Below are 57,671 nucleotides of genomic sequence, written 5' to 3' on the forward strand. Positions count from 1 at the left end.
ATTTTCACTGCGTGTTCCGCGTCATCAATCAAACCCATGAAACCGGGCACAGTTGATACGTTCGCTTCTTTCGCCAGCTTCTTGGACGTAATCTTGTCGCCCATCGCTTCGATCGCGCCCTTTGGCGGCCCGATGAAAGCAACGCCAGCGGCCTCTAATGCTTCTGCAAACTTGGAGTTCTCGGAAAGGAACCCGTACCCCGGATGCACGGCTTCAGCACCAGTTTGCTTGATCGCATCCATGACCTTGTCGATCACGATGTAGGATTGGTTCGCAGGGGCCGGTCCGATATGCACCGCCTCATCCGCCATTTTCACATGCAACGCATTGCGATCCGCGTCCGAATAGATGGCGACCGTTTGGATACCCATCTTTTTAGCAGTCTTAATGACGCGGCAAGCAATTTCGCCACGGTTCGCGATGAGGATTTTCTTAAACATATGCGGTGTCCTTTGAACGCAAAACAGCCGCCAAGGACGGACCCTGACGGCTGTTCATGATAGTGTGACGCGCCAGAGTGGCGCGAAATGTCTTAGCGTGACGCGCGGCAGATGCCTGCGTCGTCGCACAGAAGGCCAGCTGCTGCGCCTGCAAGTGCTGTCGCTGTTTGGTCTGTGCCAAGCGCATCTGCAGCAACCGCACCAGCGGCTGCGCCAACAGCGCCACGCTGCAAATCTGTTTCCAAGCAACCCGCGAGAGCGAATGAAGCAGCTGCTGCGATGATCCAAGTTTTCTTAAGCATGTTTTTGTGCCTTTGTTTGAAATTTCAATAGCCAATAATTCGACTGTATTGGACGTAACAACAAGAGCAACCAAAAGGTTCCGGCATTTTTTTGCGCATACGTCAAAAAAAGAAACCGGCTGACCCTTTGCAGGGGCAGACCGGTAGGAGTGAGGGTCACGCACGAGACAGTAGGCTATTAGACGTGGGGTCCAACTATGCGTGCCCAATCGGTGACATGCCGCCCACAAACCTGCAAAGGTTTCTACAAAACCGAAACGCGGATGCGCTAAGTCTTGCTGAAATTGCAGGTCACTACGCGAATTCATGCCGAAACGTGCCATAACTACAGCCCCGGCACTTCGGGGAAACTGATCCGCGCACGTGCGGTATCGATCTGAAGCAACGCGTCATAACTTTGCGGATCAAACGGATCTTCAGCCGGAATAACCTCGCGCCCGAACAACCAACTTAGCCGTCCTGCATCCAGGTTTCCGCGCACGAACGGTTCGTCGCCAAACTGTTCCCAAAGCGCCTGCATGAACCCCGCATCAGCCCGCCTGTCCGCTGGTTTGCGGTCGGGATGCCGTGTGCGTTCCGTGATTTCGGTCGCGACACCGTCTTTGGTGCCGCGGCGAATGGTAAACTGAAAATCAGTACCGGGTAATCTTCCTGGGAAGCCGCGATGTTTTTCCATCACAGACCTGCCCGCGCGGATGCGCTAGTTGATGGGCGTGCTGACCGGTGCGCTGTGCAACGTGTCTGCGTTTGACGCGCCGATGCTTCCGAAGAATGCGGCGACTGCCATGAACGCCGCGACCATGAAGGTCTTGGTGCCAAATGCCATTGGGTTGTCCTGCTCTGCTCTGTTGGTGCCGGATCGTTCGATCTCATCCACCTGCCTGTCGATGGCATAGCAATAGCAGAACACGGTTGATCCCCAAAGAGGGCCGTTCCGAATTCGTTGATCTGTGTTTGGGGTGCATCAGCGGAATTCCCCCATTGGTGTGTTTGTTTCATTCTCAGAAATCCTCCCACATGCAGGCACCTGCCTGAATACTGAAAGGCTGGAAATACTGGACAACCTCAGGGCTGGCCACGCCAAACTCGACCTCGGACGCAGAAAGTGAAATCACCACGTCCCCATCCGTCCAACCGTTTTCGGCCAGCCCCGGCACGACGATCTTGTCACACAGATACTGTAGGTCAGGCACGACGTCCGTGAAGGTAGCCCCGTTTTCGATACCAATTTGCGGTGCCAAAAACCGGAACCGCGCGGTTTGATTAGCGGGCTCCAAGATCACATCGTAAAGCGCAATATCCAATCCCGACGGGACAGACACCTGCTGGGCGGCCCCAATGGACGCGGTCAGAACCAGCGCGATTGCGGCAAAACATCTTTTCATCATCACTGGCTCCTTTCTTTTCTTTTGGCTGCAAGTATCCCGGATGAGGCCGCAGGCCGAGGGCAGCGCCCTCTTCTACAACGGGATATTATCGTGCTTTTTCCACGGGTTCTTAGCTTGCTTGCCGCGCAGCGACGCAAAGGCCCGACAGACGCGTTTGCGTGTGGAATGCGGCATGATCACTTCGTCGATGAAGCCCTTTTCAGCGGCAACAAACGGGTTCGCAAAGCGGTCTTCGTAATCCTTTGTATGCTGCGCGATCTTGTCAGCATCTGCCAAATCGGCACGGTGAATAATCTCGGTCGCGCCCTTCGCCCCCATCACAGCGATTTCGGCTGTTGGCCACGCGTAGTTGAAATCGCCACGCAGGTGTTTGGACGCCATCACGTCATAGGCCCCACCGTAGGCCTTACGGGTGATGACAGTCACCTTCGGCACAGTCGCCTCACCATACGCGAACAGCAGCTTCGCGCCGTGTTTAATCACGCCGCCATATTCCTGTGACGTCCCCGGCAAGAAGCCCGGCACATCGACAAGCGTCAGAATAGGAATTTCAAACGCATCACAGAAACGCACAAAACGCGCCGCTTTACGCGAACTATCAATATCCAAACAACCGGCCAAAACCATCGGCTGGTTCGCGACGACACCAACCGTCTGGCCTTCCAGACGAATAAAGCCGGTCAGGATGTTCTTCGCATAATCTTCCTGAATTTCGTAGAAATCACCCTCGTCACCCAGCTTGGTGATCAGTTCCTTCATGTCATATGGCGTGTTCGCGTTGTCAGGGATCAGCGTATCAAGGCTGTCCTCTAACCGGTTCACGTCATCAAAGAACGGACGCACGGGCGCTTTCTGGCGATTGTTCAGCGGCAAGAAATCAACCAAACGACGCACTTCGATCAACGCCTCGACATCGTTTTCAAACGCGCCATCCGCAACCGAGGATTTCTTGGTGTGGGTCGATGCACCGCCAAGCTCTTCCGCAGTAACCACTTCGTTCGTTACTGTTTTCACAACATCAGGGCCGGTGACGAACATGTAAGACGTGTCTTTCACCATAAAGATGAAATCGGTCATGGCAGGCGAATAAACCGCACCACCTGCACAAGGCCCCATGATCACACTGATCTGTGGGACAACGCCGGACGCCATAATGTTGCGTTGGAAAACTTCAGCGTAACCGGCAAGCGACGCCACACCTTCTTGGATACGCGCGCCACCAGAATCGTTCAGGCCAATCACAGGCGCGCCGTTTTGCACGGCCATATCCATGATCTTACAAATCTTTTGCGCATGTGTTTCCGACAGCGATCCACCAAAAACAGTGAAATCCTGAGAGAACACATAAACCATACGGCCATTGATTGTGCCCCAACCGGTCACAACACCATCACCCGCAGGCCGTTGTTCTTCCATGCCAAAATCGGTGCAGCGATGTGCGACAAACATATCGAATTCTTCGAACGACCCATCATCCAGCAAAAGATCGATCCGCTCGCGCGCGGTCAGCTTGCCCTTGGCGTGCTGCGCCGCAATTCGTTTTTCACCACCACCCAAACGGGCCGTGTCGCGGCGATCTTGAAGCTCTTGCAGAATATCCATGGCGTGTCTCTTTTGCTGCGGTTCTGCAGACCCTAGGTCTAATCGGTAAATTTCTAAAGAACGAATGAGCAGATTTGCAAATAAACCAAGTTACCAAACTCTCGATTTGAATAATTGCAAACTTTATCTCTGCATTTTTGCACATAGCTGTCGCAGCGCCAGCCATGGACAGGCCAATACGACAGGCATAGGTCTTGGGCATGACAACGCTTCCGAATGTGCGCTTCTTATCTCGCACCACACCGCCTCACATCGTGACTCTTGTTTTACTCGCTGGCATCGGCGCGCTGAACATGTCGATCTTTTTGCCGTCGCTCAACGCCATGACGGATTACTTCGACACGACCTATGCCGTGATGCAGATTTCCCTGTCGGGGTATCTGGCGGCAACGGCGGCGCTGCAGATATTCATCGGGCCAATCTCGGATAAAGTTGGGCGACGCAAAGTTGTTTTGGTCGCGATCGGCATTTTCATCCTCGCCACAATCGGCGCTATGTTTGCACAATCTGTTGAGGTGTTTCTGGCTTTCCGGCTCTTGCAAGCCTCCGTCGCGACGTCGCTCGTCCTAAGCCGCACAATCGTGCGCGACATGGTCCCACAGGACCAAGCGGCCTCCATGATCGGCTATGTGACAATGGGGATGGCATTGGTTCCCATGTTCGGCCCAATGATTGGTGGCGTTCTGCAAGAACTTTTCGACTGGCACGCGACCTTTGCGTTTCTTGCACTCGCCGGGATCGGCGTTTTTGCATTGGCCTACTTCGATCTTGGCGAAACCGTGCAAGACGGCGGTATGGGTTTTGGCGAACAGATCAAAAGCTACCCCGCCCTATTCGCGTCACCGCGGTTCTGGGGCTACGCGCTGTGTGCGGCATTCGCGAGCGGCGCATTCTTTGCGCTCCTAGGTGGCGCATCATTCATCGCCAGCAGCGTCTTCAACCTGTCTCCCTTCTGGAGCGGCGTCGGCCTTGGCGCCCCCGCCATCGGCTACGCTGCGGGTAACTTCTTATCAGGTCGCTATTCCGTGCAACTCGGCATCAACAAAATGGCGTTGATCGGCACAATCGTTACCTTGGTCGGCATGGGCGCATCACTGGGTCTGTCGCTAGCTGGTTTCAATCATCCCCTTGCTTTCTTTGGCTTTTGTACATTCTTGGGCCTCGGCAACGGCATGTCGATGCCCAACGCAACGGCAGGCTTGTTGTCCGTGCGCCCCCGCCTTGCGGGCACCGCAAGCGGGTTGGGCGGTGCCATCATGGTTGGCGGCGGCGCGGCGTTATCGCAATTCGCTGGCGGCCTGTTAACCGTAGAAAGCGGCACGATCCCACTGCAATGGCTGATGTTCATCGTCTCCGCACTGGCAATGGTGTCGCTGTTGCTGGTCATGCAACGGACACGACAGATCAACGCTTGATTTGCAATATTTGCAGGCGCTATGACGGTGCCTAGCTAAATTGCAAAGGGCGGCATCATGGCGGTTCAGAAACTATACGCGGGCGCGAAGCTGCGCGAGCTACGTGGTCGCGTATCCCTGACGCAAAAAGCGTTTGCTGACAGGTTGGGGGTGTCCCTGCCGTATCTGAACCAAATGGAAAACAACAACCGGCCGGTCAGTACCGCGGTTGTTCTTGGTCTCGCACAGGAATTCGGATTTGATGTGACCGAACTACAGGCCGGCGACGAAGCCCGTCTTGTCAGCGATATGCGCGAAGCTTTGGCCGATCCCGTGTTCACAGGCCCTACCCCGCCACTTGTGGATTTGCGACTTGCGGCAGCAAACGCGCCCGCATTGGTCCGCGCGTTTTTGGACTTGCACACGGGCTATCGTCAAAGCCAGGAACGTCTCGCCTCGCTTGACGAAGCATTAGGCCGTGAAGACGCCAGACCCACCCCAAGCCCTTGGGAAGAGGTGCGCGACTTCTTTCACTATTGCGATAATTACATTGATCCGGTCGACCGCGCCGCTGAACGTTTTACGCAGACAATTCCGCCTGACGAAACGCTGATGCAAGCCACGACATCCGCATTGTCAAAGGCAGGTGTGCGGGTCAGGATCGAACCCGTCGATACGATAAGATCCTATGATGCCAGCACAAAAACGCTGACCCTGTCGCAGTTCGCACCAGCCGCGACACAAAGCTTTCAGCTTTTATTACAACTGGCGCTGCTCACCCGCAGCGACCTACTCGAAGCCACGCTCGATCTTGCACGTTTCCAATCTGACGCGGCTCGCAACATCGCCAAGGTCGGCTTGGCCAACTACTTTGCCGGGGCTGCGTTGATGCCCTACACTGCTTTCTTGGACGCAGCGCAAAACACCCGCCACGATCTGGAAATCCTGTCTGCACGATTTGGCGCATCGCTTGAACAAATCGCACATCGATTGTCCACGCTGCAACGACCCAACGCCAAAGGCATCCCGTTCTTCTTTGTGCGTGTTGATCAGGCAGGCACAATCACAAAACGGCATTCAGCCACGACATTGCAATTCGCACGTTACGGCGGCGCATGCCCGCTGTGGAACGTACACCGCGCGTTTGAAACCCAAGGTCAGTTTCTACGTCAATTGGCCGAAACGCCTGACGGGGCACGTTACTTTTGCCTCGCCCGCGACGTCAGTAAATCAGGTGGGTCCTACACGGCCCCCGTCCGCCGCTACGCCATCGGTTTAGGCTGCGAAGTCAAACATGCAGACGCCGTCGTCTATGCCGATCACATGAACACCAGCGCGCCAGAAGCCTACGAACCCATCGGAATTTCTTGCCGCATTTGCGAACGTAAAACCTGCCACCAACGCGCAGTCCCGCCGTTAGAACGAGAACTGCACGTTGATCCAAACCATCGCGGAATGCTCCCGTATCAGGTCGATTAACGCTGTTCGGTTGCCCACCGCGGATGAATCCACGGCTGGTCATTTGCTGGTGCAAGCGGCTGTTTTCCAAGCACAAAGTCAGCGATCTTTTCACCCACCATGATCGACGGCCCGTTCAAATTCCCGTTCGTAATCCGTGGGAAAATCGAACTATCAGCGACCCGCAATCCGTCAACGCCAATGACACGTCCTTCGGGATCGACAACCGCGTTCGGATCATCTGCCGCGCCCATTTTACACGTGCCACAAGGATGATACGCGCTTTCGACGTGCTCTTTGATGAAAGCGTCAAGCGCTTCGTCGCTTTGCGCATCTTCACCCGGTTGGATTTCCTTACCGCGATAAGGCGCAAATGCATCCTGTCCGAAAATTTCGCGCGTCAGGCGGATACAATTCCGGAAATCAGCCCAATCTGACGGATCAGACATGTAGTTGAACAGGATTTTCGGATTATCCTTCGGATCAGTCGACCGCAACGAAACATGCCCCCGCGAAACGGACCGCATTGGGCCGACATGGGCCTGATATCCGTGCCCTTCCGCGGCAACTTTTCCGTCGTAACGCACTGCAATTGGTAGGAAATGGTACTGAATATCCGGATACTTGACGCCTGCTTTTGACCGAATAAACGCGGCACTTTCGAACTGGTTCGATGTGCCAAGACCAGTTTTGCGGATCAACCATTCAAGACCAATCCGGCTTTTCCACAGCAACGTCCAATATTTGAACAAAGACACGGGGCGGATGGCGGCCTGCTGGATATAAAGTTCAAGATGGTCCTGCAGGTTTTGCCCCACACCGGGGCGATCTGCGACGACATCAATGCCGTGCTCAGCCAAATGCGCCGCTGGTCCAACGCCAGACAGCATCAACAGTTTTGGAGAGTTCAACGACGACGCAGCCACAATGACTTCGACATTAGCCTTGATGATTTGCGTCTGTCCTTTGATGTCGACTTCAACACCAACCGCTTTCCCATTTTCAATCACAACCCGTCGCGCGAAGGCGCGCACGAGGTTGCAATTGTCTTTTTTCAACGCGGGCCGCAGATAGGCGTTCGCAGCAGACCAACGCCGCCCCTTCCAGATCGTCGCATCGAACGGACCAAAGCCTTCTTGCTGTTCGCCGTTGTAATCGTCGGTCGTCTCATAGCCAGCTTGCTTGCCCGCCTCGACGAAAGCAAGCGTCAGCGGGTTCTTCCGCGGCCCGCGCGTCACATGCAAAGGACCGTCCTTACCGCGCCACGCCGGATCGCCACCGTGACCGCCCGAATGCCAGTTTTCCATACGCTTAAAGTAGGGCAGCACATCCGCGTACGACCACCCATGCGCGCCGCTTTCAGCCCAATGGTCGTAGTCCATCGCGTGACCGCGCACGTAGATCATACCGTTGATCGACGATGATCCACCGATGACTTTACCGCGTGGGGTGACAAGGGTCCGACCATCCAAATGTGGTTCAGGTTCGGTCTGTAAGCCCCAGTCATACATCGACATATTCATCGGATAGGACAAGGCGGCAGGCATCTGGATGAACGGACCACCGTCCCAACCGCCGTGTTCGATCACAAGCACATCTTTGCCCGCTTCGGCCAGTCTGTACGCCATCGCACAGCCAGCAGACCCCGCCCCGATGATTACATAATCCGCTTGCATCAGAATGGTGCCTCGACGTCTGTCATCGCTACATAAACGCCCTTTACCTGCGAATAATGGTCAATCGCTGCTTTCGAGTTTTCGCGCCCAACGCCGGACATTTTCATGCCGCCAAACGGCGCTTCGACCGGCGCGAGGTTATAAGTGTTAATGTAGCAGGTGCCTGCTTCAAACCCTGCGACCATCCGATGCGCACGCGTCAGATCTGAGGTAAAAACGCCAGCGGCCAAACCGAATTCGGTGTCATTAGCACGGCGCAGCACTTCTTCCTCGGTGTCGAAATCAAGAACGGACAGAACGGGCCCAAAGATTTCTTCGCGCGCGATGGTCATGTCATCAGTGACGTCGGCAAAGACCGTCGGTTCAATGAAAAACCCATCACGATCAACGCGTTTGCCACCAAAAGTGATCCGCGCGCCTTCTTCAACACCCTTCGCGATATAGCCTTCTACAATGTCGCGCTGGTTTTCCGACACCATAGGTCCGAAATTCGTATCGTGGTCCTGCGGGTCCCCCATCACAACACCACCAAGTCGTTCAGACATCCGTTTCAAAAACGCGTCCTTGATGCCTTTTTGTACGAATACGCGGGTGCCGTTGGAACAGACCTGCCCCGTCGAATAAAAGTTGCCAAGGATCGCGCCAGACACCGCGTTTTCCAAATCGGCGTCGTCAAAGATCACCAACGGGGATTTTCCGCCCAGTTCCATCGTGACGTGCTTCATGCCCGCGGCCGCAGCGGCGTAGACCTTTTTACCCGTCGGAACCGATCCCGTCAGGGACACTTTATCAACGCGCGGATCGGTCACCAGCGATGCACCAACAGCGCCAAGCCCTTGCACCACATTGTAAATCCCCGCAGGTGCGCCTGCTTCCATCAGGATTTCAGCGACTTTCAACGCAGACAATGGCGTGGTCTCAGATGGTTTGAACACCATCGCATTACCGCAGGCCAGCGCTGGTGCACCTTTCCAACAGGCGATTTGCGTTGGGTAGTTCCAAGCACCGATGCCAACGCAAACGCCAAGCGCTTCGCGGCGGGAATACACGAAATCTTCGCCCAATTGGATGTGTTCGCCCGTCAGGCTACCCGCCAAGCCACCGAAGTATTCCAATGCATCAGCGCCCGATGTCGCATCCGCAACGGATGTTTCTTGATAGGGTTTGCCCGTGTCGTAAGTTTCCAGCACGGACAGATCGTGATTACGTTCACGCATGATATCCGCAGCACGGCGCAGCACACGGCCACGTTCGGTGCCGGTCATCGCGGCCCAATCCTTTTGCGCGCGCTTCGCAGCGTCCAAGGCTTGGTTAATGATCGCAGGGGTCGCTGCATGCAGCTTTGCAATCACTTCGCCCGTTGCAGGGTAGATCACATCAAAGGCTTCGCCCGCTGTGTCTTCGATATACTGGCCATCAATAAAATGGCTGGCTTTAGGTTGTTGGTGCATAGGTCGGATACCTTCGGAAAGAGATGTCAGGACAGGTGAATGCGGTCATTCACCCCTTGGAAACCGTTGATTTTCTTCGAGAACATTCAGGTCCATGTGATTGCGCATGTACCGTTCGGACGCTTTTTGCAGCGGCTGGAAATCCCACGGGAAATAGGCGCCGTTGCGCAAGGATTCGTAGACGACCCAGCGGCCCGCTTGGGAATGCCGGACGTCCGCATCAAACGCGGCAAGATCCCAGCGCTTTTCAGCTTTGGCTTTGATCGTGGTTAACGTGCCTTGGTGATCAGGATGATCCGCAAGGTTCGTCAACTCATGCGGGTCGTTTTCCATGTCAAACAGCTGATCGGGATCAAGGCTGCACATGTTGAACTTCCACTTGCCATACCGCAGGGATACGACAGGCGCATAAGATGCCTCTGCCGCGTATTCCATCGCGACAGGTGTGTCGCGCGTGGCACCTTGGCCAAGCGGCTTGATGCTCTCGCCCTGCGTCCACGGCATCACCTCGGACATGTCGATGTTGGCCAAATCACATAGCGTCGGACAGACGTCGATGTTGGACACCGGCGTTGTGACAAGACCCGGTTCCATATCAGGACTACTGATCATCATCGGCACACGGGCAGACCCGTCGTAGAAGGACATTTTGAACCAAAGCCCGCGTTCGCCCAGCATATCGCCGTGGTCGGACACAAACAGGATCGTTGCTTCTTGCCGCGTATCTTCAAGCGTTTGCAGCAATTCACCAACCTTATCATCAAGGTAGGAAATATTCGCAAAATAGGCCCGCCGCGCCCGTTTGATCATGTCTTCCGTGATGTTGAAATTATCGCGGTCGTTCGCGTCAAGAATTCGCTGAGAATGCGCGTCCTGATCTTCGTACGGGATCGGCCCGATCTCTGGCATCAGGTGGTCGCAATCCTCGTAAAGGTCCCAGTATTTCTTGCGGGTCACGTACGGATCATGCGGATGTGTGAAGCTGACGGTCAGACACCACGGGCGGTCGTCATGCCCGCGGGAAAGGTCATACAGCTTACGGGTCGCGTGATACGCCACCTCGTCGTCGTACTCCATCTGGTTGCTGATTTCAGCAACGCCAGCACCCGTCACAGACCCCATGTTGTGATACCACCAGTCAATCCGCTCACCTGGTTTGCGGTAATCGGGCGTCCAACCAAAATCGGGTGGGTAGATGTCAGTCGTCAGGCGTTCTTCAAAACCATGCAACTGATCGGGACCAACAAAGTGCATCTTACCAGACAGACATGTCTGATAACCAGCACGGCGCAGGTGATGGGCATAGGTTGGCAAACTGGACGCAAATTCGGCGGCGTTATCGTACACACCCGTCCGCGATGGCAACTGACCTGTCATGAACGACGCACGCCCCGGCGCACACAGCGGGGACGCGGTGTAGCATTGTTGGAACCGTGTGGATTTTGCAGCCAGTTTTTTCATATTCGGCGCATGCAACCAGTCCGCAGGACCGTCGGGGAACAATGTCCCGTTCAGTTGGTCCACCATGATTATCAGGATATTTGGCTTGGTCATGCAGCACCTTTTGTTAAAGAGGAAAGTAGCGCCAAAGCTTGGCCTTCAGGGTTCGCGTCCGGCCCCGTTAGGGTCGCGCGGATATACAATCCGTCGATAAGCGCAGCCAACATATCGGCCGCCGCTTGAGGATCTTCGCACATCGGACGCAAGGCATCGGTCAGGTTTGACCGAAGTCGTTTTTGATAAATCCGCAGCAAATGCAAAGCGTCAGGGTTTGTCTGGGCCTGCGCGTAAAACGTCATCCACGCGCTGACCGTGGCAGGCGCAAAACAGGATGGCGCGAAGCTGGCACGGATGATCGCCTGTGCCCGCCCCGCAGGCGTCTTGGCCTTTGCCAGCTCAGCACGCACCTCTGCCCCGTATTCCGTCAGGATATGGCGCATGGCAGCAACGAAAATCTGGTCCTTGCCACCAAAGTAATGGTGGGCCAACGCGGACGACATGCCAGCACGCTTAGCAATCTTGCTAACCGTCACATCAAGCGATCCCGCCGCACCGATTTCAGCAATCGTCGCTTCGACCAAAGCGGCGCGTCTGATAGGTTCCATTCCGATTTTAGGCATTGAAGGCTCCTTTCCCGACCTCTCGCATTATTTTAATTGACTCGTCAATCAATAAAAAATCCGCGCGAAATGGGCTAAAGGCCCACATCGCAGGTTTTCATTGGATCAGAGTTTTGTCGCGGGGACTGACGGCGTCACGGATCGACGGGCGACGGCTTCACGCCATGTGATAAAGCTGACGGACGCCATGATGACCAAACCACCCACCACAACCCAGCCATCGACGGCTTCGTCGAAGACCAGAAACCCAAGCAAAACCGCCCAGATCAACTGTAGGAACGTGACAGGTTGCGTGACCGTCAATGGGGCTGCCGCAAAGGCCAATGTCATCGTGTAATGACCAGCGGTCGCAAAGCAGGCGACCAAAAACAGCCAGCCCAGTTGCGCCAGCGTCGGCGTGATCCAAACCGCAATCGCAAAAGGTGCCAGACCGATTGTCACGGTCACAGACAACATCCCGACGACAACAGCCGGAGAAACCTCGCCCGACAATTGTTTCGCAACGAGGTATCCGACCGCAAACAAAAGCGCTGTGCCGATCATGGCAATGTGCCCTTCTTCGACCGCTTTGATGCCCGGTCGCAAAATTATCATGGCGCCGATCAAGGCGATAATCACAGCCGCTAATCGGCGGGGCGGCAATTTCTCTTTCAAAAACAGGGTTGCACCGATCGTGACATAGATCGGGGAAAGATAGTTCATCGCGGTCACTTCAGCGATAGGAATGCGCGCCATGGCAAAGAACCACAGAATGACGGCAAGCGTATGCGCCACGCCGCGCATCGCGAACAGCTTCAGCTGACGACCAGTCAAACGTGCCGACAGAATGGGCCGGATCATCGGAATGAGGAAGACAAGACCAAGAACATAACGCAGAAACGCGCCTTGGGCGGCAGGCACGTCCGACCCGACGTGCTTCACAAGCGCCGTCACAGCCACAAAGTTGAGGCCGGTCATCACCATCCAAAAAATGCCAAGTGCGGGACGCGGGTTTGTCATGGCCTAGCGGTGACACCTGCCCCACCAAATGACAAGAGGCGAACCGATGACGGTTCGCCCCTAAATTTTCGGGATAGATCGTGGTCGCGCTTAGCTTTCAGCGTAGGCGGCCATAACTTCGTCAGACGCTTCAAAGTTGGTTGTGACGGTTTGCACATCGTCATCATCTTCGAGCGCTTCTACCAGCTTCATCAGCTTGGTCAGGCTTTCAAGGTCCAGATCAGTCTGGATATTCGGCTTCCAGATCAGTTTCGAACTTTCGCTTTCGCCCAAATCAGCTTCCAACGCGTTCGACACTTCGTGCAAATCGGTGTCGCCCGTGTAGATCACGTGGCCTTCTTCATCGCTTTCGACGTCTTCTGCGCCAGCTTCGAGGGCTGCCATCATCACAGTGTCCGCATCGCCAACTGACGCCGGATATGTCACCATGCCCTTACGGTCGAACATAAAGCCAACAGACCCCGTTTCGCCCAAGTTGCCGCCGTTTTTCGTGAACGTCGACCGTACCGTTGACGCGGTCCGGTTGCGGTTATCGGTCATCGCCTCGACAATCACGGCGACGCCGTTTGGACCGTAACCTTCGTAGCGGATTTCATCGTAGTTTTCCGCATCACCACCGGTGGCTTTGTTGATCGCGCGATCAATCACGTCCTTTGGCACAGAAACAGATTTCGCTTCTTTTACCGCCATCCGCAAACGCGGGTTCTTGTCCGGATCAGGGTCGCCCATTTTGGCGGCGACAGTGATTTCTTTACTCATTTTCGAGAACACCTTGGCGCGGATTTTGTCCTGACGCCCTTTACGGTGCTGAATATTCGCCCATTTGGAATGGCCTGCCATGGGAAATCCCCTTTGTCTTACCTGTCGGCTGTACTGTCATAAATCTGCGCCTCTATAGGGCACCGAAGGGGTGTGTTGCAACGTCAATGGGGGCTTTGCCCCCGCACTTGCGTGCTCCCCCAAGATATTTCAGGCCAAAAGAAGATCAGAGCGGCCAGATGAACGGGATTACAAAGGACACGATGGGCGCAAGCGACAGGTTCAGCGGCACCCCGAATTTAAGAAAGTCGCTGAATTTGTAGCCGCCAGGCCCGTAGACCAGCGTGTTGGTTTGATACCCGATGGGCGTCGCAAAACTGGCGGACGCTGCTACCATAACGGCGACCACAAGCGGGCGCGCGTCAACACCAAGCGCTGATGCCAAACCGATTGCGATGGGGGTCATCACAACCGCAACGGCATTGTTGCTGACTAATTCCGTCAGGAGACTGGACAGCAGGTAAACGGCCAACACTACAAAGAACGGCGGCAAGGCCAGCATGACAGGCGACAGCGAATCCGCGACGAGTTCGACCGCCCCAGAAGATTGCAGTGCAGCGCCAACCCCAAGCATCGCGAAAATCAGCGCAAGCAGGCGACCATCCACGTAAGAAAACGCTTCTTCGGCATCGATGCAGCCGGTCATCAAAACAATCGTTACGCCGATCATCGCCAGCATCAAAATCGGCGCCACATTCATTGCGGCAAGCACAACAACACCCGCAAGCACAGCCATTGCGATCCATGATTTTTCACGCCGGAAAGCCCGCGCCGATGGTTTAGAAACGTCACCAAGATTCATGTCGTCAGACAGGCGTTGGATATCCTCTGGCGATCCTTCAAGCAAAAGTGTGTCGCCAACTTTGACAACGATATCATCAATTTGGCGATTGATGTTCGCATCACGACGATGGACCGCCAGCGTATAGACCGCATAGCGACGCCGCAGCCGCAGGGAAGCCAAGGTGCGCCCGACCATCCGGCAGTTTGGCGTGATCAGCACTTCAACCGTCGTGGTTTCCACCGCGGACAACTGGTCGACACGGCGCAGATCCTTCGTGGCCTGCAATGACAAAAGTTCCGTCATCGCAGTACGAAGGATCACACGATCCCCGATTTGAAGTTCCACATCGTCCATATTGCGCCGGAGCGACGCGTCGCCACGGACGATATCTATCAGACGCACACCGTCCCGTTGGAACAGTTTTACGTCCGTGGCTTGGCGACCGATCAGGTTGCTATCGGGTGGAATAATGGCTTCCGTAAAGAACCGCATCTTCGACCGGTCGGACAGCATTTGCCCCATCGACGCACGTTCTGGCAACAAACGCGGCCCCGCAAAATAAAGATAGATGAACGTCCAAGTCACGACGACCAATCCGATTGGCGTGATTTCGAGAATGCTGAACGGCTCCAGCCCAGACGCACGTGCAACACCATCGACAAGCAGGTTGGTCGATGTCCCAAGCAACGTCATGGTCCCGCCTACAATCGCAGCATAACTCAGCGGGATCAGCAACTTAGACGCCGTTGTCCCCAAGGTTCGCGCAAGCTGGATAAAAACAGGGATCATGACAACGACAAGCGGCGTGTTGTTCATAATCGCGCTCGCAAAGGCCACAAATACCAATGACCCCGCAATCGCGCGGGCCGGATTGATTTTGGCTTGCCGTTCCGCAATTTCGGTCAGCGCATTCAGCGCCCCTGTACGGACCAAAGCGCCCACGATGATGAACATCGCGGCGATCGTCCAAGGGGCCGGATTGGCCAAGGCGTTCACCGCATCGTCGTAGGACAAAACTCCGGCAACCAATAGGATCGACACACCGATCATGGCCACGACTTCGGTCGGATACACCTCTTTGAGGAACATCCCGAACATGCCGACGACGACAGCCAACGTCAAAAGGGCGGCCTGCGTATCGGATAGGAAGGAAAAGTCGGTCATGATGATGCCCTATGGTCGCTTCACAGTGTTACGCTTTGCGCACAGGCTTGCAAGCGTCGTCAGGCAGGTCCTGCTTGGGCAAGCCGTCCACCTTGGCGCACCATTTCAACGCGCGTGGCCTTGCCTGTCAGATCATCCGTTTCGACATATAGCCCGCTCAGCGTCGCCTCGCCCGCCGCAGGGGTGAACCGCGCCTTGGGCATGCCCGTGATAAAGCGACGAAGCGGTTCTTCTTTCTCCATGCCGATCACGGAATCATAATCGCCACACATGCCCGCATCCGACAAATACGCAGTCCCACGCGGCAAGATCATCGCGTCAGCCGTCGGCACATGCGTATGCGTGCCCACGACGATGCTGGCACGACCATCGCAGAAATGACCAACGGCCATCTTTTCCGATGTCGCTTCGCAGTGGATATCAACAAGGCTGGCTTGAACCTGACCGCCAATCGGATACTGGCGCAGCGTCGCATCAAGGGCAGAAAACGGGTCATCAAAGGGGCGTTTCATGAAAACTTGGCCCAAGACCTGCGTGACCAACACTTTGCGACCACGGGTGGCTTCGAACACGCGCGCGCCAATGCCCGGTGCCTTTTTCGAGAAATTCATCGGACGGATGATCCGTGCTTCTTTCTCGATATAAGTCAGCATGTCCTTTTGATCGAAGGCATGATCGCCCAAGGTCACAACATCTGCACCAGCCGCAAAAATCAGTTCAGCATGCGCGCCAGATAGGCCCATGCCAGAAGTCGCATTTTCGCCGTTCACAACAACAAAATCGAGCGCCCATTCCGCCCGCAAACGTGGCAGATGTTCAGTGATGGCCGCACGGCCCGCGCGACCCATAACGTCGCCAAGAAACAGTATTTTCATAGCACTGCCTTATGGGCTAGAGATCGAATTTTCTAGGAAATTCGTACGCTTTTCCGCGAAAAATCAGCCTGCGTGACTAGGGTTGGATCACACCACCTTCAGTCACAATCAAATCCAGCGGCTGGTCCGTGGCTTCCAACGGCAAATCATCCGCCTCTTGATCCGCGTAGGCAAAGCCAATCGCAAGTGTGGGCTGTTTTGCCCGCAGTTGTTCCAGCGTCCGGTCATAAAAACCGCCACCATATCCCAAACGCCCGCCGGCCCTATCGAAAGCCACCAGCGGCACAATCACAATTTCAGGCGTGATCCAGTCACCCGTTTCAGGAATTGCAGCACCAAATGCGCCCGGCACCATGACACTATCCGGCGTCCATTGCCGGAACTTCAGCGGTTCCCCCGCGCCGATAATCACCGGAACGCCGACGGGTCCATGTGCGGCGGCCTCTTCCATCGCAGCACTTGGGTCAATTTCAGTCCGCATCGCCATATAACCGGCGACAGGCACACCGCGGTAGCCCGCCAAAACCTCGGACAGATATCCAGCCGTGCCCTGCCCCAGATCATGTGCGATCTTACGACGGGCAAAGGCGGCTTTGCGTGCTTGCGCTTTTACGTCCGACAGATTCATTACAACAACCACATCGCAGCCAGCCCCAAAAAGGCAAAGAAACCAACAACATCCGTCACCGTCGTCACAAAGGCACCGGACGCCAGCGCGGGATCGACCCCTACTTTTTCCAACACCACGGGGACCATCGTGCCGGCTAAGCCTGCCACGATTAAGTTAATCACCATCGCCGCTGCAATCACGACACCCAACATCGGCGTGCCAAACCAAACCGCTCCAATTACGCCCATCACGACCGCAAAAATCGCGCCATTGATCAGGCCGACCAACGCTTCGCGGCGGATAACACGCCACACGTTTGAACTGGTCAAGTCTCGCGTCGCAAGTGCGCGCACAGCCACCGTCAACGATTGCGTACCAGCGTTCCCGCCCATCGACGCCACGATGGGCATCAGGACAGCCAGCGCCACAGATTGCTGCAACGTGCCTTCGAACAACGAAATCACCAGCGACGCAAAAATCGCGGTCACAAGGTTAACAGCCAGCCACGGAAAGCGCTGTTTCGTGGTGTCGATCACCCTGTCAGACAAGCTGCCTTCGCCAACGCCGGCCAAGCGCATCAAATCTTCTTCGGCCTCTTCTTCGATAAAGGCCATCGCGTCATCAATCGTGATCACGCCGACGATCCGGTCGTCATCATCCACCACTGGGGCCGTGATCATGTGGTAGTGGTTGATCGCATTCGCGACCTCTTCCACGTCTTGGTTCACGTTGAAGGTGCGGAAACTATCCTCTGCGATATCAAGCAGTTTCACGTCGCGGCGTGTCGACAAAATCCGGCCAAGCGTCACATATCCAACCGCCTTCATCCGCGGATCAACAAGGATCAGATGATAGAACTGGTCCGGCAAAGTGTTGTCGTCGGATCGCAGGTAATCAATCGCCTCGCCTACATTCCAATGGGTCGGCGCGCGCACCAATTCCACCTGCATGTGACGACCAGCGGATTCTTCTGGATAGGCCAACGCCTTTTCGACCGCGACACGATCAGGGGCGTCCAGCGCACCCAGAACGGCTTCTTGTTGCTCAGACCCCAAATCTTCGACCAGATCAACAACGTCATCGCTGTCCAACTCGCGCACCGCTTCGACCAATTCGGCGGGTGCCAGGCTGTCGATCACCTCTTCGCGTAGGTTTTCGTCCAGTTCTGACAGCACTTCACCGTCAAGCCCACCCTTCCAAAGCGTAAGCAATTCGGTCCGGCGGCGGCCGTCGATCACTTCGATCAAATGCGCGATGTCGGCAGGGTGGACGTCTTCCAACATGCCGTCCAACGCGACGGAATCGTGGTTTTCAATCGCTTCAAGAACTTCGTCGACGAATAAGTCGTTGATACCGAATGCTTCGTCTTCGGCGTCTGGCGTGAATTGGTCTGAGTCTGTCATGCCCGCCTCCTGCATATGTTCGCAACATAGTGGAACGCCAAACGTTCACAATGGGTTTCACCGATTTACGTCCGCTGATTTCGGTCGTAGGTCAGTGGCATGAAACAATATCTTCTTCTTGGACAAACACTATCGTTCTCGGGCAATCCATTGCTGACGCCGTGGGAAAATGTGACGCATCACAATAGCGCAGGCGGTGTGCTGATCACTGGTGAGCAGATTACGGCAGTGGACAATGCCGACACGCTGAAACGCGCCCATCCCGACGCTACAATTGTTGATTATGGCGACGCGTTGATCCACGCTGGATTTGTCGATGCGCACATGCATTATCCGCAAACGCGGATGATCGCGAGCTGGGGCAAACAACTTATCGATTGGCTCAACACCTACACATTTCCAGAAGAATCCCGCTTTGGTGATCGCGCTTATGCCGATGCCGTGGCCGCCGATACGCTTGATCTGGCGCTGGCGCACGGCACCACAACGCTGACCAGTTTCTGCACCATTCATCCTGAAAGCGTCGACACATTCTTTGGGGCCGCTGCCCAACGCAACATGGCCGTGGTCGCAGGTAAAACCTGCATGGATCGCAACGCGCCTGACACGTTGGTCGACACGGTGCAGTCAGCCTATGACGACAGTAAATTGCTGCTGGAAAAGTGGCACGGCACAGGTCGCGCGACGTACGCGATCACGCCACGCTTTTCACCGACATCAACACCCGATCAATTGCAGGCGTTAGGCGATCTGTGGGCAGAAAACCCTGACTGCCTGATGCAAACACATCTCAGCGAACAACTGCCTGAAATCGCGTGGGTCAAGGATCTGTATCCATCGTCACGCGACTACCTTGATACCTACGAAACACACGGTCTGTTGGGCGCAAAGGGGCTTTACGGCCATTCAATCTACCTTGAACCGCGAGAAATTGATCGCTTGGCAGAGGTTGGCGCAGCCGTCGTCCACTGTCCGACATCGAATACCTTTATCGGATCGGGCCTATGCGATGTGCTTGGCTTGGCCCGCGCGGGCGTGAAGATGGGGCTGGCAACTGACACAGGGGGCGGGTCATCATTTTCGATGCTCCGCACGATGGCCGCGGCCTACGAAATCGGCCAGTTGCGCGGCGACGTCTTGCATGCTGCCCAATTGATGTGGTTAGCGACCGAAGGATCGGCGGCGACGCTGCATCAATCAGGTGAGATCGGGCACCTCGGGACAGGTGCCATGGCCGATATCACCGTACTTGACCTTGCCGCGACCCCGCTGATCGCCCAACGGGTCAAATCAGCGGAAAACGTTTGGGATCAGCTATTTCCGACCATCATGATGGGGGACGACCGGTCCATCAAAGATGTATGGGTGGCAGGTTCACGCGTGACTTAACAAGACAACGCGAAGACAAGCGTCCAGTAATCCCCTGCCCGACCAATACCATAGCTGGCGTAGTTGCGGTTCAACATGTTGCGGCGATGGCCTGGCGAATTCATCCAAGCAGCGATCGCTTCTTCGACAGATTTCTGGCCTTGCGCGATGTTTTCGCCGATCCCACACCGCGTGACACCCGCACGATGCACACGGCCCTGTGCCCGCAGGCCATTGCGATCTTCGTGGGAAACGTAGTTATACGCGCGCATATCGACACTATGCGCCAATGCGGACGCATCTAGCCCCGCATTAGACCGCAACGGCGGCAACCCATTTTGGGCCCGCAACGCTGCAAATTGACGATCAAACGCGGCAATCGCGGGGGCGGTTGCGGCCAACGGTGCTTCGCTCGGGCGATACGACCCCGAGGATACGGTCACGGGAACAGGCACAATAATGCAGCCCATCAAAGAGGCGCACAGGCCCATCATCATCAAAATTCGCATAAGTTTGGTCCGTCAGTCAGAGTTCAGCTAGCTTTCGCGCTAACTTATTCTGTCTTACGATGGCTTCATTAAGACCGAATGAAACCATTCTTGTGTCAGCCACGATTTGCCGACCTTCGACAAAAAGATCGCGAACTTTCGCTGGTCCGGCCAGAATAAGCGCCGCAGGGTCCCAGCTACCCGCACTTTCAACGCCGCTAACGTCCCAAATCGCAATGTCCGCGCGTTTGCCAACTGCAATTTGACCGCAATCATCGCGCCCCAAGACCTGCGCGCCCCCAAGTGTGGCAATTTCAAGTGCTTCCCGCGCGCTCATCGCATCAGCGCCGTTTGCGACGCGTTGCAACAACATCGTTTGACGCGCCTCCGACATCAGATTGCCGACATCGTTGCTCGCCGATCCATCGACACCCAGCCCAACAGGCACGCCTGCATCCCGCATCGCACGCACAGGCGCGATCCCAGACCCAAGGCGGCAGTTCGAACACGGGCAGTGCGCGACACCCGTCCTGCTTCGCGCAAACAGATCAATCTCGCAGTCATCCAATTTGACACAATGCGCATGCCAAACATCATCGCCGGTCCAACCTAAATCTTCGGCATATTGTCCGGGGCGGCACCCGAACTGAGACAGCGAATAAGCGATATCTTCATCGTTTTCAGCGAGATGCGTGTGCATCATCACGCCCTTGTCCCGCGCCAGAATAGCGGCGTCGCGCATCAATTCGCGGCTTACCGAAAACGGGGAACAGGGCGCCACACCGACACGCACCATCGCCCCTGGATTTGGGTCGTGAAAGGCATCAATCACACGAATACTATCGTTCAGAATGGCGGCTTCATCTTCCACCAAATGGTCAGGCGGCAGGCCACCGTCGCTTTCCCCGATGCTCATCGCGCCACGCGTCGGGTGAAACCGCATGCCGACCCCTGCGGCAGCGGCAATCGTGTCATCTAATCGGGACCCGTTGGGATAGAGGTACAGATGATCCGACGTCATCGTACAACCGGACAAGGCCAATTCAGCCAACCCGATCTGGACAGAAACGAACATCTCTTCGGGGCCAAACTTGGACCAAATCGGGTAGAGCGTTTGCAGCCACCCGAAAAGCAACGCATCTTGTCCACCGGGCACCGCGCGGGTCAACGTCTGGTATAAATGATGATGCGTGTTCACCAACCCCGGTGACACAACGCAGCCGTCAGCATTTACGATCTCGGCGTCCGCCACAGACAAGTTCGGACCGACCGCCGCAATAACGCCATCACTGATATGGATGTCACAATCTGATATTTCCGCCCTATCGTCGTTCATCGTCAGAACAATCTGGGCGTTCCTTATCAGCGTGTTAGCCATCGATACTGTCCTGAAGAATAGACAGCGCCAAAGCATGAATTTCGCTATTCGCGGCCGCAATAACGCGCCCGCCATTATGCGCAGCACCGCCTTGCCAATTCGAAACAACGCCGCCCGCAGCCTTGATCACGGCGATCGGTGCGTGGATATCGTAAGGATGAAGACCCGCTTCGATCACAAGATCGACCTGACCCGCCGCCAGCAACGCATAGCCGTAACAATCCATGCCGTACCGCGTGAGCTGGACTTGCTGCGCGACTTTGCGAAATGCTTTTTCGTCGGCGGCTGTCCCGACTTCAGGGAATGTCGTCAGCAAACGCGCTTCGTCAATCGCAACCGATTTCCGTGTTCCAAGCGGTCGTTCCCCAAGCGGTCCAGTCATCGAAGACTGACCAAATCCGCCTACAAAACGTTCATTAATGTAAGGTTGATCAATCACCCCAAACAGTGGGCCCGTCGCGTCGGCAACCGAAATCAGAATGCCCCATGTCGGGGTTCCACTGACGTAGCCGCGCGTCCCGTCAATCGGGTCAAGAACCCACGTGAAGCCAGAGGTGCCGGGTTTTGTGCCGAATTCTTCGCCTAGAATACCATCGTCTGGCCGTTCCTCAGCGAGGACTGCGCGCATGACCTGTTCGGCGGCTTTATCGGCGATTGTGACCGGATCGTATCCATCGACGTCTTTGTTGTCGGTCGAAAGGTCGGTCCGTCTAAAATGCTTTAGCGTTTCTGGTCTGGCGGCGTCTGCCAGCAGGTGCGCTACACGTACAAGATCGTTTTGAGTTTTGGTATCAATCGGTTGCACGTAAATCTCCCTGACGCGGCCAATGTAGCGGTATCCCGCCAGACCGCGTCAGGTCAACAATCGTTTATGCTGCTTCGCTGAGTACGCGCGCAAGATCGAACAAGCGACGGCGCTGATTCTCTGGGATCGCGTAGTATGACCGCAGCAATTCGAGCGCTTCTTTGTCGGTCAAAATATCAGAAGGCATATCTGCGGCGCCAGTTTCCACTGGGTTGCCAGCATCTTCGATGCCTTCAAAGAAGAATGACACAGGTACGCCCAACACGTTTGCGATATCCCAAAGGCGGGATGCGCTGACGCGGTTCATTCCGGTCTCATACTTTTGAATCTGTTGGAATTTAATGCCGACTTTTTCGGCAAGCTGTTGTTGTGTTGTCCCGTTCATCCACCGGCGGTGGCGAATGCGTTTCCCGACATGTACGTCTACTGGGTGACTCATTTCATTTTCCTAACTGTCACGTCCCATGCGCGGCGTTTAGCGCTACGACTAGGTTGTTTTGTCTCGACCATCCCGTCCCGGATCGTCTTGTACAAACGTGCAATCACCTTATAGCACAAAACACGCAACGGTTGCAGCGCCTGACCTTACCTTAAGGACAGGTATAATCGTTCATCGGCAGCATTCTGGTCGTTTTACATGCTCTAGATAGGATGCTTCACCTTCAGTCTTACCCGATATAGGTTAATATGAACTGAACAAAAAACGATGACGGAATCCCCCTTTATGCGCGCATACCTTGTTACCGATCACGAAAATCCACCGTCATTCGCCGATATCGAGGCCCCTAAACCTGCATCAGGACAGGTCCAGTTAGACATTGCGGCGTGCGGTTTGAACTTCGCCGATCTTTTGATGGCCAAGGGGACATATCAGGAAACACCTAACGTACCTTTCACCCTCGGCATGGAAGTCTGCGGCACGGTCACAGCACTTGGTGAAGACGTCACATCGCCGGCCATCGGCACGCGTGTTGTCGTTTTTGGTGGATCGGGCGGGTTGGCTGACAAGGGCGTCTTTCAGGCAGACCTTTGCCGCGAAGTCCCTGAAAACATGCCATCTTCCATCGCCGCCGGTTTCATGGTCGCTTACGGCACATCGCATTTGGCGCTGACGCGGCGGGCCCGTTTACAGGCGGGCGAGACGCTGTTGGTTTTGGGTGCTGCGGGCGGCGTTGGCCTAACGGCCGTTGAAATCGGCAAGGCGCTTGGCGCGACTGTGATCGCCGTCGCGCGCGGCGCTGACAAGCTGGCACATGCGCAAGCGGCGGGTGCCGACCACCTCATCGACAGCAAAGTTGAAGATGTCAAAGAAGCCGTCAAAGCGCTCGGCGGTGCCGATGTCGTCTACGATCCAGTGGGCGGCGACCTATTTGACGCAGCGTTACGCGCTTGCAACCGTGAAGCGCGCGTCATCACGATCGGGTTCGCAAGCGGCAAAGTGCCGCAAATTCCGGCAAATATTATTTTGGTGAAAAATATCACCGTCATAGGGTTCTACTGGGGCGGGTATTTGAGCTTTTGCCCGGATGCATTGACCGAAAGCATGGCAGAATTGTTCCAGATGTACGTGGACGGGAAACTGAAGCCCCACGTCAGCCATGTCCTTCCGCTTGATCAAGCACCCGACGCATTGGAACTTTTGCGCAGCCGTCAATCCACTGGCAAAGTCGTCGTCACCCCATAAATTGACCAAACTTCGGTCGCAGATTGGTCCGTTTTTAGTGCCGCATTTACCAAGGTGAGGCTTTCCTGCGTATTTCGGTCAGAATAACGCATTTGCATCACCTTACCCCCTTGAAAAACCGGCCTTCCCTGCCAATATCTACCCCAAGACGTCGCCCTTGGCGTCCGCAGTTCTTTTTTGGAGGTATCCATGGCTGAATATCAAACAATCCAGACGGCGGGCGGGGTCCGCACGGCGGCGATTGATGAAGGGCTTCGCGCCCACATGAACAAAGTCTACAGCACGATGTCTGTAGGTATGCTGGTCACATTCGCAGTGGCATGGGCCGTAGGCTCTAGCCCCGCATTGCTCAGCATCTTCCGCGACCCAAACACATTGCAGCCAAACATTCTTGGCTGGATCGCAATGTTCGCACCACTTGGCATGGTTTTTGCCTTTGGTGCCGCGATTAACAAATTGTCCGCTGCTGGCGCGCAATTGTTCTTCTACGCATTCGCAGCCGTAATGGGCCTGTCGATTTCTTGGATCTTCGCAGCCTTCACAGGCATGTCGGTCGCACAGGTGTTCCTGATCACATCGATCTCATTCGCGGGTCTATCCCTGTGGGGCTACACCACGAAGAAAGACATCTCTGCATGGGGCAGCTTCCTCATCATGGGTGTGATCGGCCTGATCGTCGCGTCCATCGCGAACCTGTGGTTCCAGTCCGGCGCAATCGCGTTTGCTGTGTCCATCTTGGGTGTGCTGATCTTTGCAGGCTTGACTGCTTATGACACACAGAAGATCAAAACCGACTACATCGCGCACGCCGCACATGGCGACAAAGAATGGTTGGCAAAGTCTGCGATCATGGGTGCCTTGAACCTGTATCTCGACTTCATCAACATGTTCATGTTCCTGCTGCAGTTGCTCGGCAACCGCGAATAAGCGATACGAACACAACAATACGAAGCCCCGTCAATCCCAGCGTTTGGCGGGGCTTTTTCGTTCTAGACCTGCACCAACGTTGAACCACCGACCCGTAGCACGGGGTCCATCCCAACCACCACTTGATCCTGCGGCCCATTCATCATCGCGATCACATGCTGCGCCGTCGTTTGCCCCATCGCATTTGGTCGCGGATCAATCGTCGTCAGCGTTGGGACACAAGCGCCTGCAATATCGTAGGCCCCAAATCCGACCACAGCCATATCGTCCGGTACCGCAATCCCGCGCCGCTGGCATTCTGACAGGGCACCAAACGCCACCAGATCAGACACACAAATCACGGCAGTGGTATCGGGCCAGTCTTCGTGCAATGCAGCCATCGCTTTGGCCCCGTTCTGCATAGGGTTCTGCGGCGCGCCCGAACCGATCAGCCGCGTCGGATCAAGCCCATGCGCCGCCATCGCCGTCACAAAACCCGCGCGCCGATCAATGCCGCGCGTATCGCTGTCAGTATCCCCGCCGATAAACCCGATCTTGCTATGACCAAGCCCCAGAAGATGATCCACAAGCGGCGCGATCACAGCGCGGTTCGAAAACCCCACCACATGTCCAATCGGATCATCCGGCAAATCCCACGTCTCGAACACAGGCACGCCAGCAGCGGCAAGCAGCTTGCGTGCCCGCGCCGTGTGCCGCCCACCTGTGACAACAATCGCCTCCGGCCTGCGTTGCAGGAAATCCGCGATCAGTTCTTCTTCGCGGTGCATGTCATAGTTCGTGTGGCCCAACAGCACTTGATAACCTGCCGCCGACAAAACACCCGTCAGCGCCTCGACCATGGTGGCAAAGTTCGCATTGTTCAGCGACGGGATCGTCACGGCGACAAAGTTGCTGCGCTGCGCCCGCAACGTCGCGGCGGTGCTATCGAACACATAGCCCAATGTGTCCGCCGTCTCCTGAATGCGCGCGCGCGTCCCCGCCCCGACCGACGCATCCAGCTTGAACGCGCGGCTCACGGTCATGACCGAAACGCCCGCCGCTTTCGCGACGTCCTTCATCGTGGGGCTGCGTTTCATCCGGATTAATCCGCCAGCTTTGGCGGGCCTGTGAAATATTCCATCAACGCCGCCTGATCTTCACCGCCCAATCCCGCAGCCGTCAAAAGCCTGTGCACTTCGGCGCAGGTCGCCGTCATCGGCATCGCGGTATTGGTGCGACGCGCAAGGTCCTGCGCCCCATTGAGGTCTTTCACCATGTTGTCGATCCGGCCCGTCCGGCGGTAATCCTTCGCGACAAAGCGCGGCATATATTCCTGCAAGATCGCGCTATCCGCACGCCCGCCTTTCAACGCAGTCGGAATCTTCGCAGCATCGACGCCCGCATCAAGCGCCAATTGCGTGGCTTCGGCCACCGCAAGAAAATTCAAACCACACAGAACCTGATTGATCAGCTTTGTGGTCTGCCCAGCCCCCGCAGGCCCCATATGTGTGATATTGCTCGCCAGATGCTCCAGAACGTCATGGGCGTCCGCGAAGTCCTCTTCGGCCCCACCAACCATCAACGTCAGTTCACCAGTGGCCACCTTTGGCGCACCACCCGACAACGGGCTATCGACCCACCGCAGGCCCAGACCAGCAGCACGTTCCGCAAATGATTTTGTGGCATCGGGATCAATCGACGACATATCGATGATCAACGTGCCGGGCTTTGCACCATCAGCGACACCGGTCTCACCAAACATGGCGGCTTCCACGATATGCGGCGCATTCAAACTCGTGATGACGTAGTCGGCATGGGCCGCGGCTTCCGCCGCTGAATTTGCGCCGACGGCCCCCTTTGCGATCAACGCATTGGCTTTGTCTGCGTCGAGATCAAAGACCACAACAGATTGCCCCGTCTCGACCAAACGCGCTCCAATTGCGCCGCCCATGGCCCCTGCCCCGATCAATGCAATTTTTAGCGTCATGCGAAATCCTTCCCTGTGTTCGCCACGAAAGCCGCAACAATCGCAGCGGGCGGTTGATCAATATCGACCGTCACGGCCGTTTCGTCCGCGTCCGGCATCTCAAGCGCCGCAAACTGACTGTCGAGCAACGCTGTCGGCATAAAATGATCGGCCCGCGCGGCCATACGTTCCGCGATAACCGCTTGAGAACCATGCAAATGCAGGAACGTCACAGGCCCACCCGCCGCGTCACGGATGATATCACGGTACGCGCGTTTCAAGGCGGAACAGCCAATCACCACGTCACCGTCATGTTCACGAAACGCAGCCCCGACATCGCGCAACCACGGCGCACGGTCGGCGTCATTCAGCGGCGTACCAGCCGCCATTTTCGCGACATTTGTTGCAGGATGCAGGTCGTCACCATCAACAAAAACGCCACCAATTGCATCTGCAAAAGCGGCACCAATCGACGACTTTCCGCAGCCGGATACGCCCATCACAACGTAAAACATTACAGCGACGCCGTGATGCCGCCGTCCACGAACAGGCAATGACCGTTCACAAAAGTAGACGCATCCGAGCTCAGGAAAATGCACGCGCCAACCAGTTCTTCGACATTGCCCCAGCGCCCCGCTGGCGTGCGCTTGGCCAACCACGCGCTGAACTCCGGATCAGCAACAAGGGCCGCGTTCAACGGCGTATCGAAATACCCGGGCGCCAATGCGTTGCAGGTCAGGCCATATTGCGCCCAGTCGGTCGCCATGCCCTTCGTCAGGTTCGCAACCGCGCCCTTTGTGGCCGTGTAAGGCGCAATACCGGGACGCGCGAGCGCGGTTTGTACCGACGCTATATTCACGATCTTACCTGCCTTGCGTTTAATCATATGGTTCGCGCAGGCTTGGCCAACGTGGAAAACCGATGCGATATTCGTCTGTAAAAGGCGCTCGAACGCATCAGCCGGAAAATCTTCAAGCGCGGTCCGGTGCTGCATGCCTGCATTGTTCACAAGGATATCAATCGCGCCAGTTTTAGCCTCAAAACCATCCACAGCCGCCTTTACTGCGTCGTGGTCCGTCGCATCAAAGGGCAACACGTCCACGGTCGCACCCGTCTCGCGCAACGCGGCAGCGGCGGCATCCAGTTTCCCGGTATCGCGCCCATTCAAAACAATGCTTGCGCCTGCTGCTGCCATTCCTTTTGCCAAGGCGAAACCGATCCCTTGGGATGAACCTGTAATCAAGGCGCGTTTACCTGTCAGATCAAATAATGCCGTGCTCATCCGCGTTTCCTTTACTCTCGACAAGTGGTTTGGCGGCATTTATGTTATCGTTAACAATTGGTGTCAAGCAATGCTGGCCACCACCCCGAAAGGCACCGCAGATATGAAATCCATCGTCATCCACGCGCCCAAAGATTTGCGGATACACAAAGGCGAAATCACCCCACCCGCAGCAGGCGAAGTGCAGATCACCATGGCGGCTGGCGGCATTTGCGGGTCCGATTTGCATTACTATCACCACGGTGGGTTTGGCACGATCAAGCTACGCGAACCCATGGTTCTGGGGCACGAAGTCGCCGGTCACGTCACCGCATTGGGCGCAGGCGTCACAGGCTTGGACATTGGTCAATTGGTGGCCGTGTCCCCGTCCCGTCCATGCCAATCCTGCAAGTTTTGTCTAGAAGGCAGTCAAAACCAATGCCTGAACATGCGGTTTTACGGCTCCGCGATGCCATTCCCGCATATCCAAGGCGCGTTCCAACAGGTGTTAAACGTCGATCCCGCACAATGCGCCGTGGCAGACGATTTGACGCCCGCAGAGGCGGCAATGGCTGAACCGCTCGCCGTTTGTTTACACGCCACGCGCCGCGCTGGCGGCATGGTCGGCAAATCTGTTCTGGTGACGGGCTGCGGCCCGATTGGTATCCTGTCGATCCTCTGTGCCAGACGGGCCGGCGCCGACCACATCGTGGCAACCGACCTGTCCGATTTCACACTGCAAATGGCCCAACAGGCTGGCGCTGATGAAGTCATCAATACGGGCACCACGCCCAATGGTCTGGATCGGTTCAGCGCGGACAAGGGCACATTCGATGTACTTTACGAATGCTCTGGCGCGGCCCCTGCCCTGACGGCGGGTATCCACGCGATGCGACCTGGCGGGACCATTATGCAGCTTGGTCTCGGCGGCGATATGACCCTGCCGATGATGGCGATCACGGCCAAAGAACTGATGTTAAAAGGGTCTTTCCGCTTTCACGAAGAATTCCACGCGGGGGTCAGCCTGATGCAAAAAGGATTGATCGATGTGAAACCACTGATCACCCACACCGTTCCACTAGATGACGCAGTGAAAGGCTTTGAAATTGCATCAGATCGCAGCCAAGCCATGAAGACCCAAATCGCCTTTACCTAGCTGACACTGTCCAAATCCAACATGTCCCGCAAAGCGTCTTTGGTGACGGACCAGATCTCGGTCACGTCCTGCAAGGCATCAGTCACATCCGCCAAGTCTTCTGCAACGAGAAGACTTTCGACATGGTGCAACCGATCACGCAAGGCAGGTGCGCCAATAACCGACGCAGATCCCGCAAGACGGTGGATTTCCGATCGCAACGCGTCCCCCTGTAGGTGGTGATCCTCAGGCCCAAAACGGCCCGTCGCGTCATCAACTTCCGCGATGAAATCGCCTACTAATGCGTGATGCTTTTCCGACCCGACGGCATCTGCCAAATCACCGATCAATTCATGATCCAACAGGTCATCACCCTGCACCGGACGATCTACGGTCACACCGTTCAACAGTTCATTCAGGCGCGCAATACTCAGCGGTTTCACAAGAACATCGTTCATGCCTGCCGCAACAAACCGTTCAATGTCAGCTGGCATCGCGTGGGCCGTCACCGCAAAAATAGGTGTATCGGCATTTGGCCCCGCGCCCGCGCGGATACGTTTGGTCGCTTCGACCCCGTCCATCACGGGCATGCTAACATCCATCAAAACAACATCGAACGATCGGCGACTAGCGATTTCGACACCTTCGACGCCATTGTGCGCCTCGATGATGGTGTGGCCCATTTTCTTAAGCATCGCGTCGGCCACAATACGGTTGATCGCGTTATCTTCGACCAGAAGGATATTCATGCCGTCTGCTACCTCTGACTGCTCGTCAGCTTTGTGTGTTTCACTTTTCGTCTTGGGTGCCGTCTGGCTGTCCATAGCCAGATTTGTCGGAAGCCGGACCCAAAATACAGTGCCTTCGCCCAAGGTGCTTTCGACACCAATTTCGCCATCAAGGTGTTCGACCAGTCGACGGACAATACCAAGCCCCAATCCCGTGCCCTGTTGCGCACGTGTATAGGACGGATCAAGCGTCACAAAGTCATCAAAAATGCGGCGCTGGTCTTCCTCGGAAATACCGACACCTTCGTCAGACACCCGCAATTCCCAAAAACTGCCATCCGCATCGCGTTCGATTTCGACGTCAATCTTACCATGCTTAGTAAATTTGATCGCGTTGCCCACAAGGTTCGTCAGAATTTGACGTAACTTCGTCGCATCGCCCATCACACGATCAAACTGCGGATCAAGAACTTTCAATTCTAGCGTATTTTTCGATTTCTCAGCCGCGACCTGTAAGCTTTCCAACAACTCATGTGTGACAGCGACCGGATCGTAGGGCCGTTGAATCTTTTCTTCAGCGCCAGCTTCAAGACGCGACATATCCAGCACGTCATTAACGTGTTGCAGCAACATGTCAGACGACGTGCCCATCACATCAGCCATGCTCGACTGGGTTTTATCCAAATCAGTGGACCGCAATAATTCAAGCGCCCCGACGATGCCATTGAGCGGCGTGCGCATTTCGTGGCTCATCACCGCGACAAGATCCGCCTTCGCCCGTTCGCCAGCGACCGCTTCATCACGGGCGCGCACCAGTTCTTCTTCTTTGGCAATCTGTTCAGAAATATCGCGCAGGTAAGACACGAAAATTTCGCCCTCTGGCCCTTCAGCCGAAGAAATCGAAAATTCGACAGGGAAAATGCGCCCGCTTTTGTGCATCCCTTCCAACTGAATACGCCCTTTACCCACAACATGGGCTTCCTTGGACCGAATATAGCGCGCCATCCCAGCTTCATGGCCTTCACGATACTTCGGCGGCACAATCGAGTCGGACATTTTTGTCCCGACGATTTCGTCGCGCGTGTATCCGAATACTTCCTCAGCGGCCTCATTAAACTCAATGACTTTGCCGTCCAAATTAACGACAACAATTGCATCCAGCGACGTCTGCACAATGACGCCCATCCGACGTTGGGTCATCAACTTTTCAGCAGCATCGCGATCAGCGCGACACATGGAACGCATCAGCGCAAAGACGACAACGAAAAGTGCAGTCACGAGCAGGAAAACGAGAATACCAAGGCGCGTCAACGCATTGGCAACGTTTTCGCGCTGCTCGCCTGAGAGTTCTGCAAAATGTTCGATTCCCAAGACGGACGTCGCACGCGCCAACGGTCGGACCGCTTCAATCCTTGTAACTAAATCTGGCAGCATAGCGGCCAAGGCATCGTCGGGCCCGTCGATGAATGGGACTAGATCATCCACGAAAACGGACATGGCATCCAGATTGTCGACAGCCGCTTGTTCGGTCCGTAGCCCAGCCAATGCCTGGCTTTCACGCATCGTGTTTACACGCGAATAGTAGATATCGAACCGCCGCCGGACATTGCGCAACTTCTCTTCTTCCGGCAGGTCGGTCCGTTGTGCTTCAGACAAAAGTGCCAATAGTTCGACTTCGGACTGCGCCAGCGACCATTGCGTGCTATCCCCATTTGCAGTGGCCAATGCGTTGATTTCGCGCCGTGCATCGGAACTGAGAACGTAAATCCCAACCATGCACGCTATCACAACGCCGCATATCAACGCGGCGCTAACCCACCTGTTTCGTCCAAGTGATTTTTTGCGATTCTCCGGCAGGCCTTGCTGCGGTCGGCAAAATAGCATTATTCGCTCGTCTCGATGCGATCCAGCTGCCAAATGCTGCGCGAATATGTCACTTCCGACTGGTAATCAGGGTTATCGTCATACGGATAGATCACCCAAAGCGGGCCTTTGTCGCGTACCGACATCGGTTCATCGTCCTTGAGGAACGCAATCACTGCGCCACCTTCGACCGCATCAGACATCGGGATTTCGACCGTGTAGTCATTGATCGCGGAGGCTAGAAAAACGCCTTCGGTGACTTCAAGCGTTTCTGCCAAATTGCGCAGCGGAACACCGGTAAAGGATGACACCCCGTCGGTCCAGATTGTTGATGTTTCAACAGTGACGGTGCCCAAACGGTCAAGGCCGTCTTGGTCGTATTCAATAACGCTTTCGCCGTGTGTCACGGTCAGAAGCACTTCACCCTCAGCATGTGCGATGCTCGTCAACAAAGAGAAACTTAGAAACGTTTTGGCTAACAACTGATAAGCTTTGGTCATTGGCAGTTTTTACCTCTTATAAGGCCCAGATACGCGGGCGCGTTCCCGTCCTAGCACGAGTTGTCGCAACTTCATTATGTTCATACGCATAACAAACTATCCGAAAGGATAAATTCTAGCGTCCAAAGAATCGCACACTTATGCATCAGGCAATGTTGGTACAAAGAACCTTAAAAGTTATCTACTTTAGCAGAAATTTGCCACAAATGCGTGGTATCTAGGTTGTAAGAGGTCCATCATACCAATTCGGTTAGGTCCCCAATCGTTTTTATTGTAGTCTGCCAAAAGAGGTAGATAGAAAGTATAGTATGCGTATTCTAGTTGCTGATGATCATGATCTTGTTCGTGAAACGATCGCTTCGTTTCTGTTGGCGTCCGACGGTATCAATGTCGTCGAAACTGCGGGCACGCTTGATGAAGCACTCGCCATAGTTGAAGACAGCGTCGCGTTTGATTTGGTCCTTTTGGATTACAACATGCCCGGCATGAATGGCCTCACAGGCCTCAAACGTATGAAAACGGCGACAAACGATGGTCGTGTCGCGCTGTTGTCCGGGACTGCATCACCCCAAATTGCCCAAGACGCAATTACAGAAGGCGCAGTGGGGTTCGTCCCCAAAACGCTCGGGTCCAAATCAATGGTCAGCGCTGTTAAGTTCATGATTATGGACGAAGTTTACGCGCCCTTTGATTTCATGAAACAGGTGCAGGAAAAGGCCGTTGGTAACCTGTCTGAACGCGAAACGTCCGTTCTGATGGGCATTTGCGAAGGCAAATCCAACAAAGAAATCGCGCGGGACTTGGATCTGCAAGAAGTGACAATCAAGCTGCACGTGAAAACGCTCAGCCGCAAATTGGAAGCCCGCAACCGCACCCACGCAGCGATGATCGCTAAGGAACGTAACCTCATTTGACAGCGGGCAACCTGCGCTGACTTGCAGTGTTTCGGATCACATCAAAACCACTGGCCTAATTGGCCAGTGAACGTGGTGCAGCGCCCCACAAACCTGCCCTCGCGCCTTCGGTCATTGCGATTACCACGTGATACATCAACCGCGTCAGCGCCTCCGGCCAGATCGTGTCGCCCGCCGCATCAATTTGATTGATGTAAACCGGACGATCTTTGAACCACCGTTCAAACATCAAACACATCAGGGTACAGGCCTTATCACCTGCCGTTTTGTCCCCCGCCGCGTGCCGCAATGCATAGGCTTTAATTGCTTCGGTCTGGGGCCACAAAAGGAACGTTTCTTCCAATACCGTCCCATCAGCCACCACCGCATCAAACGCCAGACCATCGCGCGCAAATCCATGCTGATCGGCAAAAGCCAACAGTTTCATCGCTGTGTCATGCAAACTCGGATCGTTCGCCAAATCCGCTTCTTCCAGCAACAACCAAGCCCATTCGCATTGGTGCCCGACTTCGCGGCGCAGCCCATCGTTGCCCGGTAGCGAATCAAGTTCAGGTGACAGAAACTCAACAATACTGCCGCTGTCCTGATCCATGAAATGCTGCACCCCGATTCGGCGGACCCCGGCGGCCCGGTCCAACCAAAGCGGCTTTCCCGTCATACGAAACCCCTGCAAACACGCCTCGTAAAGGTGCATATGCGGGTTTTGCGCGGGATTAAGGTCGGCCCCGATGTCATCGTTCAATAACAAACCAGTCGCCGGATCCGTCAAGGTGGTCTGCAAAGCAGCCCAGCAATCTTCAATCAAGGTGTCATAGCTGGGATTAGGGGCCAGTCTCTTCAGCGTCACTAACGCCAAAATCACAAAAGTCTGGTCATAACTGCGCGCCGCTTCATCCAGCGCATCCCCCGTGGGCGTCCCATCCGCGCCAACCGCACAACGATATAGCCCCGGTGCCTTACGATAGCGGTCCAAGAACGCGGCCTGCGAAACCGCCGCTGCAGTCAACGCAGGATCACCCGACTGCAGCGCGGCATGGGCCACGGTGAACACAGTCCGCGCCTGCGCCAGCACCGACTTTGTTGCCGCCGGATCAGGCCGTCCTTGCACGTCGAGCTTGTCAAAGACACCCGCATCGCCATCGCGGACTTTCGCTAACCAGTCACCAAAATAGTCGGTCCAAAACCACTTTGCCCAAATCTGCGCATCCTTGCGGCACGTATCCGTCGTCATATCAAAGCCTAGTTAATTGTGTCGGGCATCAATTGGCGGGGCAGCCAAAGCGCGATTTCAGGGAACAGAATGATCAGCAACAAAATCGCCAACATCGGCAGTAGGATAATCACCACCTCGCGCATCACCTGCACGACATTCATGCCGCCAATAGAGGCCGAGATCAACAAACACAGCCCGTAAGGCGGGGTCACCAAACCAAAAGCCAGCGACACAATCCCGATGATCGCAAATACAACCGGATGGATGTCTGCCGCGGTCGCGACAGGCAACAGCACGGTGCCCAAAATGATGATCGTGGGGATCGCATCAATGAACAGACCAAAGAACAGGAACAAACCGGCGATCACCAAAGCCGTGCCAAAGGTGCCAAACTGCCAAGCCGTCATCGTATCCACGACCAATTGCGGCACGTGATAAAACGCGAGCAACCAGCCAAACGCCGACGCCGACCCAATCGCGAACAGTGAAATCGACGCAAAACGGCCTGTGTCATAAAAGATGTGACCAAGGTCTTTGACGGTCACGGTCCGGTAGACAAACATGCCCAAAATCAACGAATACCCCGCCGCAATAATCGCGCTTTCCGTCGGGGTGACGACGCCGCCGACGATACCACCAATCACAAGGATCGGGGTCAACATCGCCAAGAAGGCGCCCTTAAAGGCAGTTACAATATCGCTGAAACTTGGCTTCCCGATGATCGGGTAGTTGTAGACCTTTGCGTAGCCATAAACCGTCGCCATCAAGGCTAAACCGATCATGATGCCGGGCACAGCACCCGCCAAAAACAACGCCCCGACAGAGGTTTGCATCACGCCCCCCCAGACGATCATCAGGATCGAAGGCGGGATAATCACGCCCATCACGGACGAACAGGCGGTGATCGCGATTGCAAAGCGGCGGTCGTAACCTTCTTTGATCATCGCAGGGATCAGGATTTTACCACAACCGGCAGCGTCCGCTGTGGATGATCCGGAAATGCCCGCGAACAACATCGACACGGCGACGTTCACATGTCCCAATCCGCCGGGCATCCAGCCGGTCAACACGCGGGCCAAATCGATCAACTTGTCTGTCACCTTCCCTGAATTCATCAGGTTTGCAGCCAAAAGGAAGAACGGCACAGCCAACAGAATGAACGAATTGTAAGACTGGAACATCCGGTCAAGCACGATGAACGGGGTCAGACGCAGCTCCATCACCACAATCGGGACCGTGGAAATCGCCAGCGCAAACGCGACAGGCACCCGCAGCGCGACCAGAAGGATGAAACCGCCAACCAGAATGGCGCAGGCAAGACCTGTTGAAATAATCATGCCGCTGCCTTCTTCGAATTTTTGTAAGTCTGGACTGCTTCATACAGTCGGTAGCCCGTGAAAACGGTCCACAATACGCCCGCGATGGGCACAGAAATATAGGTGATCATCATATTGGCCCGCATCATCGTCGAATTCTGGATGTAGCCGAATTCAGCATATTCCACGCCGTACCACGCAAATATCAAAGCAAACCCAAGGATCATCAGCAGGACAAATCCATCCTGAAGCAACTTCAGGAATGGACGTTTCGCATCAGGGATCACACGCACATCAAAATGCGTCCCGTCCCACACGGCAATCATGGCACCGATCATCACGGCCCAAACGAAGATGAACGTCGCCAGTTCTTCGGTCCATAAAAAGACAGGGATCACGCCGGTATAACGTGCCAAAACCTGCATCCCGACAGGGATCGCAAGCGCTGCAATCAGAAGGCCCAGCAACACCCGCAGGCCATCGCAAAGGCGGTCCAAAAAACGTCCAATCATATTGGGGGTCCGTTCTAGAAAAAGAACCACCGGCGCCCCGAAAGACGCCGGCAGTAGGGAGATTAGGAACGTTTATTGGTCGCGGATCGCTGCAAGCAGATCAGTCGCGCCCAGCTCTGCGGCATAGGCGTCCTGCACAGGGATCACCATTTCCAGCAGCGCATCACGGCCTTCGAATTCTGCAACAACAACCTGACCGGCGTCGATCATCTCTTGCATCTTTTCGCCATCTTGGCCGCTTTCCAACGCGCGACCAAATGCACCCGCTTCGGCACCTGCTTCCAGAACAGCTGCCTTCAGATCGTCAGACAAAGCGCTGAATGTGCTTTCGGACATCACCAAAGGACGCACTGTGATCGCGTGCTTTGTCAGCGTGATATTCGGGGCCACTTCGTAGAACTTCAGGTTCTGGATCGACGCCGCTTCGTTTTCGAAACCGGCAATCACGCCCGTCTGGATCGCGTTGTAAACTTCGTTGTAGGCAATCGCCGAAGGTGCAGCCGTCAGTGCGTTAAAGATTTGCGCCTGAATAGGGGCACCCATCACGCGCATCTTGTGACCAGCAAGCTCTTCAAGGTTCGTGATTGGTTCTGCAGAGGCAAGGTTACGCACACCGCCACCCGCATAGCCGATCACGCGGATGTTCGCTTTCTCCAACAGTTCAGCTTCAAGCGGGGCCATCACGCCGCTGGACAGTGCTGTGTTCCAGTGGTCCAGATCGCGGAACAGGAACGGCATGTCCATCAACGGAATAGACGGGGCAAATGTCGCCATGTTGGACGGGGCCATGATCGCGAAATCGATCGCAACGCCTTGCTGCAGGAAAGTGACAAAATCGCTTTCGTCGCCAAGTTCACCGTTCAGGCTTAGATCAAATGTGACGTCTTCGGCTTTTTCGCCAACCAGACGTTCGAATTCGCGCAATGTCTTTGTGTAGGCGTGTTCTTCGTCGAACATGCTGGCACCACGCAACGCAGTTTCAGCAGCAGCGGACGTGGCGGTCATGGCCGCAACAGAGACAGCACCGATCAAAAGGGCTTTCATAGATTTAAAGTTAAACACAGGTTTCCTCCCAGAACTTCATCGCCCGCTGGTGGCAACGCGCCCCAGCAGTACAATCATGTGGTTCGCGCAGTTGTTCAGATTCGGTAAAATTTGTAAACACTTGTAAACGCACTGCCAAAAATTGCAGCATGTTTGGAAAGAATCCGCTATGAAACACAGCGCCAACCACATCGCGTCACGGCACAAGGAGACCTACGTCATACCCCATTCGATCCTGCCCCCCGTGTCAGAAGCACCACCTGCGACAAACGACAGGTCCCTTTCAGATCAGGCCTACGAAAGCGTGTTAGCGATGATTGTCGCGGGTGATTTCCCCGCCGGACAAAAGCTGCCAACAGAACACGCGCTCAGCGATCAGTTAAAAGTCTCGCGTCCCATTTTACGCCGTGCTTTGAAACAGTTACGCGAAGACGGCGTGATCGTATCCCGCCAAGGATCGGGGTCATTTGTGCAGCGACGCCCCGAAGGTGTGATGCTGGATTTTGCGCCTGTAGGGTCCATCGCCGACATCCAACGGACGTTCGAATTTCGCGCCGCCATCGAAGGTGAAGCCGCCTATATCGCCGCCCAGCGCCGGACCGAAGATGACCTCGTTCGGCTCAAACAGGCGCTCGATCAGCTTGATCGCTGTGTAGTGTCAGGCAAGCTGGGTGTGGACGACGACGAACGGTTTCACGTCGCTGTTTGTGCAGCATCCGACAACAAATATTTCCTCGCCGCGCGCAGTTCGATGCAATCCAACATCCTGACAGGCATGAATCTAACCCGCAGCTTGTCACTGACCAAAACGCAGGCGCGCCTCGAACTGGTGCAAGCGGAACATCACGCGATCTATGACGCCCTTGTCGCGGGCGACGCGGACGCAGCACGGGACGCGATGCGCGACCATGTCAACAACGCGCGCCAACGGGTTTTTGAAGGGACCTAGCGCCGCGCTAGTAGTCCCACATCGTACCATCTTCCAGCCGAACAATCGGGTGACTACCCGCTTTGTAACTATACTGCGCTGCCTCTTCTTCGTTGAACTCGACCCCAAGACCGGGCGCATCACTGACGTAGAACATCCCGTTCTCAAGGAAATGATCAGACGGGAAAAGGGCGTCGCACTCCGGCGTGCCAAGCACCAGATATTCCTGAATGCCAAAATTCGGCGCCCAGACGTTCAGATGGGCCTGCGCCGCCATCGAAATCGGCGAATGGCTCGGTGCGCCGTGAAAACCCGTTCGCACATTATGCAACCCAGCCAGATCAACGATCCGCTTTGCATGGGTAATGCCGCCTGCATAGGTCACGCTGACACGGATGAAATCAATCAGGTTCTGTTCAATCAGCTTGTTACATTCCCAGATCGAATTGAAGACTTCGCCAATCGCAACAGGCACCGTGGAATGCTGGCGCAGCAGCTTCAACGCGTCTTGGTCTTCGGCGGGGGTTGGGTCTTCGAGCCAGAACAGATCGACGGGTTCAACCGCCTTTGCAAAAGCAGCCGCCTCGCGCGGGGTCAGCCGATGATGGACGTCGTGCAAAATCTTTAACTCAGGCCCGAAACGTTCGCGGATTTGCATCAAGGCATCCGGCATATAGCGCATGTAACGTCCCGTATCCCAGACTTCGACCTTGGGATGAATACCGCTGAAATCCGTGATGTAATTCGCAACGTCCCCTTTGGTTTCCGACACGCCGTAACCCGCCGTCGGCATCCCCGGAATACCGCATTGCACACGCACGGCTTTGTACCCTTGGTCGACATAATGCTGGACAGAGGTCATCAGATCATCCAGATCAGCCCCCGTCGCATGGGCGTAAACCATTGCAGCGGCACGGCTTTTCCCACCAAACAACTGATACACTGGCATATTCGCCAGCTTACCCTTGATGTCCCAAAGCGCCATATCAATCGCGCCAAACGCAGCCATCGCAATCGGACCTTTGCGGAAATAAGCGCCGCGATACATGAACTGCCAGATGTCTTCGCTATTGCGCGGGTCCATCCCGATGATCGCCGGGATCAGGTAGTCTTGCAGGTACGCGGCAGGCAACGTTTCACGGTTATTCAGCGTGCCGTCGCCCAGTCCGTAGACACCTGCATCGGTCATAATCTTGACGGTGACGTAATTCTTACCCGGCCCGCCCACGAAGACCTTCGCGCCTGTGATTTTCATCGTGGTCTTCCTTATGCCAAGCCCGTCACATCGGTCCAACCGTCCGATTTCCGGATGATATCAATGATCTGCTGAAATTGCGCGCCTTGAACAAATGTCGGATAAGGTGCGACCTGTTCACCCCTGATATCGCGCACCAATTCACGAGCAAGGTAATGCCAGCATTGCTCAGTCTCGCCTGCCACATCGGGGTTCGCATCCACGATATCCTGCGGTAGCGGCAGGTCCGTCCATTTGCCGTCGCTGCCGTAATGCGACAGCTGACTAGTGCCGTAATGGCCCTTCAGATAGATCGCGCCCTTTGTGCCGTAGAAGATGATGTGATCATCTTGGAACCGCGGCACAAGCCCGCCATGTTTGAAAAGCACAGAAACAGGTTTGGCGGCGAACGGCCCAGCCAGTTTGGCAAGAACCGCATAGGACCACTCCACATCGCTATCGCCCCACTTGAGCGTCGGATCGTTCAGGTCCTTGGGAATGAAATCGCGCCGCGTCATGAAGTTATGCACGCCGTCCACAATTGGCGCACGCCCCAGATCATCGCGGACATCGCCCATGATTTGCAGGATTTGATCCCCCACAACGGACGTCACAATCGCAAGCGAATGGGTAAAGTTGTTATTCAGCCGCCCGCCCCCAGCGTCCTTGCTATGGGACCACCCAAACGGAATGTTGCGATCAAGATTGAAGTGCGAAATGCTCTCGACCTCAGTCGGCTCGCCAATCGCGCCTTCGGCCACGAGCCGTTTCGCGTGCAGCACGCTCGGCGTGTAGCGGAAACTAGCGGCATAGGCGGTTTTAACGCCTGCCTTCTCAGCCAGATCGCGCAGCTCCACCGCAGTCTCCCCGCTATGGGTCATCGGTTTATCGCAGAACACATGACAACCAGCCGCAATCGCCTGTTTGATCGGTTCCACATGCGCACCACCCGGCGTGGCGATTGATACGATATCCGGCTTACAGATCTCCAATGCAGCCTGCCAATCGGTCCCGGCAAACGGAATATCCATCTTGGCGGAGACATCTTTGACGACGTTTTCCGTGCGACCAACCATGCCGACAACCTCGGCCCCCGCCCCGCGAAATGCGTCTGCGTGACCTTGTCCCGCGAACCCCGTGCCTGCGATCAGGACTTTCAAATTACGCCCCATAGGTTGACGCAAGACTTAGACAAAGTGACTGCAGTGAACGCTTAGACACACTGACCTCCCAATTCGGTGTTGATCGGCCCAACGCTCCCCCGCGCTTGGGTTTATGGATTCTAGTATACCAGATTGGCGGGCGATTTGTCACCAGACTTTCATTTCGTCGCAAAAGATCATCTATCGCCCTTGACCTTCCAGTGACTGGAAGCCCTATATCCCTTCGTGATCATCACACGAAAGCAATCACAATGAACGACCCGCAAACTCTGACCCTTGGCGTCAAACAGCTTAGCTGTGCATCCTGCGTGGGGCGCGCCGAAACGGCTTTGCGTGCGGTCACTGGTGTCGTGGTGGCAGACGTCAACCTTGCAGCGGAAACCGCAAAACTGCAGGTCTCACCAGATTTCACAGCCACCGATGCTGTCGCCGCTCTCGACACGGCTGGCTACCCCGCAGCCTTAAACACCACACGCTTCACGGTCGAAAACCTAAGCTGCGCATCCTGCGTCGGCCGCGTTGAACGCGCCGTCTCGGATGTGCCGGGCGTTGTGTCCGCCGCCGCGAACCTCGCGAATGATGAACTGACCGTGGTTTCTGTGGACGCACATATCACACCTTCAGTCACAGCCGCCGCCGCAAAAGCCGGATACCCCGTCACACTGATCGCAGACGATCACCCCGCCCCCGATGACACCAAAGCCGCAGAGGCCGCGACCCTGAAGCAGATGACCGTCATCGCCGCGATGCTCACCCTGCCTGTCTTTATCCTCGAAATGGGCGGTCACATGATCCCCGCGTTCCACCATTGGGCGATGTCCACCATCGGAATGGGCACCAGTTGGACCGTGCAATTCGTGCTGACCACCATCGTGCTGGCGTGGCCCGGGCGGCAGTTCTTCATCAAAGGCATCCCTGCCCTTGCCAAAGCTGCGCCCGATATGAACAGCATCGTCGCACTTGGGTCCGGGGCTGCGTGGACCTTTTCCACCGTCGCGCTTTTCGCGCCCGCCATTTTGCCGGATGGTACACAAACCGTGTATTTTGAGGCGGCAGCAGTCATCGTCACGCTCATCCTGCTCGGACGATATCTAGAGGCACGCGCCAAAGGCCGCACCGGCGACGCCATTCGCAAACTGGTCAAACTCAGTCCGCAAACCGCCCTTGTTGAACGCGATGGCACCTTCACCCCCACAGATGTCGACAGCATCATTACCGGCGACATCATCCAAACCCGCCCCGGCGAACGGATCGCGGTCGATGGCACAGTGACCGCAGGCACATCCTACGTGGACGAAAGCATGATCACGGGCGAACCCGTACCCGTCGAAAAAACTGCAGGGGCAGCTCTGGTCGGCGGCACGATCAATGGCAACGGGGCGTTGACTTACACGGCGACAAAGGTGGGTGCCGACACCACTTTGGCACAGATCATCCGCATGGTGTCCGACGCACAAGGTGCCAAACTGCCGATCCAAGATCTGGTCAACCGCATCACCCTATGGTTCGTCCCCGCAGTCATGGCGATTGCGTGCCTGACGATCATCGTATGGCTGGTCTTTGGCCCATCGTTTAGCTTTGCATTGGTCGCAGGCGTCGCGGTCCTGATCATCGCCTGCCCCTGTGCAATGGGGTTGGCGACACCAACGTCAATCATGGTCGGCACGGGACGGGCGGCAGAGTTGGGCGTTCTTTTCCGGCGCGGCACCGCGCTGCAAACGCTCAGCCAAGTGCAGACGGTCGCTTTTGATAAAACGGGCACATTGACCAAAGGCCGCCCCGAACTGACTGATTTTGAAACCGTGAATGGCTTTACGCATGACGACGTGCTGCGACTTGTGGCCTCTGTCGAAGCGCAATCCGAACATCCCATCGCCGCCGCCATCGTGCGTGCAGCAAAAGCGCTGGACCTGACCCTGACACCCCCCGACGATTTCACGGCGATCACAGGGTACGGTGCCAATGCAACCGTCGACGGCCACGAAATACTCGTCGGCGCGGACCGCCTAATGACACGCGAACAGATCGCAATTGACGTCCCGCACACAAAGTTCGGCGAACAAGGCAAATCACCGCTCTATGCTGCAATCGACGGCAAACTGGCAGCTATCATCGCGGTCGCTGATCCGATCAAACCCAGCAGCAAGGCGGCAATCGCAGCCCTGCATGACCTTGGCCTATCCGTCGCAATGATCACCGGCGATAACGGGGCCACCGCACAGGCCATCGCATCCCAGCTGAACATCGACACCGTCGTGGCAGAGGTCCTGCCCGATGGCAAAGTCGCCGCGATCCAAACCTTGCAGCAAAACGGCACACAGACCGCATTTGTCGGGGACGGTATCAACGACGCGCCCGCTTTGGCCGCATCAGACGTCGGCATCGCCATCGGCACAGGCACCGACATCGCCATTGAAGCCGCCGACGTCGTACTCATGTCGGGCGATCTGCGCGGCGTCGTCAACGCGCTGCACCTCAGTCAGAAAACCATGCGCAATATCAAGCAAAACCTGTTCTGGGCGTTCGGATACAACGCGCTTCTGATCCCAGTCGCGGCAGGCGTTTTTTACCCGCTTTTCAATCTGTTGTTGTCCCCCGCGCTCGCGGCCGGCGCGATGGCACTTTCCAGCGTTTTTGTCGTCACCAACGCGTTACGACTGCGCTGGGTCAACGCCCCCATGGCAGAGGACGTACGCCCATGAATATCGGAGACGTCGCAAAACGCACCGATCTACCGCCCAAAACGATCCGCTATTACGAAGACATCGGGTTGATCAAACCGCAACGCGACGCCAACGGGTATCGCAGTTTTCAGGACGCCGATATTCACAAACTGGCCTTCATCGGACGGTCCCGCGCCTTAGGCTTCACGATCGACGACTGCCGCAATCTATTGGCGCTTTGGGATGACAAAGACAGGGCTAGCGGCGACGTGCGCGCCATAGCCAAACAACACCTTGCTCAGATCGAAAACAAGATCGCGGATTTGCAATCGATCCACGATACACTGTCGACCTTAGTGACCAAATGCGCAGGTGATGACCGCCCCGATTGCCCGATCTTAGAAACGCTCGAAACCCTGCCGCGATAACCCGCCACTCCGCTTAACATCTGTGCAACTTTTCGCCCACCTCGTCCATTCGGTCGAGAGGTGCCGCTTTGATATTGCCAATCCCCACGTTTTTCGCGATGCAGTCTCCACACATTCGCACAATGTCGCAAATCGCGGACAAAGTGACGCTTTCGGAGCCTGCATTTTTGACCCAATTCGTACCCGGCCACCACACCATCCCAGACCAAATCACCAAAGCCATTGCAAAATACGCAGAAGCCACAGCTTTTGCTGACGCCGATCTTTGCCTGACATATGGCGACATCGCAGCGCTCGCCCACGCCCTGAAGGCAGATCTTCCCGCCCACGGTCCCGTGGCTGTTTTTGGCAAGCCTTCATCAGTATTTGGGGCCGCAACGACGGCCTGCATCGTGATGGGCCGCCCCTTTGTGCACCTTGATCCGGCCATGCCCACAGACGTTCTGGCCAATATCCTTGCCGAACTGGAAACCAAAACTGTCTTGCAATGCCAACCCGCCAAAGACGGGCAATTGCCAGCTGGCTGCGACTTGATCGATATCCCGCAAATCATCTCCGAACGCGCACCCGCCCCTGACGGCGCAATCGAAGCCGGGAACGTAAAATCGGACGATGCGATCTACATCGTCGCGACCTCAGGCACGACAGGCAAACCAAAGTGCATCCCCGTCACGCAAGAAGCCGCATTCTTGTCCTACGCATGGCGCGACGCCTACACGCCCTACTCGCCGGGCCAATCAATCGGGGCCTATATCTTTGCGATCTGGGAAATGTTTCGGCCCCTCCGCGATGGCGCCCGCGTCTGCTTTCCAACCTTCGAACAACTGCTGAACCCGCGCGAATTGGCGGCATTCCTGATCGAACACAACATTTCCGAGATGCTGTTCACGCCGTCCGCGCTGGACAAAACGTTGCAAGCATCGACCTCGGATATGATGCAAAACGTGCCGCTGAAACGGATCATCCTCAACGGCGAAGTTGTCACCGACGCCCTGATCGCAGCCGCGCAGGAAAAGCTGCTGAATGCCACGCTTTGGAACCTCTACAGCATCTGCGAAACCCACGACATCGCGATGACCAACGTCTCGACAACCGACCGCAGCGCTGGCGCCGTTGGCGTCGCAATGCCCTACCTGCGCCCCGTCATCTTGGACGATAACGACGTCCCTTGCCCCACGGGCACCCCCGGTTTGCTACATTTCGAAGGGCCGCGCACGTTGGGGCCCGGTTACGTCAACCGCCCGCAAGAAACGGCACTGCGGTTCCGCAACCTGACGCTTGATGGTCAAGAGACACGGCTCTACGACACCGGCGATCAAGGCTTCGTCGACGAAGACGGCATGATCCACGTTTTGGGCCGCGTGGCGCATATGCTGAAACTGCGCGGGCACAGCATCCAGACCCAAGACCTAACGGCATCCTTGGCTAGCTTTATCGGCTTTCAACAGGCGGTCCCATGGATCCAGGACGTCGCGGGCCAAGGCAACGCCTTGGTGTTCTATTACGCAGCCAACGCCGCGCAAACGACTGATAACGCCGCGAAATGGGGCCTCAACGCGGGCGAAAACCGTATTCCGCCCGCGTTGGCCAAGGCGTTGCGCAAAGCCCTGCCCGCCTATTGCATCCCCAGCTATCTGGTCGCTCTGCCCGAAATCCCGATCAATACGGTGTCCGGAAAATGCGATTTCAAAGCACTGCCCAAGGTCGCGGGCGCACAGGCGCAAACCACTGAAACGGACACACGCGCGACCGTGTCCGAAGCGGCCAAAGCGCTTGGATGCACGGCCGACATGATCGACCCGAGCCTATCCTTTCATGATCTCGGCGGGGATTCACTGATGGCAGTGACGCTCGTTCTCGCGCTTGAAACCGCCTATGGCCGTCGGGTCGATTTCGATTTTGCGTTGAATGTCCCGCTCGACCGTTTGCATAACATCCTGACCGAACCGATGATCACGCCAAAGCCGGACAGCACATTCGACACCCCCGGCATATTGCTGACAGGGGCGACCGGATTTCTGGGGCGTCACGTGCTCACAGCAGCAGCCAAATCATTGCCGGACGATCACGTCATCTATTGCCTCGTGCGCCCCAAACGGCGGGACGCGTCGGACCGCATGCGTGACATCGCGTCCGACAGCGGCGTGCCATTGAGCCGGATCAGGATCATCACCGCAGCACTGGAAGACCCGCAATTTGGGCTACCAACACCCCAATATCAATCGCTCTGCGATGCCACACAAAGCGTGGTGCATTGCGCCGCGATGGTGAACCTCGCCGTGGATCGTGACACGATGGAAGATTGGTCAAAGGGCGGCATGGAAAACATCCTGCAGTTCTGCAAGGACGCGCAGGCCGATTTGCGGTTCTCGTCCACCTCTGCGGTGTTCCCTGACACAGGCGGGCGACACGCCGAAACAGCAACGAACGTCTACGACAATTGTGGCGGCTATGGTGCCGCAAAAATCGCGGCCGAAGCGTTGATCGCGGCCTCCGGTGTTCCGTCCACCATCGTGCGGCTTCCGTCGCTCTACAGCGTCACGCAGCCGAACCCGAACGACATTTACGAGACTATCATGACAGCCTGCCGCGCGATCCATGCGGTACCCGATGGCCTGATGTTCCGCATGATTGATGTGCAGCACGCCGCGCAGTTCTTAACAGAGGTCGGGCAGACCCACGAGACCGGAACCTACAACCTGACACCCGACATTTGGGCCACTGGTGAAGACACTGCATATACGACACTGCCACTGCAAACGTGGTTGGACAAAGCACCGCTCAGCGACGCGCAGAAAGCGCTGATTGCCGCCGATCTGTCCGTCTTGCACGCCGACGCGACCCTTTCCCACGAAAAGGCGCAGGCGGCATGGCAGGCCATATCTGACCTGCCTTTTGATCACATCAGCGACCCCACCGCATTGCTAAACGCACGGTTTGGCCGCGACGCGGTACCTACCAAAGCGATCCCGCGTTGACCTGAATATCTTCCATCGTGATGGCGCGACCAGCGTCGCTGACCAAGAACGCAACGAGATCAGCGATTTCGGACGGCTGGACCAACGCGCCTTGCGGATTGGACGCCTCGTATTTGGCCTGCACCTCTGCACGGGTGGCACCCGTATCTGCAATTTCCTGATCGACAAATTGCTTCAGCATCTCGGTTTCGACCCACGTCGGGCTGATGCTTGTGCAGGTCACGCCATGTACCGCGCCTTCCAGGCTGACACATCGACCAAGCCCCAAAAGGCCCGCTTTCGACGTACAGTAGGCAGCGTTATCGGGCATCCCGTTGTGGGCCGCCACCGACGCCAGATTGATGATCCGGCCAAATTTCTGCGCAACCATCCCCGGCATCACGGCACGGATCATTTTGAACGTACCAGTCAGGTTTGTATCAATGGTGTCATCCCAAATCTGGTCAGAATGGCCAATAACGGGGGCTTCTTCATACACTCCGGCAGTATTCACCAAAATATCGACACGCCCGTGATCTGCTACGACCTTTTCAACAAAGGCTGCCACGCTCGCACTGTCACGCACATCTAGTCCAGCGACCGCAATAGGTGCGCCGATCTGTTCATGTAGCTCGGCCACAGCTGCGGGATCATTGCCGCGCCGCGCCCCGATGCAGACAGTTGTGCCCGCAGCATGAAGCCGCTTTGCAATCGCAAGTCCCATACCGGACAGGCCGCCCGTGATAATTGCCACTTTCGTCATTGCTGATCCATCCATGTACTGATTGGGGATAATTATGGGTTCGGTATGCGCAGAACGCTTTCAAAGTACAACCAATGGTTCACTGTCGCCCGATCTCGCATATGACCAAAAAATGTGCGTTTCGCCCAAAATCCTAGCGTCCCGTCGCGCACGCAAAATCGAAGGCCTGAAACACAGGTCCGCCTCTCGTGTTTGCCGCTCCTGTGGGACACATCTGGCCCCATGCAAATGGCCACCCGTATTCTTGTCGTCGAACCCGACCCCGAAAAAGCACGCGAAATTATCGACGCGCTTGTAGATGGTGGCTGGCCCGACGTGACCGTCATAGGCCAAACCACCGGACTGGCCGAAGCCGTCCGCACGTCATCCCCCGACATCGTGCTGATCGATATCGCTAATCCTGACCGCGACACGCTGGAACATCTCAGCCTGATCTCCGACACCAAGGCCCGCGCCGTCGCCATGTTTGTCGATCAAACTGACGAAGGACTAACCCAAGCGGCCCTGAACGCCGGCGTCAGCGCCTATGTCGTGGACGGTCTGCAAAAGAACCGGATCAAACCCGTGTTGGAAACGGCCATCGCCCGTTTTCAGATCATGCGTAAAATGCAGTCCGAACTGTCCGCCGCGAAACAAGCGCTGGAGGACCGCAAAACGATCGACCGCGCCAAGGGCATCCTGATGCGGCAACGCAAACTGGACGAAGACGCGGCCTACGCGCTACTGCGCAAAACCGCGATGGACCAAAACCGCAAGGTGATCGACGTCGCATCGGCGCTCGTGACGGCGGCGGACCTGCTATCATGAAGGGACACGTTCTAAATTGCGGCTACCTGCCACTTGTTGACTGCGCCCCGCTGCTGATTGCAAAGGAATTGGGCTTTGCCGCTGAAGAAGGGCTTGATCTGCGGCTGATCAAGCAACCCTCTTGGTCGGCGCTGCGCGATAACCTGATCCTTGGGCAGTTGGATGCGGCCCAGATGCTGGCACCGATGCCCATTGCACTACGGCTTGGCATCGGCGGGGTCCGCGCCGACGTCGATGTGCTGTCAGTGCTTTCCGTCAACGGCACGGTCTTCGGGCTGAGCCAAGCGTTGATCTCGGCACTTGCCCCCGTCCCCTACGGCGATCCTGACGCAATCCTTGCCAAACTGGCACAGCACGGCAAAACGCTGCGGATCGGCGTGCCATTTCATGCATCCACGCATAGGCTACTACTCTCTTACCTGCTCGCGCGTTGTCCTGAAATTAAGACCGATGTCATCACAGTACCGCCGCCGCGCATGGCCGCAGCAATTGCTGACGGACAAGTTGATGCGTTTTGGGTCGGCGAACCATGGGGCAGCGTTGCTGTCAAAAACAATGCAGCGGCTATCGTCCTGACAGGATCGCAAATCTGGTCCTTCGCGCCGGAAAAAGTGCTGGCAGCGCGGTCCAATTGGGTAACCGACAACCCCGAACCGACACGTGCATTGATGCGGGCGACCTACAAAGCGGGACAATGGCTCGGCCAACGCAGCAACGCGGCCTTGGCCGTCGATATCCTTGCACGCAGCGAACATCTCGATTTGACCGACGACCTGATTGATCCGGGCATCAGCGGTGAAGTGACACTTGATCCAACCATAGGCCCCCGCCACATCGACAACTTCTTACTGTTCTTCCGGAACGCGTCGCAGTTCCCGTGGCGCAGTCAGGCCGCGTGGATCGCAACCCAGCTTGGGGCCGACGATAATAGCATCGCAGAAGCGAAACGGTGCTTCCGCAGCGATCTGTACCGCGAAAACCTGGGCAGCCTTGGTGTTGATCTTCCCGGTGCATCCGAAAAAGTCGAAGGGGCGCTTGCCCACGAGACCGCGGTCGCATCAACCCGTGGAAACATGATTCTCGGGCCTGATGCCTTTTTCGATGGCAAAACTTTCGATTTTCACGGCTAAAACCGCACAGTTTTTAGGCAACCTCTGCACCGCAGCAGATTCAAGCGCTGCATTGCAGAATCCACGTTGAAGTTCCGACACCAAGCCCGCAAATTATCTTCAAGGGGCATCGAAGCCCGTTACGCGCACAGACCAACGATGGTGGTGCAGCATTCAGAGCAAAGCCGCTCGTATGGACTACGGATCTCCTCCCCCGTGTCCCTACGTGCGGCTTTTTTCGTTTTCAAAGGTCTAACAGGGCCGCCAACAAGGACAGATAAATGAAGACTTCTTTTGCTTTCACACTTGCCACGCTGGCCAGTCTTATGGGGTCCACCGCGACGGCCCAATTGCTTGAACTGGAAAAGGACGAACTGACGTTCGGCTTTATCAAACTGACAGATATGGCCCCGCTTGCCATCGCCTATGAACTTGGCTTCTTCGAAGATGAAGGTCTGTTTGTGACGCTGGAAGCCCAAGCAAACTGGAAAGTATTGCTTGATGGTGTGATTGGCGGTCAGTTGGACGGCGCGCACATGTTGGCTGGTCAGCCACTGGCAGCGACAATCGGCTACGGCACCGAAGCACACATCATCACACCATTTTCCATGGACTTGAACGGTAACGCGATCACCGTCTCCAACGAAATCTGGGAAGAAATGAAGCCGAACGTTCCGATGATGGACAACGGCCTGCCACAACACCCGATCAGCGCCGAAGCATTGGCACCCGTCGTCGAAGATTACAAAGACCAAGGTATCCCATTCAACATGGGCATGGTTTTCCCTGTCTCTACACACAACTACGAAATCCGCTACTGGTTGGCAGCTGGTGGTCTTGAGCCGGGTTATTATTCCCCTGAAGACATCTCCGGTCAGATCGGCGCAGACGTTCTGTTGTCTGTGACACCTCCACCACAAATGCCCGCAACAATGGAAGCCGGTACAATCTACGGCTACGCAGTGGGCGAACCATGGAACCAGCAAGCTGTGTTCAAAGGCATCGGCGTTCCGGTCATCACCGACTACGACATGTGGAAGAACAACCCTGAAAAGGTCTTCGGTATCACAGACGAATTCGCCGAAGAAAACCCGAACACAACAATCGCACTAACCAAAGCTTTGATCCGCGCCGCGATGTGGTTGGACGAAAACGACAACGCCAACCGCGAAGAAGCCGTGGAAATCCTGTCACGCTCTGAATACGTCGGTGCAGACGCCGAAGTGATCGCAAACTCTATGACTGGCTTCTTCGAGTTCGAAAAAGGCGACGTGCGCCCTGCTCCGGACTTCAACGTGTTCTTCCGCTACAACGCGACATACCCGTTCAAATCCGATGCGATCTGGTACCTGACACAGATGCGCCGCTGGGGTCAGATTTCTGAACCGAAGTCCGACGAATGGTTCATCGAAACAGCTGAATCTGTCTACCGTTCCGACATCTACCTTGATGCGGCCCGCGCGCTGGTCGACGACGGCATGGCGAACGAAGCTGACTTCCCATGGGACAGCGACGGTTTCAAAGCACCAACACCAGCCGCTGACATCATCGACGGCATCGGCTTCGACGGTCGCACACCAAACGCCTACATCGACAGCCTGCCAATTGGCTTGAAGGGCGACCAGATCGTGGTCGGCTCCGAAATCCAAGGCTAATCGCCCCTAAATCTGCACCGCGCTGTCACGACGGCGCGGTGCACGCATTGTGCACGTGTTGTGCACGCATTGTGACATCACATTTTTCGCCCCAATGAGGCTTTGACATGACCGCCATCGATCCCGAAACACTTTCCTCCGAAGCCCGCCGCGCGCGGCTTTTCACCCGGATCAACACCGCAGATAAGTGGTTTCAGGTGCTGGGTCTGGCATGGGTCACACCGATCCTCAAAGCAGCAGCAGGCGACAACCCCAAAGCACAGCTTGGCGAAATCTGGCGCCTGTTGGGCGTCCCATTGCTGGCGATTTTCCTATTCTTAGGCGCGTGGGCAGCCCTTGCACCAAAGGTTCAAACATCACTGGGCGCGGTACCCGGACCTGCACAGGTTTGGGAACAAGTCGGTAACTTGCACGCAGACGCGGTACGCGAAGGCGAAAAAGAAGTCGCCTTCTACGAACGCCAAGAACAGCGCAACGCCGACCTCGTAGCAAACGGCCAAGCTGACCGCGTGAAAGAGCGGACTTATACTGGGAAACCAACGTATTACGACCAAATCTGGACGTCGATCAAAACCGTCTTCTTCGGCTTCCTGATCGCATCCGCTTTCGCCATTCCGCTGGGCATCGCCGCTGGTTTGTCGGCCACAGCCAACGCCGCGCTGAACCCGCTGATCCAGATATTCAAACCCGTCTCACCGCTCGCATGGTTGCCCATCGTGACCATGATCGTGTCGGCGGTTTATGCCAGCAATGACGGCATGTTCTCGAAATCCTTCCTGATCTCCGCGATCACCGTGACGCTCTGTTCGCTGTGGCCAACGTTGATCAACACGTCCCTAGGTGTGGCATCCATCGACAAAGACCTTGTCAGCGTGTCCCGCGTTCTGAAAATGAACACATGGACCAAGATCACAAAACTGGTTCTGCCATCTGCTTTGCCCCTTATTTTCACAGGTTTGCGCCTGTCCTTGGGTGTGGGCTGGATGGTTCTGATCGCCGCTGAAATGCTGGCCCAGAACCCCGGTCTTGGTAAATTTGTCTGGGACGAATTCCAGAACGGGTCTTCCCAATCTCTCGCCAAAATCATGGTTGCTGTGTTCACCATCGGGATCATCGGCTTCCTGCTCGACCGTGTGATGTTCGCGCTGCAATCCATGTTCACATTCTCGAATAACCGGTGATTGATATGAGCATTCTCGAATTCAAGAACGTCTCAAAAAGCTTTGGCACAGGCACTCACGCCAGCCACGTTTTGAAGAACATTGATCTGACTGTCGAAGAAGGTGAATTCCTTGTTTTGCTTGGCTTTTCCGGCACAGGCAAAACGACACTGATCAATCTGATGGCGGGGTTAGAAACCCCGACATCGGGCGAAGTGACCTTCAAAGGCAAGCAGATCAAAGAACCCGGTCGTGAACGCGGCGTGATCTTCCAAAGCTATTCACTGATGCCGTGGCTGACCGTGAACGGCAACGTGATGCTGGCCGTCGATACGATGTTCCCGAACTTGTCCAAGGACGAACGTCAGGCGAAGGTTGATCACTACGTCAAAATGGTGGGCCTCAGCCACGCTGCGACGCGCCGCCCCGCTGAATTGTCGGGTGGTATGCGCCAGCGTGTGAACGTGGCGCGCGCGCTTGCGATGGACCCTGAAATGCTGTTGCTCGACGAACCGCTGTCCGCGCTTGACGCGCTGACACGCGCCAATCTGGCGGACGAAATCGAAGGCATTTGGTCTGAAGATAAAAAAACCTGCGTCCTGATCACCAACGACGTGGACGAAGCCATTTTGCTGGCCGACCGGATCATCGCGCTGAACCCTGACGGGACCTTGGGCGAAAAGTTCAAAGTCGACCTTCAGCGCCCCCGCGACCGCATGGAAATGAACAACAACGACACGTTCAAACGCCTACGTGCGGATGTGACGACTTACCTGATGGATATCGGCATTGCCGCGAAAACGGCTGACACGAAGCTGTTGCCAAACGTCACGCCGATCCATTCTGTCCCTGCCGCTGTTCTCAAGGCCCAAGAAGGCGGGATCGAAGAAAAGTACCTCAACTTCAGTCAGTTGGACAAAGTATACCCTACGCCAAAAGGTCCATTGACCGTTGTTGAAAACTTCGATCTGAAGGTGGAAAAGGGCGAATTCATCAGCCTGATCGGCCATTCTGGTTGCGGCAAATCCACTGTCCTGACGATGGCCGCTGGCCTGAACGACATCTCTAAAGGTGCGATCAAACTGGATGGCTGGAACGTCGAAGGTGCCGATCCCGAACGCGCCGTTGTGTTCCAATCGCCAAACCTGTTCCCTTGGCTAACCGCCAAGGAAAACGTCGCGATTGGCGTTGACAAAGTTTACCCAAAAGCCAGCCAAGCGGAACGCCAAGATGTCATTGAATATTACCTTGAGCGCGTCGGTCTCGCTGACAGTATGGATAAGGGAGCCGCGTCGCTTTCCAACGGAATGAAGCAACGTGTGGGCATCGCCCGCGCTTTTGCTTTGTCCCCGAAGCTGCTGCTTTTGGATGAACCGTTCGGCATGCTCGACAGTCTCACACGGTGGGAACTGCAAGAGGTGCTGATGGAAGTGTGGTCGCGCACGAAAGTCACGGCGATCTGTGTGACGCATGACGTGGACGAAGCCATTTTGCTGGCAGACCGCGTTGTGATGATGACCAACGGCCCACAGGCGACAATCGGGAAAATCACAGACGTGAAACTGCCACGTCCACGCACCCGCAAGGCTCTGCTCGAACACCCCGATTACTACACGTACCGTCAGGAAGTCCTCGATTTCCTTGAAGAATACGAACACGGCGCAAAGCCGAAACCCAAAGCCACAGCGATTGCGGCGGAGTAAATCACATGAGTGACCATCTAATCATTATCGGCGCAGGCATGGCGACTGGCCGCGCGATTGAAGACTTACGTAGCGCAGGGTCCGATATCAAAATCACCCTGTTCAACGCGGAACCGCGCGGGAACTACAACCGCATCATGCTGTCCCCCGTTCTTGCGGGCGACAAAACCTACGAAGAAATCGTCACGCACGACGACGCTTGGTATGCGGAAAATGATGTAACCTGCCGTTTCGGCGAAAAGGTTGATGCGATTGACCGCGAAGCAAAGACAGTCTCCGCGGCAAACGGCGATGTGCTGTCCTATGACAAACTGATGTTTGGCACTGGATCCAACCCGTTCATGATCCCCCTGCCCGGTCATGATCTGGACGGCGTGATTGCCTACCGCGATCTGGAAGATACGCAAAAAATGATGGACCTAGGCCCTGACAACAAATGCGTTGTTATCGGTGGAGGTCTGTTGGGTCTGGAAGCCGCCGCAGGCATGGCTGCACGCGGTGTCGATGTCACCGTGATCCATATCATGGGCCACCTGATGGAACGTCAGTTGGACGAAGCGGCTGGTTATCTGCTGCGTAAAGCATTGGTTGATAAAGGCATTACGGTCAAATGCTCTGCGAACTCCAAAGAAATTCTTGGTGAGAACGGCAAGGTACGCGCCCTGTTGCTTGATGACGGGACTGAATTGCCTTGTGATCTGTTGGTCATGGCCGTGGGCATCCGTCCGAACGTGAAGCTCGCCCAAGATGCGGGTCTGGCTGTCGGTAAAGGCATCCACGTTGATGACCAGATGGTCACGTCTGACCCCGATATTCTGGCCGTTGGTGAATGTGTTGAACATAACGGTGCGATCTTTGGTTTGGTTGCCCCGCTGTACGATCAAGCCAAGGTTGCCGCGAAAACCCTGCTGGGTGAAAATGCGACTTTTGTTCAAAAGGAACTGTCTACCAAGCTGAAAGTCACGGGTTGTGATCTGTTCAGTGCCGGTGATTTTGCCGAAGGCGAAGGCCGCGAAGACATCGTTTTCCGCGACCCTGCGCGTGGCGTCTACCGTCGTTTGGTCATCGAAAACAATGTGATCGTCGGTGCGGTGATGTACGGCGACACGGCCGACAGCAACTGGTTCTTCGGCCTGATCAAAGACAAAACCGATATCGCCGACATGCGCGAAACGGTGATCTTTGGTCCTGCATTTCAGGGGGGTGCCGCTGTGGACCCGCTCTCAGCCGTTGCAGCCTTACCGCGTGATGCGGAAATCTGTGGGTGCAACGGCATTTGTAAGGGCGAAATCGAAGATGCGATTGCGGCGGGGTCCACGGACCTTGCTGGCATCAAAGCGACAACCAAGGCGTCTGCGTCTTGCGGGACATGTACGGGACTTGTCGAACAGGTTCTGGCCGTCACGCTTGGCGATGACTTTGTGATCCCAGCGGCTGCGACCGTTTGCGGTTGCACCGACATGACCCACGAAGACGTGCGGCGCATGATCAAATCCCAGAAACTGACGTCGATGAACGCGGTTTGGCAGGAATGTGGATGGAAAACGGTGGACGGCTGCCCGACCTGCCGCCCTGCCCTGAACTTTTACCTGCTGGCTGATTGGCCGCTGGAATACAAAGACGACCCGCAGTCCCGTTTTATCAACGAACGCAAACACGCGAACATCCAGAAAGACGGCACGTTTAGTGTCGTGCCACGGATGTGGGGCGGGATCACAACGCCGGACGAACTGCGCGCTATTGCCGACGCCGCCGACAAATACATGGTGCCAACCGTAAAGGTTACTGGCGGTCAACGGATCGATTTGCTGGGTGTAAAGGGCGAGGATCTGCCGGGCATCTGGAAGGATCTGAACGACGCTGGCATGGTGTCCGGCTACGCCTATTCCAAAGGCCTGCGGACCGTGAAGACCTGTGTAGGTACGGATCATTGCCGCTTTGGCACGCAGGACAGCACGGGTCTTGGCATCAAGCTGGAAAAGACGCTGCACGGTGCTTGGACGCCGCACAAGCTGAAGTTAGGCGTGTCAGGTTGCCCGCGCAATTGCGCCGAAGCGACCTGTAAGGACATTGGCGTGATCTGCGTGGACAGTGGTTACCAGATCAGTATTGGTGGTGCGGCTGGTATGGACGTCAAAGAAACCGAACTGCTGGTGCAGGTCCCGACAGAGGATGAAGCGATCCTCGTCATTAAGGCCGTATCCCAACTGTACCGCGAACAGGCCAAATATCTTGACCGTATCTACAAATGGATGGCCAAAGTCGGGCTTGATTGGATCAAGGAACAGATTGTTGATGATCTGGATAACCGCGCTGCTTTGGTGGATCGTTTCGAGCTGTCCCAGACTATTTACCGCCACGATCCATGGGCGGAACACGTGAAGAAAGCGGAGACATATCAACCGCTTGCAAACCTATCGTTGGAGGCCGCAGAATGACCCAGTGGATTGATGTTGCACCGTTGGACGACGTACCCGCGCGTGGCGCACGGATGTTGAAAACCGCACATGGCTGTGTCGCTGTGTTCCGGACTGCGGATGACGAAGTCTTTGCGCTGGATAACGCCTGCCCGCACAAGCAGGGCCCATTGGCCGAAGGGATCGTGCATGGCAAATCCGTTACCTGCCCGTTGCACAACTGGGTGTTCAGCTTGGAAACGGGCATGGCACAGGGGCAAGACGTAGGCCAAGTCGCCACATATCCCGCCCGTGTTGACGCAGGTCGTATTCTGATCGACGCGGCCCAACTGACCGGACGTGCGGTGGCAGCGGAATGACCCTGACGAAGACCACCTGCCCTTATTGTGGTGTTGGTTGCGGCGTGCTTGCCGGGGCTGACGGTACTTTGAAGGGCGATCCGGATCATCCTGCCAACTTTGGGCGGTTGTGTTCCAAAGGGACCGCATTGGGCGAAACCATCGATCTTGATGGTCGCCTGCTGCATCCGGTGGTCGACGGCAAACGCGCGGATTGGGACAGCACGCTGTCACTGGTCGCCGACAAATTCAGCGCTACAATTGCCGAACACGGTCCTGATAGTGTGGCCTTTTATGTGTCGGGCCAGTTGCTGACCGAAGATTACTACGTCGCGAACAAGCTGATGAAGGGTTATTTCGGGTCGGCCAATATCGACACGAACTCACGGCTTTGCATGGCGTCTTCTGTTGTGGGACACAAACGCGCTTTTGGCACAGACACCGTTCCTGGCACCTATCAAGATTTGGAACAGGCCGATGTGATCGTGTTGGTCGGATCGAACCTTGCGTGGTGCCACCCTGTGCTGCATCAACGGATCGCAGCCGCGAAAGAAGCCCGCCCAGACATGCGGGTGATCAATATTGATCCACGCAAAACTGCGACAAGCGATCTGGCCGATACGCACCTCCGGATTGCACCTGACGGTGACGTCGCACTATTCAACGGTTTGCTGAGCCACATTGTTGCCACTGGCGCTGTCGATCAAGACTACGTCGATGCGCACGTCAACGGGTTCGATGCTGCCCTTGCCGCGGCCCGCGACACGGACGTCGCCGATA

The 57,671-nt window shown here is 56.0% G+C and carries 52 protein-coding genes (2 of these 52 running past the window's edge); 20 read left to right on the forward strand and 32 right to left on the reverse strand.

Annotated features, from left to right (window positions below):
* The 3 genes from AC0L7R_RS13560 to AC0L7R_RS13570 all read right to left on the reverse strand — a co-directional run.
* Nucleotides 1-440: the beginning of an acetyl-CoA carboxylase biotin carboxylase subunit gene (locus AC0L7R_RS13560; protein ID WP_473657396.1), read on the reverse strand. The gene continues 1,558 nt to the left of window position 1, outside the view; 440 of the gene's 1,998 nt are visible here — the first part of the coding sequence; the start codon lies at nucleotides 438-440; the stop codon falls past the left edge of the window.
* A gap of 92 nt (nucleotides 441-532) precedes the next feature.
* Nucleotides 533-742: a hypothetical protein gene (locus AC0L7R_RS13565; protein ID WP_247125981.1), complete on the reverse strand. Its 210-nt coding sequence runs from the start codon at nucleotides 740-742 to the stop codon at nucleotides 533-535.
* A gap of 325 nt (nucleotides 743-1,067) precedes the next feature.
* Complete coding sequence (locus tag AC0L7R_RS13570) at nucleotides 1,068-1,418, reverse strand: hypothetical protein (protein WP_247125979.1); 351 nt, start codon at nucleotides 1,416-1,418, stop codon at nucleotides 1,068-1,070.
* Nucleotides 1,419-1,449: 31 nt separating this feature from the next.
* Between AC0L7R_RS13570 and AC0L7R_RS13575 the strand changes: the two genes are divergently transcribed.
* Nucleotides 1,450-1,638, forward strand: coding sequence for a hypothetical protein (locus AC0L7R_RS13575; RefSeq protein WP_247125978.1), 189 nt, complete (start codon nucleotides 1,450-1,452; stop codon nucleotides 1,636-1,638).
* A gap of 105 nt (nucleotides 1,639-1,743) precedes the next feature.
* On the opposite strand, the gene AC0L7R_RS13580 is transcribed toward AC0L7R_RS13575, so the two are convergent.
* Both AC0L7R_RS13580 and AC0L7R_RS13585 read right to left on the reverse strand, forming a co-directional pair.
* Nucleotides 1,744-2,130, reverse strand: coding sequence for a DUF6497 family protein (locus tag AC0L7R_RS13580; protein WP_473657398.1), 387 nt, complete (start codon nucleotides 2,128-2,130; stop codon nucleotides 1,744-1,746).
* 72 nt (nucleotides 2,131-2,202) lie between these two features.
* On the reverse strand, nucleotides 2,203-3,732 hold the full coding sequence (locus AC0L7R_RS13585; protein ID WP_473657399.1) for a carboxyl transferase domain-containing protein: 1,530 nt from the start codon (nucleotides 3,730-3,732) through the stop codon (nucleotides 2,203-2,205).
* Between the two features lie 200 nt (nucleotides 3,733-3,932).
* On the opposite strand from AC0L7R_RS13585, the gene AC0L7R_RS13590 reads away from it, so the two are divergent.
* Nucleotides 3,933-5,147 (forward strand): multidrug effflux MFS transporter, encoded by a 1,215-nt coding sequence (locus AC0L7R_RS13590; protein ID WP_348107602.1) that lies wholly within the window; start codon nucleotides 3,933-3,935, stop codon nucleotides 5,145-5,147.
* A 57-nt stretch (nucleotides 5,148-5,204) separates the two neighbouring features.
* Nucleotides 5,205-6,605: a helix-turn-helix domain-containing protein gene (locus AC0L7R_RS13595; protein ID WP_348107601.1), complete on the forward strand. Its 1,401-nt coding sequence runs from the start codon at nucleotides 5,205-5,207 to the stop codon at nucleotides 6,603-6,605.
* On the opposite strand, the gene betA is transcribed toward AC0L7R_RS13595, so the two are convergent.
* The 10 genes from betA to mgtE form a co-directional block, all read right to left on the reverse strand.
* Nucleotides 6,602-8,260 carry a choline dehydrogenase gene (gene betA, locus AC0L7R_RS13600; RefSeq protein ID WP_473657401.1) on the reverse strand — a complete coding sequence of 553 codons (1,659 nt, stop codon included), beginning with the start codon at nucleotides 8,258-8,260 and terminating at the stop codon, nucleotides 6,602-6,604. The genes AC0L7R_RS13595 and betA overlap by 4 nt on opposite strands.
* Nucleotides 8,260-9,711, reverse strand: coding sequence for a betaine-aldehyde dehydrogenase (betB, locus tag AC0L7R_RS13605; RefSeq protein ID WP_473657402.1), 1,452 nt, complete (start codon nucleotides 9,709-9,711; stop codon nucleotides 8,260-8,262). The genes betA and betB overlap by 1 nt, the downstream gene beginning before the upstream one ends.
* A 45-nt stretch (nucleotides 9,712-9,756) precedes the next feature.
* The gene (gene betC / locus AC0L7R_RS13610) at nucleotides 9,757-11,265 is read right to left on the reverse strand and encodes a choline-sulfatase (RefSeq protein WP_473657403.1); all 1,509 of its coding nucleotides are present in this window, start codon (nucleotides 11,263-11,265) and stop codon (nucleotides 9,757-9,759) included.
* A complete protein-coding gene (betI, locus tag AC0L7R_RS13615; RefSeq protein ID WP_348107597.1) occupies nucleotides 11,262-11,831 on the reverse strand; it encodes a choline-binding transcriptional repressor BetI in 570 nt (189 codons plus the stop codon). Before betI ends, betC begins: the two co-directional genes overlap by 4 nt.
* Before the next feature lie 105 nt (nucleotides 11,832-11,936).
* The gene (locus tag AC0L7R_RS13620; protein WP_473657404.1) at nucleotides 11,937-12,830 is read right to left on the reverse strand and encodes an EamA family transporter; all 894 of its coding nucleotides are present in this window, start codon (nucleotides 12,828-12,830) and stop codon (nucleotides 11,937-11,939) included.
* Nucleotides 12,831-12,920: 90 nt separating this feature from the next.
* Complete coding sequence (locus tag AC0L7R_RS13625; protein WP_247125964.1) at nucleotides 12,921-13,670, reverse strand: YebC/PmpR family DNA-binding transcriptional regulator; 750 nt, start codon at nucleotides 13,668-13,670, stop codon at nucleotides 12,921-12,923.
* A 145-nt stretch (nucleotides 13,671-13,815) separates the two neighbouring features.
* The gene (locus AC0L7R_RS13630; protein ID WP_348107595.1) at nucleotides 13,816-15,597 is read right to left on the reverse strand and encodes an SLC13 family permease; all 1,782 of its coding nucleotides are present in this window, start codon (nucleotides 15,595-15,597) and stop codon (nucleotides 13,816-13,818) included.
* A gap of 59 nt (nucleotides 15,598-15,656) precedes the next feature.
* On the reverse strand, nucleotides 15,657-16,472 hold the full coding sequence (locus tag AC0L7R_RS13635) for a TIGR00282 family metallophosphoesterase (protein WP_473657405.1): 816 nt from the start codon (nucleotides 16,470-16,472) through the stop codon (nucleotides 15,657-15,659).
* Nucleotides 16,473-16,548: 76 nt separating this feature from the next.
* Complete coding sequence (locus AC0L7R_RS13640) at nucleotides 16,549-17,100, reverse strand: 5-formyltetrahydrofolate cyclo-ligase (RefSeq protein ID WP_473657406.1); 552 nt, start codon at nucleotides 17,098-17,100, stop codon at nucleotides 16,549-16,551.
* Entirely contained in the window at nucleotides 17,100-18,485 is a 1,386-nt protein-coding gene (mgtE, locus tag AC0L7R_RS13645; RefSeq protein ID WP_473657407.1) for a magnesium transporter, read from the reverse strand. The genes AC0L7R_RS13640 and mgtE overlap by 1 nt, the downstream gene beginning before the upstream one ends.
* Before the next feature lie 99 nt (nucleotides 18,486-18,584).
* Here mgtE and guaD point away from each other — a divergent pair, with 99 nt between their 5' ends.
* The gene (guaD, locus tag AC0L7R_RS13650) at nucleotides 18,585-19,874 is read left to right on the forward strand and encodes a guanine deaminase (RefSeq protein ID WP_473657408.1); all 1,290 of its coding nucleotides are present in this window, start codon (nucleotides 18,585-18,587) and stop codon (nucleotides 19,872-19,874) included.
* Here guaD and AC0L7R_RS13655 read toward each other — a convergent pair.
* The 4 genes from AC0L7R_RS13655 to AC0L7R_RS13670 form a co-directional block, all read right to left on the reverse strand.
* Nucleotides 19,871-20,362, reverse strand: a complete 492-nt coding sequence (locus AC0L7R_RS13655; protein ID WP_473657409.1) for a CAP domain-containing protein — start codon at nucleotides 20,360-20,362, stop codon at nucleotides 19,871-19,873. The genes guaD and AC0L7R_RS13655 overlap by 4 nt on opposite strands.
* A 16-nt stretch (nucleotides 20,363-20,378) precedes the next feature.
* Nucleotides 20,379-21,719 (reverse strand): 8-oxoguanine deaminase, encoded by a 1,341-nt coding sequence (locus tag AC0L7R_RS13660; RefSeq protein WP_473657410.1) that lies wholly within the window; start codon nucleotides 21,717-21,719, stop codon nucleotides 20,379-20,381.
* Entirely contained in the window at nucleotides 21,712-22,515 is an 804-nt protein-coding gene (hisN, locus tag AC0L7R_RS13665; protein WP_473660425.1) for a histidinol-phosphatase, read from the reverse strand. Before hisN ends, AC0L7R_RS13660 begins: the two co-directional genes overlap by 8 nt.
* 73 nt (nucleotides 22,516-22,588) lie before the next feature.
* Entirely contained in the window at nucleotides 22,589-22,963 is a 375-nt protein-coding gene (locus AC0L7R_RS13670) for a helix-turn-helix domain-containing protein (protein WP_247125954.1), read from the reverse strand.
* Nucleotides 22,964-23,248: 285 nt separating this feature from the next.
* On the opposite strand from AC0L7R_RS13670, the gene AC0L7R_RS13675 reads away from it, so the two are divergent.
* Together AC0L7R_RS13675 and AC0L7R_RS13680 are read left to right on the forward strand one after the other, a co-directional pair.
* Nucleotides 23,249-24,208 carry a zinc-binding dehydrogenase gene (locus tag AC0L7R_RS13675; RefSeq protein ID WP_473657411.1) on the forward strand — a complete coding sequence of 320 codons (960 nt, stop codon included), beginning with the start codon at nucleotides 23,249-23,251 and terminating at the stop codon, nucleotides 24,206-24,208.
* A 189-nt stretch (nucleotides 24,209-24,397) separates the two neighbouring features.
* Nucleotides 24,398-25,135, forward strand: a complete 738-nt coding sequence (locus AC0L7R_RS13680; protein ID WP_473657412.1) for a Bax inhibitor-1 family protein — start codon at nucleotides 24,398-24,400, stop codon at nucleotides 25,133-25,135.
* 62 nt (nucleotides 25,136-25,197) lie between these two features.
* On the opposite strand, the gene AC0L7R_RS13685 is transcribed toward AC0L7R_RS13680, so the two are convergent.
* Genes AC0L7R_RS13685 through AC0L7R_RS13700 form a run of 4 tightly spaced genes read right to left on the reverse strand, consistent with a single transcriptional unit; the run spans nucleotide 25,198 to nucleotide 28,362 of the window.
* A complete protein-coding gene (locus tag AC0L7R_RS13685) occupies nucleotides 25,198-26,211 on the reverse strand; it encodes a substrate-binding domain-containing protein (protein WP_473657413.1) in 1,014 nt (337 codons plus the stop codon).
* Between the two features lie 5 nt (nucleotides 26,212-26,216).
* Nucleotides 26,217-27,101, reverse strand: a complete 885-nt coding sequence (locus AC0L7R_RS13690) for an NAD(P)-binding domain-containing protein (protein WP_473657414.1) — start codon at nucleotides 27,099-27,101, stop codon at nucleotides 26,217-26,219.
* Entirely contained in the window at nucleotides 27,098-27,595 is a 498-nt protein-coding gene (locus AC0L7R_RS13695; protein WP_473657416.1) for a gluconokinase, GntK/IdnK-type, read from the reverse strand. The genes AC0L7R_RS13690 and AC0L7R_RS13695 overlap by 4 nt, the downstream gene beginning before the upstream one ends.
* Nucleotides 27,595-28,362 (reverse strand): SDR family oxidoreductase, encoded by a 768-nt coding sequence (locus tag AC0L7R_RS13700; RefSeq protein WP_473657417.1) that lies wholly within the window; start codon nucleotides 28,360-28,362, stop codon nucleotides 27,595-27,597. Before AC0L7R_RS13700 ends, AC0L7R_RS13695 begins: the two co-directional genes overlap by 1 nt.
* A 103-nt stretch (nucleotides 28,363-28,465) precedes the next feature.
* Here AC0L7R_RS13700 and AC0L7R_RS13705 point away from each other — a divergent pair, with 103 nt between their 5' ends.
* Nucleotides 28,466-29,497 (forward strand): alcohol dehydrogenase catalytic domain-containing protein, encoded by a 1,032-nt coding sequence (locus tag AC0L7R_RS13705; RefSeq protein ID WP_473660427.1) that lies wholly within the window; start codon nucleotides 28,466-28,468, stop codon nucleotides 29,495-29,497.
* Here AC0L7R_RS13705 and AC0L7R_RS13710 read toward each other — a convergent pair.
* A complete protein-coding gene (locus tag AC0L7R_RS13710) occupies nucleotides 29,494-31,980 on the reverse strand; it encodes an ATP-binding protein (protein ID WP_473657419.1) in 2,487 nt (828 codons plus the stop codon). The genes AC0L7R_RS13705 and AC0L7R_RS13710 overlap by 4 nt on opposite strands.
* Before the next feature lie 107 nt (nucleotides 31,981-32,087).
* On the reverse strand, nucleotides 32,088-32,567 hold the full coding sequence (locus tag AC0L7R_RS13715) for a molybdopterin-dependent oxidoreductase (RefSeq protein WP_473657420.1): 480 nt from the start codon (nucleotides 32,565-32,567) through the stop codon (nucleotides 32,088-32,090).
* A gap of 308 nt (nucleotides 32,568-32,875) precedes the next feature.
* Here AC0L7R_RS13715 and AC0L7R_RS13720 point away from each other — a divergent pair, with 308 nt between their 5' ends.
* Entirely contained in the window at nucleotides 32,876-33,481 is a 606-nt protein-coding gene (locus tag AC0L7R_RS13720) for a response regulator (RefSeq protein WP_473657421.1), read from the forward strand.
* 55 nt (nucleotides 33,482-33,536) lie between these two features.
* Here the strand turns inward: AC0L7R_RS13720 and AC0L7R_RS13725 are convergent, their stop codons facing one another.
* From AC0L7R_RS13725 to AC0L7R_RS13740, 4 genes are all read right to left on the reverse strand, one after another.
* Nucleotides 33,537-34,712 (reverse strand): AGE family epimerase/isomerase, encoded by a 1,176-nt coding sequence (locus tag AC0L7R_RS13725; protein WP_473657422.1) that lies wholly within the window; start codon nucleotides 34,710-34,712, stop codon nucleotides 33,537-33,539.
* Nucleotides 34,713-34,720: 8 nt separating this feature from the next.
* The gene (locus AC0L7R_RS13730; protein WP_473657423.1) at nucleotides 34,721-36,031 is read right to left on the reverse strand and encodes a TRAP transporter large permease subunit; all 1,311 of its coding nucleotides are present in this window, start codon (nucleotides 36,029-36,031) and stop codon (nucleotides 34,721-34,723) included.
* A complete protein-coding gene (locus tag AC0L7R_RS13735; protein WP_473657424.1) occupies nucleotides 36,028-36,522 on the reverse strand; it encodes a TRAP transporter small permease subunit in 495 nt (164 codons plus the stop codon). Before AC0L7R_RS13735 ends, AC0L7R_RS13730 begins: the two co-directional genes overlap by 4 nt.
* A gap of 72 nt (nucleotides 36,523-36,594) precedes the next feature.
* Nucleotides 36,595-37,584: a TRAP transporter substrate-binding protein DctP gene (locus AC0L7R_RS13740; protein ID WP_473657426.1), complete on the reverse strand. Its 990-nt coding sequence runs from the start codon at nucleotides 37,582-37,584 to the stop codon at nucleotides 36,595-36,597.
* Nucleotides 37,585-37,735: 151 nt separating this feature from the next.
* Here AC0L7R_RS13740 and AC0L7R_RS13745 point away from each other — a divergent pair, with 151 nt between their 5' ends.
* Nucleotides 37,736-38,515, forward strand: coding sequence for an FCD domain-containing protein (locus AC0L7R_RS13745; RefSeq protein ID WP_473657427.1), 780 nt, complete (start codon nucleotides 37,736-37,738; stop codon nucleotides 38,513-38,515).
* Nucleotides 38,516-38,522: 7 nt separating this feature from the next.
* Here AC0L7R_RS13745 and manD read toward each other — a convergent pair whose 3' ends face one another.
* Together manD and AC0L7R_RS13755 are read right to left on the reverse strand one after the other, a co-directional pair.
* Nucleotides 38,523-39,749 carry a D-mannonate dehydratase ManD gene (gene manD / locus AC0L7R_RS13750; protein ID WP_473657428.1) on the reverse strand — a complete coding sequence of 409 codons (1,227 nt, stop codon included), beginning with the start codon at nucleotides 39,747-39,749 and terminating at the stop codon, nucleotides 38,523-38,525.
* Between the two features lie 11 nt (nucleotides 39,750-39,760).
* Nucleotides 39,761-40,888 carry a Gfo/Idh/MocA family oxidoreductase gene (locus tag AC0L7R_RS13755; protein ID WP_473657429.1) on the reverse strand — a complete coding sequence of 376 codons (1,128 nt, stop codon included), beginning with the start codon at nucleotides 40,886-40,888 and terminating at the stop codon, nucleotides 39,761-39,763.
* A 254-nt stretch (nucleotides 40,889-41,142) separates the two neighbouring features.
* Between AC0L7R_RS13755 and AC0L7R_RS13760 the strand changes: the two genes are divergently transcribed.
* From AC0L7R_RS13760 to AC0L7R_RS13770, 3 genes are all read left to right on the forward strand, one after another.
* Nucleotides 41,143-43,593, forward strand: a complete 2,451-nt coding sequence (locus AC0L7R_RS13760) for a heavy metal translocating P-type ATPase (protein WP_473657431.1) — start codon at nucleotides 41,143-41,145, stop codon at nucleotides 43,591-43,593.
* Nucleotides 43,590-43,982 (forward strand): Cu(I)-responsive transcriptional regulator, encoded by a 393-nt coding sequence (gene cueR / locus AC0L7R_RS13765; protein WP_348108595.1) that lies wholly within the window; start codon nucleotides 43,590-43,592, stop codon nucleotides 43,980-43,982. Before AC0L7R_RS13760 ends, cueR begins: the two co-directional genes overlap by 4 nt.
* 68 nt (nucleotides 43,983-44,050) lie before the next feature.
* Nucleotides 44,051-46,960, forward strand: coding sequence for an AMP-binding protein (locus AC0L7R_RS13770; RefSeq protein WP_473657432.1), 2,910 nt, complete (start codon nucleotides 44,051-44,053; stop codon nucleotides 46,958-46,960).
* On the opposite strand, the gene AC0L7R_RS13775 is transcribed toward AC0L7R_RS13770, so the two are convergent.
* Nucleotides 46,938-47,702, reverse strand: a complete 765-nt coding sequence (locus AC0L7R_RS13775) for an SDR family NAD(P)-dependent oxidoreductase (RefSeq protein WP_473657434.1) — start codon at nucleotides 47,700-47,702, stop codon at nucleotides 46,938-46,940. The two genes, AC0L7R_RS13770 and AC0L7R_RS13775, sit on opposite strands and share 23 nt — an antisense overlap.
* 222 nt (nucleotides 47,703-47,924) lie before the next feature.
* Between AC0L7R_RS13775 and AC0L7R_RS13780 the strand changes: the two genes are divergently transcribed.
* The 8 genes from AC0L7R_RS13780 to AC0L7R_RS13815 form a co-directional block, all read left to right on the forward strand.
* On the forward strand, nucleotides 47,925-48,509 hold the full coding sequence (locus AC0L7R_RS13780; protein WP_247125926.1) for an ANTAR domain-containing response regulator: 585 nt from the start codon (nucleotides 47,925-47,927) through the stop codon (nucleotides 48,507-48,509).
* Nucleotides 48,506-49,639 (forward strand): ABC transporter substrate-binding protein, encoded by a 1,134-nt coding sequence (locus tag AC0L7R_RS13785; protein WP_473657435.1) that lies wholly within the window; start codon nucleotides 48,506-48,508, stop codon nucleotides 49,637-49,639. The genes AC0L7R_RS13780 and AC0L7R_RS13785 overlap by 4 nt, the downstream gene beginning before the upstream one ends.
* A 260-nt stretch (nucleotides 49,640-49,899) precedes the next feature.
* A complete protein-coding gene (locus AC0L7R_RS13790) occupies nucleotides 49,900-51,273 on the forward strand; it encodes an ABC transporter substrate-binding protein (RefSeq protein WP_473657436.1) in 1,374 nt (457 codons plus the stop codon).
* A 107-nt stretch (nucleotides 51,274-51,380) separates the two neighbouring features.
* On the forward strand, nucleotides 51,381-52,454 hold the full coding sequence (locus AC0L7R_RS13795) for an ABC transporter permease (RefSeq protein WP_247125920.1): 1,074 nt from the start codon (nucleotides 51,381-51,383) through the stop codon (nucleotides 52,452-52,454).
* A 5-nt stretch (nucleotides 52,455-52,459) separates the two neighbouring features.
* On the forward strand, nucleotides 52,460-54,136 hold the full coding sequence (locus tag AC0L7R_RS13800) for a nitrate ABC transporter ATP-binding protein (RefSeq protein WP_473657437.1): 1,677 nt from the start codon (nucleotides 52,460-52,462) through the stop codon (nucleotides 54,134-54,136).
* 5 nt (nucleotides 54,137-54,141) lie between these two features.
* Nucleotides 54,142-56,574: a nitrite reductase large subunit NirB gene (gene nirB / locus AC0L7R_RS13805; protein WP_473657438.1), complete on the forward strand. Its 2,433-nt coding sequence runs from the start codon at nucleotides 54,142-54,144 to the stop codon at nucleotides 56,572-56,574.
* Nucleotides 56,571-56,912 (forward strand): nitrite reductase small subunit NirD, encoded by a 342-nt coding sequence (nirD, locus tag AC0L7R_RS13810; protein WP_247125917.1) that lies wholly within the window; start codon nucleotides 56,571-56,573, stop codon nucleotides 56,910-56,912. Before nirB ends, nirD begins: the two co-directional genes overlap by 4 nt.
* A protein-coding gene (locus AC0L7R_RS13815; RefSeq protein WP_473657440.1) for a molybdopterin-dependent oxidoreductase crosses the window boundary here: on the forward strand, nucleotides 56,909-57,671 show its start. Its footprint extends 1,814 nt past the window's final position; only the first 763 of its 2,577 coding nucleotides appear in the window; the start codon lies at nucleotides 56,909-56,911; its stop codon lies off the right edge, out of view. Before nirD ends, AC0L7R_RS13815 begins: the two co-directional genes overlap by 4 nt.

It is taken from the genome of Yoonia sp. D2-7, from assembly GCF_055809435.1.

What these genes read in the sequence shown, in the direction of transcription:
- nirD (WP_247125917.1), top strand. Translation starts at nt 56,571, where the DNA reads ATGACCCAGTGGATTGATGTTGCACCGTTGGACGACGTACCCGCGCGT.
- manD (WP_473657428.1), bottom strand. Translation starts at nt 39,749, where the DNA reads ATGAAAATCACAGGCGCGAAGGTCTTCGTGGGCGGGCCGGGTAAGAAT.
- AC0L7R_RS13800 (WP_473657437.1), top strand. Translation starts at nt 52,460, where the DNA reads ATGAGCATTCTCGAATTCAAGAACGTCTCAAAAAGCTTTGGCACAGGC.
- AC0L7R_RS13730 (WP_473657423.1), bottom strand. Translation starts at nt 36,031, where the DNA reads ATGATTATTTCAACAGGTCTTGCCTGCGCCATTCTGGTTGGCGGTTTC.
- AC0L7R_RS13680 (WP_473657412.1), top strand. Translation starts at nt 24,398, where the DNA reads ATGGCTGAATATCAAACAATCCAGACGGCGGGCGGGGTCCGCACGGCG.
- AC0L7R_RS13685 (WP_473657413.1), bottom strand. Translation starts at nt 26,211, where the DNA reads ATGAAACGCAGCCCCACGATGAAGGACGTCGCGAAAGCGGCGGGCGTT.
- AC0L7R_RS13725 (WP_473657422.1), bottom strand. Translation starts at nt 34,712, where the DNA reads ATGACGACGGATACGTGCCGCAAGGATGCGCAGATTTGGGCAAAGTGG.
- AC0L7R_RS13760 (WP_473657431.1), top strand. Translation starts at nt 41,143, where the DNA reads ATGAACGACCCGCAAACTCTGACCCTTGGCGTCAAACAGCTTAGCTGT.
- guaD (WP_473657408.1), top strand. Translation starts at nt 18,585, where the DNA reads ATGAAACAATATCTTCTTCTTGGACAAACACTATCGTTCTCGGGCAAT.
- cueR (WP_348108595.1), top strand. Translation starts at nt 43,590, where the DNA reads ATGAATATCGGAGACGTCGCAAAACGCACCGATCTACCGCCCAAAACG.
- AC0L7R_RS13625 (WP_247125964.1), bottom strand. Translation starts at nt 13,670, where the DNA reads ATGGCAGGCCATTCCAAATGGGCGAATATTCAGCACCGTAAAGGGCGT.
- AC0L7R_RS13790 (WP_473657436.1), top strand. Translation starts at nt 49,900, where the DNA reads ATGAAGACTTCTTTTGCTTTCACACTTGCCACGCTGGCCAGTCTTATG.
- betA (WP_473657401.1), bottom strand. Translation starts at nt 8,260, where the DNA reads ATGCAAGCGGATTATGTAATCATCGGGGCGGGGTCTGCTGGCTGTGCG.
- betC (WP_473657403.1), bottom strand. Translation starts at nt 11,265, where the DNA reads ATGACCAAGCCAAATATCCTGATAATCATGGTGGACCAACTGAACGGG.
- AC0L7R_RS13565 (WP_247125981.1), bottom strand. Translation starts at nt 742, where the DNA reads ATGCTTAAGAAAACTTGGATCATCGCAGCAGCTGCTTCATTCGCTCTC.
- mgtE (WP_473657407.1), bottom strand. Translation starts at nt 18,485, where the DNA reads ATGACAGACTCAGACCAATTCACGCCAGACGCCGAAGACGAAGCATTC.
- AC0L7R_RS13695 (WP_473657416.1), bottom strand. Translation starts at nt 27,595, where the DNA reads ATGTTTTACGTTGTGATGGGCGTATCCGGCTGCGGAAAGTCGTCGATT.
- AC0L7R_RS13785 (WP_473657435.1), top strand. Translation starts at nt 48,506, where the DNA reads ATGAAGGGACACGTTCTAAATTGCGGCTACCTGCCACTTGTTGACTGC.
- AC0L7R_RS13655 (WP_473657409.1), bottom strand. Translation starts at nt 20,362, where the DNA reads ATGCGAATTTTGATGATGATGGGCCTGTGCGCCTCTTTGATGGGCTGC.
- AC0L7R_RS13575 (WP_247125978.1), top strand. Translation starts at nt 1,450, where the DNA reads ATGGGCGTGCTGACCGGTGCGCTGTGCAACGTGTCTGCGTTTGACGCG.
- AC0L7R_RS13705 (WP_473660427.1), top strand. Translation starts at nt 28,466, where the DNA reads ATGAAATCCATCGTCATCCACGCGCCCAAAGATTTGCGGATACACAAA.
- AC0L7R_RS13630 (WP_348107595.1), bottom strand. Translation starts at nt 15,597, where the DNA reads ATGACCGACTTTTCCTTCCTATCCGATACGCAGGCCGCCCTTTTGACG.
- AC0L7R_RS13635 (WP_473657405.1), bottom strand. Translation starts at nt 16,472, where the DNA reads ATGAAAATACTGTTTCTTGGCGACGTTATGGGTCGCGCGGGCCGTGCG.
- AC0L7R_RS13775 (WP_473657434.1), bottom strand. Translation starts at nt 47,702, where the DNA reads ATGACGAAAGTGGCAATTATCACGGGCGGCCTGTCCGGTATGGGACTT.
- AC0L7R_RS13640 (WP_473657406.1), bottom strand. Translation starts at nt 17,100, where the DNA reads ATGAATCTGTCGGACGTAAAAGCGCAAGCACGCAAAGCCGCCTTTGCC.
- AC0L7R_RS13745 (WP_473657427.1), top strand. Translation starts at nt 37,736, where the DNA reads ATGAAACACAGCGCCAACCACATCGCGTCACGGCACAAGGAGACCTAC.
- AC0L7R_RS13780 (WP_247125926.1), top strand. Translation starts at nt 47,925, where the DNA reads ATGCAAATGGCCACCCGTATTCTTGTCGTCGAACCCGACCCCGAAAAA.
- nirB (WP_473657438.1), top strand. Translation starts at nt 54,142, where the DNA reads ATGAGTGACCATCTAATCATTATCGGCGCAGGCATGGCGACTGGCCGC.
- AC0L7R_RS13570 (WP_247125979.1), bottom strand. Translation starts at nt 1,418, where the DNA reads ATGGAAAAACATCGCGGCTTCCCAGGAAGATTACCCGGTACTGATTTT.
- AC0L7R_RS13585 (WP_473657399.1), bottom strand. Translation starts at nt 3,732, where the DNA reads ATGGATATTCTGCAAGAGCTTCAAGATCGCCGCGACACGGCCCGTTTG.
- AC0L7R_RS13580 (WP_473657398.1), bottom strand. Translation starts at nt 2,130, where the DNA reads ATGATGAAAAGATGTTTTGCCGCAATCGCGCTGGTTCTGACCGCGTCC.
- AC0L7R_RS13690 (WP_473657414.1), bottom strand. Translation starts at nt 27,101, where the DNA reads ATGACGCTAAAAATTGCATTGATCGGGGCAGGGGCCATGGGCGGCGCA.
- AC0L7R_RS13620 (WP_473657404.1), bottom strand. Translation starts at nt 12,830, where the DNA reads ATGACAAACCCGCGTCCCGCACTTGGCATTTTTTGGATGGTGATGACC.
- AC0L7R_RS13720 (WP_473657421.1), top strand. Translation starts at nt 32,876, where the DNA reads ATGCGTATTCTAGTTGCTGATGATCATGATCTTGTTCGTGAAACGATC.
- betI (WP_348107597.1), bottom strand. Translation starts at nt 11,831, where the DNA reads ATGCCTAAAATCGGAATGGAACCTATCAGACGCGCCGCTTTGGTCGAA.
- AC0L7R_RS13595 (WP_348107601.1), top strand. Translation starts at nt 5,205, where the DNA reads ATGGCGGTTCAGAAACTATACGCGGGCGCGAAGCTGCGCGAGCTACGT.
- AC0L7R_RS13700 (WP_473657417.1), bottom strand. Translation starts at nt 28,362, where the DNA reads ATGAGCACGGCATTATTTGATCTGACAGGTAAACGCGCCTTGATTACA.
- AC0L7R_RS13590 (WP_348107602.1), top strand. Translation starts at nt 3,933, where the DNA reads ATGACAACGCTTCCGAATGTGCGCTTCTTATCTCGCACCACACCGCCT.
- AC0L7R_RS13735 (WP_473657424.1), bottom strand. Translation starts at nt 36,522, where the DNA reads ATGATTGGACGTTTTTTGGACCGCCTTTGCGATGGCCTGCGGGTGTTG.
- AC0L7R_RS13675 (WP_473657411.1), top strand. Translation starts at nt 23,249, where the DNA reads ATGCGCGCATACCTTGTTACCGATCACGAAAATCCACCGTCATTCGCC.
- AC0L7R_RS13710 (WP_473657419.1), bottom strand. Translation starts at nt 31,980, where the DNA reads ATGGTTGGGATTTACGTTCTCAGTTCCGATGCACGGCGCGAAATCAAC.
- AC0L7R_RS13715 (WP_473657420.1), bottom strand. Translation starts at nt 32,567, where the DNA reads ATGACCAAAGCTTATCAGTTGTTAGCCAAAACGTTTCTAAGTTTCTCT.
- AC0L7R_RS13670 (WP_247125954.1), bottom strand. Translation starts at nt 22,963, where the DNA reads ATGAGTCACCCAGTAGACGTACATGTCGGGAAACGCATTCGCCACCGC.
- AC0L7R_RS13660 (WP_473657410.1), bottom strand. Translation starts at nt 21,719, where the DNA reads ATGGCTAACACGCTGATAAGGAACGCCCAGATTGTTCTGACGATGAAC.
- betB (WP_473657402.1), bottom strand. Translation starts at nt 9,711, where the DNA reads ATGCACCAACAACCTAAAGCCAGCCATTTTATTGATGGCCAGTATATC.
- AC0L7R_RS13795 (WP_247125920.1), top strand. Translation starts at nt 51,381, where the DNA reads ATGACCGCCATCGATCCCGAAACACTTTCCTCCGAAGCCCGCCGCGCG.